57 protein-coding genes and 1 pseudogene (1 of these 58 only partly in view) are annotated in these 55026 nt (G+C 57.0%); 26 read left to right on the forward strand and 32 right to left on the reverse strand.

Annotated features, from left to right (window positions below; genetic code table 11):
- From IQ265_RS16750 to IQ265_RS16760, 3 genes are all read right to left on the reverse strand, one after another.
- Positions 1-535, reverse strand: a 535-nt coding sequence (locus IQ265_RS16750; RefSeq protein WP_194055669.1) for a J domain-containing protein, incomplete at its 3' end; no start/stop codon positions are given.
- Positions 536-679: 144 nt separating this feature from the next.
- Positions 680-1513 (reverse strand): inositol monophosphatase family protein, encoded by an 834-nt coding sequence (locus IQ265_RS16755; RefSeq protein WP_194052925.1) that lies wholly within the window; start codon positions 1511-1513, stop codon positions 680-682.
- Positions 1514-1566: 53 nt separating this feature from the next.
- A complete protein-coding gene (locus IQ265_RS16760) occupies positions 1567-1935 on the reverse strand; it encodes a 2Fe-2S iron-sulfur cluster-binding protein (protein WP_194052923.1) in 369 nt (122 codons plus the stop codon).
- A gap of 282 nt (positions 1936-2217) precedes the next feature.
- Here IQ265_RS16760 and IQ265_RS16765 point away from each other — a divergent pair, with 282 nt between their 5' ends.
- Positions 2218-2823, forward strand: coding sequence for a GNAT family N-acetyltransferase (locus tag IQ265_RS16765; RefSeq protein ID WP_194055671.1), 606 nt, complete (start codon positions 2218-2220; stop codon positions 2821-2823).
- A 337-nt stretch (positions 2824-3160) separates the two neighbouring features.
- Positions 3161-3628 (forward strand): hypothetical protein, encoded by a 468-nt coding sequence (locus IQ265_RS16770; RefSeq protein ID WP_347404979.1) that lies wholly within the window; start codon positions 3161-3163, stop codon positions 3626-3628.
- Positions 3629-3714: 86 nt separating this feature from the next.
- Here the strand turns inward: IQ265_RS16770 and IQ265_RS16775 are convergent, their stop codons facing one another.
- Positions 3715-4839, reverse strand: coding sequence for a histidinol-phosphate transaminase (locus IQ265_RS16775; protein ID WP_194055673.1), 1125 nt, complete (start codon positions 4837-4839; stop codon positions 3715-3717).
- A 202-nt stretch (positions 4840-5041) separates the two neighbouring features.
- On the opposite strand from IQ265_RS16775, the gene IQ265_RS16780 reads away from it, so the two are divergent.
- The 6 genes from IQ265_RS16780 to IQ265_RS16805 all read left to right on the forward strand — a co-directional run bounded on the left by IQ265_RS16780 (position 5042) and on the right by IQ265_RS16805 (position 9611).
- Positions 5042-6124, forward strand: a complete 1083-nt coding sequence (locus tag IQ265_RS16780; RefSeq protein ID WP_194055675.1) for a PIN/TRAM domain-containing protein — start codon at positions 5042-5044, stop codon at positions 6122-6124.
- A 79-nt stretch (positions 6125-6203) separates the two neighbouring features.
- On the forward strand, positions 6204-6461 hold the full coding sequence (locus IQ265_RS16785) for a hypothetical protein (protein WP_194055677.1): 258 nt from the start codon (positions 6204-6206) through the stop codon (positions 6459-6461).
- A 114-nt stretch (positions 6462-6575) separates the two neighbouring features.
- The gene (locus tag IQ265_RS16790; RefSeq protein ID WP_194055679.1) at positions 6576-6998 is read left to right on the forward strand and encodes a putative toxin-antitoxin system toxin component, PIN family; all 423 of its coding nucleotides are present in this window, start codon (positions 6576-6578) and stop codon (positions 6996-6998) included.
- 92 nt (positions 6999-7090) lie between these two features.
- Entirely contained in the window at positions 7091-8440 is a 1350-nt protein-coding gene (aroA, locus tag IQ265_RS16795) for a 3-phosphoshikimate 1-carboxyvinyltransferase (RefSeq protein WP_194055681.1), read from the forward strand.
- Between the two features lie 130 nt (positions 8441-8570).
- Positions 8571-9002, forward strand: a complete 432-nt coding sequence (locus IQ265_RS16800; RefSeq protein ID WP_228038022.1) for a hypothetical protein — start codon at positions 8571-8573, stop codon at positions 9000-9002.
- 150 nt (positions 9003-9152) lie between these two features.
- The gene (locus tag IQ265_RS16805; RefSeq protein ID WP_194055686.1) at positions 9153-9611 is read left to right on the forward strand and encodes a GatB/YqeY domain-containing protein; all 459 of its coding nucleotides are present in this window, start codon (positions 9153-9155) and stop codon (positions 9609-9611) included.
- Here IQ265_RS16805 and IQ265_RS16810 read toward each other — a convergent pair.
- The 5 genes from IQ265_RS16810 to IQ265_RS16830 form a co-directional block, all read right to left on the reverse strand.
- A complete protein-coding gene (locus tag IQ265_RS16810; protein ID WP_194055688.1) occupies positions 9608-10066 on the reverse strand; it encodes a transposase in 459 nt (152 codons plus the stop codon). The genes IQ265_RS16805 and IQ265_RS16810 overlap by 4 nt on opposite strands.
- A gap of 148 nt (positions 10067-10214) precedes the next feature.
- The gene (locus tag IQ265_RS16815; protein WP_194055690.1) at positions 10215-10679 is read right to left on the reverse strand and encodes a hypothetical protein; all 465 of its coding nucleotides are present in this window, start codon (positions 10677-10679) and stop codon (positions 10215-10217) included.
- Positions 10680-10792: 113 nt separating this feature from the next.
- A complete protein-coding gene (locus IQ265_RS16820; protein WP_194055692.1) occupies positions 10793-12808 on the reverse strand; it encodes a serine/threonine-protein kinase in 2016 nt (671 codons plus the stop codon).
- A gap of 384 nt (positions 12809-13192) precedes the next feature.
- A complete protein-coding gene (gene uvsE / locus IQ265_RS16825) occupies positions 13193-14122 on the reverse strand; it encodes a UV DNA damage repair endonuclease UvsE (protein WP_194055694.1) in 930 nt (309 codons plus the stop codon).
- Between the two features lie 179 nt (positions 14123-14301).
- Positions 14302-15324 (reverse strand): spore photoproduct lyase family protein, encoded by a 1023-nt coding sequence (locus IQ265_RS16830; protein WP_194055982.1) that lies wholly within the window; start codon positions 15322-15324, stop codon positions 14302-14304.
- A gap of 365 nt (positions 15325-15689) precedes the next feature.
- Between IQ265_RS16830 and IQ265_RS16835 the strand changes: the two genes are divergently transcribed.
- On the forward strand, positions 15690-16184 hold the full coding sequence (locus IQ265_RS16835) for a tellurite resistance TerB family protein (protein ID WP_194055696.1): 495 nt from the start codon (positions 15690-15692) through the stop codon (positions 16182-16184).
- A gap of 179 nt (positions 16185-16363) precedes the next feature.
- Here IQ265_RS16835 and IQ265_RS16840 read toward each other — a convergent pair whose 3' ends face one another.
- Entirely contained in the window at positions 16364-16567 is a 204-nt protein-coding gene (locus IQ265_RS16840) for a hypothetical protein (RefSeq protein WP_347404981.1), read from the reverse strand.
- A gap of 247 nt (positions 16568-16814) precedes the next feature.
- On the opposite strand from IQ265_RS16840, the gene IQ265_RS16845 reads away from it, so the two are divergent.
- Positions 16815-17318, forward strand: a complete 504-nt coding sequence (locus tag IQ265_RS16845) for a DUF29 domain-containing protein (protein ID WP_194055698.1) — start codon at positions 16815-16817, stop codon at positions 17316-17318.
- A 32-nt stretch (positions 17319-17350) separates the two neighbouring features.
- A complete protein-coding gene (gene mutS, locus IQ265_RS16850; RefSeq protein WP_194055700.1) occupies positions 17351-20032 on the forward strand; it encodes a DNA mismatch repair protein MutS in 2682 nt (893 codons plus the stop codon).
- Positions 20033-20163: 131 nt separating this feature from the next.
- Here mutS and hpxO read toward each other — a convergent pair whose 3' ends face one another.
- Complete coding sequence (gene hpxO, locus IQ265_RS16855; RefSeq protein ID WP_194055702.1) at positions 20164-21327, reverse strand: FAD-dependent urate hydroxylase HpxO; 1164 nt, start codon at positions 21325-21327, stop codon at positions 20164-20166.
- A 271-nt stretch (positions 21328-21598) separates the two neighbouring features.
- Here hpxO and IQ265_RS16860 point away from each other — a divergent pair, with 271 nt between their 5' ends.
- On the forward strand, positions 21599-21844 hold the full coding sequence (locus tag IQ265_RS16860) for a hypothetical protein (RefSeq protein ID WP_194055705.1): 246 nt from the start codon (positions 21599-21601) through the stop codon (positions 21842-21844).
- On the opposite strand, the gene IQ265_RS16865 is transcribed toward IQ265_RS16860, so the two are convergent.
- Positions 21841-23805 carry a tetratricopeptide repeat protein gene (locus IQ265_RS16865; RefSeq protein ID WP_194055707.1) on the reverse strand — a complete coding sequence of 655 codons (1965 nt, stop codon included), beginning with the start codon at positions 23803-23805 and terminating at the stop codon, positions 21841-21843. The genes IQ265_RS16860 and IQ265_RS16865 overlap by 4 nt on opposite strands.
- A gap of 269 nt (positions 23806-24074) precedes the next feature.
- Here IQ265_RS16865 and IQ265_RS16870 point away from each other — a divergent pair, with 269 nt between their 5' ends.
- Together IQ265_RS16870 and IQ265_RS16875 are read left to right on the forward strand one after the other, a co-directional pair.
- On the forward strand, positions 24075-24500 hold the full coding sequence (locus IQ265_RS16870; protein WP_194055709.1) for a DCC1-like thiol-disulfide oxidoreductase family protein: 426 nt from the start codon (positions 24075-24077) through the stop codon (positions 24498-24500).
- A gap of 429 nt (positions 24501-24929) precedes the next feature.
- Positions 24930-25310, forward strand: coding sequence for a hypothetical protein (locus tag IQ265_RS16875; protein ID WP_194055711.1), 381 nt, complete (start codon positions 24930-24932; stop codon positions 25308-25310).
- Positions 25311-25421: 111 nt separating this feature from the next.
- Here the strand turns inward: IQ265_RS16875 and IQ265_RS16880 are convergent, their stop codons facing one another.
- Positions 25422-27725: a GAF domain-containing protein gene (locus tag IQ265_RS16880; protein ID WP_228038026.1), complete on the reverse strand. Its 2304-nt coding sequence runs from the start codon at positions 27723-27725 to the stop codon at positions 25422-25424.
- A gap of 298 nt (positions 27726-28023) precedes the next feature.
- On the opposite strand from IQ265_RS16880, the gene ffh reads away from it, so the two are divergent.
- On the forward strand, positions 28024-29499 hold the full coding sequence (ffh, locus tag IQ265_RS16885) for a signal recognition particle protein (protein WP_194055713.1): 1476 nt from the start codon (positions 28024-28026) through the stop codon (positions 29497-29499).
- 212 nt (positions 29500-29711) lie between these two features.
- On the opposite strand, the gene IQ265_RS16890 is transcribed toward ffh, so the two are convergent.
- The 5 genes from IQ265_RS16890 to IQ265_RS16910 form a co-directional block, all read right to left on the reverse strand.
- Positions 29712-30410, reverse strand: a complete 699-nt coding sequence (locus tag IQ265_RS16890) for an SDR family oxidoreductase (protein WP_194055715.1) — start codon at positions 30408-30410, stop codon at positions 29712-29714.
- 7 nt (positions 30411-30417) lie between these two features.
- Positions 30418-31068, reverse strand: a complete 651-nt coding sequence (locus tag IQ265_RS16895; protein WP_194055717.1) for an SDR family NAD(P)-dependent oxidoreductase — start codon at positions 31066-31068, stop codon at positions 30418-30420.
- A gap of 27 nt (positions 31069-31095) precedes the next feature.
- A complete protein-coding gene (locus tag IQ265_RS16900) occupies positions 31096-31647 on the reverse strand; it encodes an antibiotic biosynthesis monooxygenase (RefSeq protein WP_194055719.1) in 552 nt (183 codons plus the stop codon).
- 4 nt (positions 31648-31651) lie between these two features.
- Positions 31652-32548 (reverse strand): gluconolactonase, encoded by an 897-nt coding sequence (locus IQ265_RS16905; protein WP_194055721.1) that lies wholly within the window; start codon positions 32546-32548, stop codon positions 31652-31654.
- A 175-nt stretch (positions 32549-32723) separates the two neighbouring features.
- On the reverse strand, positions 32724-33170 hold the full coding sequence (locus tag IQ265_RS16910) for an ester cyclase (protein WP_194055723.1): 447 nt from the start codon (positions 33168-33170) through the stop codon (positions 32724-32726).
- A gap of 90 nt (positions 33171-33260) precedes the next feature.
- On the opposite strand from IQ265_RS16910, the gene IQ265_RS16915 reads away from it, so the two are divergent.
- The 3 genes and pseudogenes from IQ265_RS16915 to IQ265_RS16920 all read left to right on the forward strand — a co-directional run bounded on the left by IQ265_RS16915 (position 33261) and on the right by IQ265_RS16920 (position 35946).
- Positions 33261-34178 (forward strand): LysR family transcriptional regulator, encoded by a 918-nt coding sequence (locus IQ265_RS16915; RefSeq protein ID WP_194055725.1) that lies wholly within the window; start codon positions 33261-33263, stop codon positions 34176-34178.
- A gap of 106 nt (positions 34179-34284) precedes the next feature.
- A pseudogene (locus IQ265_RS30125) lies at positions 34285-34490 on the forward strand (type II toxin-antitoxin system PemK/MazF family toxin); the annotation flags it as partial.
- Between the two features lie 223 nt (positions 34491-34713).
- Entirely contained in the window at positions 34714-35946 is a 1233-nt protein-coding gene (locus tag IQ265_RS16920) for a glycoside hydrolase family 10 protein (RefSeq protein ID WP_194055727.1), read from the forward strand.
- A 216-nt stretch (positions 35947-36162) separates the two neighbouring features.
- On the opposite strand, the gene IQ265_RS16925 is transcribed toward IQ265_RS16920, so the two are convergent.
- On the reverse strand, positions 36163-36393 hold the full coding sequence (locus IQ265_RS16925) for a hypothetical protein (protein ID WP_194055729.1): 231 nt from the start codon (positions 36391-36393) through the stop codon (positions 36163-36165).
- A 95-nt stretch (positions 36394-36488) separates the two neighbouring features.
- Complete coding sequence (locus tag IQ265_RS16930; protein WP_194055731.1) at positions 36489-36728, reverse strand: hypothetical protein; 240 nt, start codon at positions 36726-36728, stop codon at positions 36489-36491.
- Positions 36729-36845: 117 nt separating this feature from the next.
- On the opposite strand from IQ265_RS16930, the gene IQ265_RS16935 reads away from it, so the two are divergent.
- The 3 genes from IQ265_RS16935 to IQ265_RS16945 all read left to right on the forward strand — a co-directional run bounded on the left by IQ265_RS16935 (position 36846) and on the right by IQ265_RS16945 (position 38842).
- Positions 36846-37091 carry a helix-turn-helix transcriptional regulator gene (locus IQ265_RS16935; protein ID WP_194055733.1) on the forward strand — a complete coding sequence of 82 codons (246 nt, stop codon included), beginning with the start codon at positions 36846-36848 and terminating at the stop codon, positions 37089-37091.
- A gap of 402 nt (positions 37092-37493) precedes the next feature.
- Positions 37494-38102: a hypothetical protein gene (locus tag IQ265_RS16940; RefSeq protein ID WP_194055735.1), complete on the forward strand. Its 609-nt coding sequence runs from the start codon at positions 37494-37496 to the stop codon at positions 38100-38102.
- A 62-nt stretch (positions 38103-38164) separates the two neighbouring features.
- The gene (locus tag IQ265_RS16945; protein WP_194055737.1) at positions 38165-38842 is read left to right on the forward strand and encodes a hypothetical protein; all 678 of its coding nucleotides are present in this window, start codon (positions 38165-38167) and stop codon (positions 38840-38842) included.
- Positions 38843-39174: 332 nt separating this feature from the next.
- Here the strand turns inward: IQ265_RS16945 and IQ265_RS16950 are convergent, their stop codons facing one another.
- The 6 genes from IQ265_RS16950 to IQ265_RS16975 form a co-directional block, all read right to left on the reverse strand.
- Complete coding sequence (locus tag IQ265_RS16950) at positions 39175-39516, reverse strand: hypothetical protein (RefSeq protein ID WP_194055997.1); 342 nt, start codon at positions 39514-39516, stop codon at positions 39175-39177.
- 2 nt (positions 39517-39518) lie between these two features.
- Entirely contained in the window at positions 39519-40967 is a 1449-nt protein-coding gene (locus IQ265_RS16955; protein WP_194055739.1) for a ferredoxin:protochlorophyllide reductase (ATP-dependent) subunit N, read from the reverse strand.
- A 27-nt stretch (positions 40968-40994) separates the two neighbouring features.
- Positions 40995-41435 (reverse strand): DUF5331 domain-containing protein, encoded by a 441-nt coding sequence (locus IQ265_RS16960; RefSeq protein WP_194055741.1) that lies wholly within the window; start codon positions 41433-41435, stop codon positions 40995-40997.
- Positions 41436-41520: 85 nt separating this feature from the next.
- Positions 41521-41868, reverse strand: a complete 348-nt coding sequence (locus tag IQ265_RS16965) for a DUF5331 domain-containing protein (RefSeq protein ID WP_194055743.1) — start codon at positions 41866-41868, stop codon at positions 41521-41523.
- A gap of 151 nt (positions 41869-42019) precedes the next feature.
- A complete protein-coding gene (gene bchL, locus IQ265_RS16970; protein WP_194055745.1) occupies positions 42020-42901 on the reverse strand; it encodes a ferredoxin:protochlorophyllide reductase (ATP-dependent) iron-sulfur ATP-binding protein in 882 nt (293 codons plus the stop codon).
- Positions 42902-44156: 1255 nt separating this feature from the next.
- Positions 44157-44759 carry an alpha/beta hydrolase gene (locus IQ265_RS16975; protein WP_194055747.1) on the reverse strand — a complete coding sequence of 201 codons (603 nt, stop codon included), beginning with the start codon at positions 44757-44759 and terminating at the stop codon, positions 44157-44159.
- Between the two features lie 68 nt (positions 44760-44827).
- Between IQ265_RS16975 and IQ265_RS16980 the strand changes: the two genes are divergently transcribed.
- A complete protein-coding gene (locus IQ265_RS16980) occupies positions 44828-45652 on the forward strand; it encodes a sugar phosphate nucleotidyltransferase (RefSeq protein WP_194055748.1) in 825 nt (274 codons plus the stop codon).
- A gap of 46 nt (positions 45653-45698) precedes the next feature.
- On the opposite strand, the gene IQ265_RS16985 is transcribed toward IQ265_RS16980, so the two are convergent.
- The 3 genes from IQ265_RS16985 to IQ265_RS16995 all read right to left on the reverse strand — a co-directional run bounded on the left by IQ265_RS16985 (position 45699) and on the right by IQ265_RS16995 (position 48137).
- Complete coding sequence (locus IQ265_RS16985) at positions 45699-46067, reverse strand: DUF760 domain-containing protein (RefSeq protein ID WP_194055749.1); 369 nt, start codon at positions 46065-46067, stop codon at positions 45699-45701.
- A 288-nt stretch (positions 46068-46355) separates the two neighbouring features.
- On the reverse strand, positions 46356-46919 hold the full coding sequence (scpB, locus tag IQ265_RS16990; RefSeq protein ID WP_194055750.1) for an SMC-Scp complex subunit ScpB: 564 nt from the start codon (positions 46917-46919) through the stop codon (positions 46356-46358).
- A 366-nt stretch (positions 46920-47285) separates the two neighbouring features.
- On the reverse strand, positions 47286-48137 hold the full coding sequence (locus tag IQ265_RS16995) for an ABC transporter ATP-binding protein (RefSeq protein ID WP_194055751.1): 852 nt from the start codon (positions 48135-48137) through the stop codon (positions 47286-47288).
- A gap of 242 nt (positions 48138-48379) precedes the next feature.
- Between IQ265_RS16995 and IQ265_RS17000 the strand changes: the two genes are divergently transcribed.
- Positions 48380-48700: a hypothetical protein gene (locus IQ265_RS17000; protein ID WP_194055752.1), complete on the forward strand. Its 321-nt coding sequence runs from the start codon at positions 48380-48382 to the stop codon at positions 48698-48700.
- 506 nt (positions 48701-49206) lie between these two features.
- Here IQ265_RS17000 and IQ265_RS17005 read toward each other — a convergent pair.
- On the reverse strand, positions 49207-51060 hold the full coding sequence (locus IQ265_RS17005; protein ID WP_194055753.1) for a tetratricopeptide repeat protein: 1854 nt from the start codon (positions 51058-51060) through the stop codon (positions 49207-49209).
- Between the two features lie 197 nt (positions 51061-51257).
- Here IQ265_RS17005 and tilS point away from each other — a divergent pair, with 197 nt between their 5' ends.
- Both tilS and IQ265_RS17015 read left to right on the forward strand, forming a co-directional pair.
- A complete protein-coding gene (gene tilS / locus IQ265_RS17010; RefSeq protein ID WP_194055754.1) occupies positions 51258-52259 on the forward strand; it encodes a tRNA lysidine(34) synthetase TilS in 1002 nt (333 codons plus the stop codon).
- A gap of 60 nt (positions 52260-52319) precedes the next feature.
- A complete protein-coding gene (locus tag IQ265_RS17015) occupies positions 52320-53360 on the forward strand; it encodes a hypothetical protein (RefSeq protein ID WP_194055756.1) in 1041 nt (346 codons plus the stop codon).
- A gap of 9 nt (positions 53361-53369) precedes the next feature.
- On the opposite strand, the gene IQ265_RS17020 is transcribed toward IQ265_RS17015, so the two are convergent.
- Complete coding sequence (locus IQ265_RS17020) at positions 53370-53681, reverse strand: DUF6679 family protein (protein WP_194055988.1); 312 nt, start codon at positions 53679-53681, stop codon at positions 53370-53372.
- Positions 53682-54026: 345 nt separating this feature from the next.
- On the opposite strand from IQ265_RS17020, the gene IQ265_RS17025 reads away from it, so the two are divergent.
- On the forward strand, positions 54027-54776 hold the full coding sequence (locus IQ265_RS17025; RefSeq protein ID WP_194055758.1) for a creatininase family protein: 750 nt from the start codon (positions 54027-54029) through the stop codon (positions 54774-54776).
- A 95-nt stretch (positions 54777-54871) separates the two neighbouring features.
- Here IQ265_RS17025 and IQ265_RS17030 read toward each other — a convergent pair whose 3' ends face one another.
- On the reverse strand, positions 54872-55026 hold the end of the coding sequence (locus tag IQ265_RS17030) for a GNAT family N-acetyltransferase (RefSeq protein ID WP_194055760.1). 421 nt of this gene lie beyond the right edge of the window; 155 of the gene's 576 nt are visible here — the last part of the coding sequence; its start codon lies off the right edge, out of view — the gene reads right to left on this strand; it ends in the stop codon at positions 54872-54874.

The raw sequence follows: 55026 nt of genomic DNA on the forward strand, positions 1-55026 counted from the left end.
GGGTAGGCTGAGCCGAGGTCGGCTGACGGGGGGCGGTGCGGGCTGCGGCAGCGGTGCGATCGCTGCTGGTGCTGCGGTATAGATAAACCAGATTCAGCTCGCTGAGAGCACCAATCACCTCAGAGAGGGCATCTAGCTGGTCAAACTGCTCTGCGGCCAGCCCGTTGACCGCCTGGCGATAGGCCGCATCCAGGTGGGGCGCTTTCAGCAAATCTTGAGCGGCCGTTGAGGTCACGGCCGGGGCGGTTCCCGCGCGGCGCAGGGTCTGGCCTTTGAGCTTGAGAATCAACCCGTGCTCGGTGCTAGATTTTTCCTGGCTCAGCGTTTCGTAGGCGGGGTTGACCAGCTTGGAGAGAACCTCACTCGCCTGCTGAGCCTCGGCGGCAGAAGCTCCCGACAGGCTGTCGGGGTGTAGCTTGCGAGCAATGGCTAAGTAACGTTTGCGCACGGCTTTAGCATCGGCGCTAATGGGCACCCCCAGCACCGCGTGATGGTCGTCAAAGTCAGCTTGAAACAGCCCTTGATCTGGTTTCATGGTCACCTACCGGAGGGACGGCTTGGGAAATATACGCTTACGGGTGAAATACTTTTCACTCTACCCAGCCAACCTAAGTTTAACCAGCCCCGGCGGTTTTTATTGGCAGAGGTCTGGCTAAACTGCGGAGCGGGAGGACGCAGCCTAGGTCAGCGGCGGCAGCACCAGGGGTTTAATTTGCCCCAGGGTATGACTCATAGCCTGATGAAGGTGGCCGTTGGTGGCCAGCAGTCGCCCGGCCATAACATCCATCGGGCTACCGTCGTAGGCGGTCACTTTGCCGCCAGCTTCTCGAACCAGAACAATCCCTGCCGCAATATCCCACGGGGCCAGCCCCCGCTCCCAATAGCCATCGAGCCGCCCACAGGCCACATAGGCTAAGTCAATGGCTGCAGCCCCGCCACGGCGCACGCCCTGGCTCAGATGGGTGAAGTGGCAAAATTCGGCGTAGTTGTTGTCTGGGGTCTCGCGGCGATCGTAGGCAAACCCTGTGACCAGAAGGCTTTGGTCTAGGCGGTCAGTCGTTGAGACGTGAATGGGGCGGCGGTTAAGGGTAGCCCCCAGCCCCGTTGCCGCCCGAAACAAGTCGCGATGGACAGGGTCGTAGATCACGCCCAGCACTGGCTCTCCCTCGGCTAGCAGGCCGATGGAAACTGCGCAAAAAGGGTATTGGTGGGTGTAGTTGGTGGTGCCATCCAGGGGGTCGATCGCCCACAGCAGACTGGCCTCGCGGCCTCTGATTACCCCAGATTCTTCGGCTAAAATGCCGTGATCGGCAGGCAGGTGCCGCTCCAGTACCGCCATTACGGCCGCCTCGGCCCCTCGATCGGCCTCGGTAACCAGGTCGCCCGATCGCCCCTTCTCATCAATGCTGGTCAGGTTGCCCCAGTGGTGCTGGAGCACGGCTCCGGCGGCCAGGGCAGCTTCGGTGGCGCTGTCGAGCCAGCGCTGCAAGTCAGACTCAGAGGGCAGGGGCATGAGGAGATGAATGGAAAAGATTTAGCAAGCGTGAGGGGCGATCGCTCAGACGACTAATCGTCCTCAAGAGGCAAGCCCATGCGCACTTTGCCTTTGCCAAAATAGCGGCCAAACTGCAGTTCGTACACTTCGTCTTCGTCCTGGGTTTCGGCCTGAATGGCGCTGCGAGGATAGCTGACGCACAGTAGGGCATAGCCCTGGCGGCGCAGGTCGGGCGAAAGCCCCATGGCTTCGGGTTGGTCGACTTCGCCTTCGAGCAGTCGCACGGCGCAGGTGGTGCAGGCCCCGTTGCGGCAGGCAAAGGGCAGTTCTACTCCCTGACTTTCGGCCGACTGGAGAATGTAGCGGTCTTCGGGCACCTCTACGGTATAGATACGCCCGGTCTGGCGATGGTGAACGGTGACGGTGTGGGTGCGAACCATAACCAGTGCAACCCCGTGGGCCACAACCGAGGCTACCCCCGCAACCGGCCACAGTAGCCTGGGGTCGCGGTGGCGGACAAAGCTGGTCAAGAAGGGTGAGGTTGCCATGGATGGCGGTGAGTGGATGGCTGGGGGACGATTGGGCTGTGGAGGGGAAACTCGCCTTTTGATCCTACCCGTTGAGCGGGGGGAGAAGGGTATATTGACTGCAAGAGCGATTATCCTAACGCCTAGGCTTTGCCATTGCCGGGCATCTTTTTTGGGAGTCTGCCGCTGGGGTTTATGGTACAAATTGACTCAAATTCGCCGCCTCTACCAGCCACCGACACAGCCCAGCCGCTAATTCGCCCGGCCCGGCTGCAGGATGTGGAGCGGCTCACCGATGTGCTCACCACTAGCTTTTACGACTGCTCGGGCTGGCGGTACTGGGTGTACCCCTTCATTCGGCTTGGCATTCAAGAAGACCTGAAGCAGCGGCTCAAGGCTCAGTCTCCCCGGTATGCCTGTCTGATGGCGATGTCATCGGCTGGAGCTACCCCTGCAGACGGTCCAGCGATCGCAGGCACGGTAGAAGCGTCACTGCGCCAGCCCTGGCCCTGGCAGGGCGATCGCCACATCTATATTTCAAACCTGGCGGTGGGGCAGAGCTTTCGGCGTCAGGGCATAGCTAGCGCGCTGCTGCAATCGTGTGAACAACTGGCGCAGCAGTGGCGCATCTATGATCTGCGCCTCCACGTTATGGAAGACAACCTAGCGGCTCAGGCGCTCTACCGCAAAGCCGGATTCGGGGTGTTTCAAACTGAAGATACTCCGGCCTCCTGGATTGGGCTACAGGCCCGTCGGCTGCTGCTGCGCAAGACCATAACGCCTCCTGCCCCGTGGCCTTAAGTGGCCCAACCGGATCACTTCACACAAACCTTAAACTTTTGGGATAGAAATTTATCCCTCCTTCAGCGTAGCTAAATACTTCTACGGGGGCCAGCCAGCCGTTTACCCTAGAATAAATACCTGAGGCGCTATAGCTCTTGGGTAGCTCATAGGCCGAAGAAAGACCGAGGAAATGGGCACAGATCGTGGCTGGTCGAGCCGTTGTCGCTATGATGTGGCGGGGATGATCTCTAATTTTGAGCAGAATAGTTCAGGCCCAGGCCCCGGAAACTCCCTACGTTCTCCCGGCTTGTTTGCTGGCACACCTCAGCCCGCTCGCCCCCCAATCGTGAACCCAGTGAGCGGTCTTTCCAATCCATTTTTTGAATCTAATCTGCTGCTGTCAGAAGACGATGACATCTTGGCCAGAATTCGAGGTGGTGAACTGTGGGTTGTCAACAGCCGCCGCCGCAACGGGCTGATTATCCACAAGGAGTTTTACACCGAGTTTGCCGGCCCTGGTGCCGCCGTTGGTGGGGGGCTCGATGCTGACTGTCGAGCGGTGATACCCCTCGGTAGCCTGTCGCTGATTTCGCCTGAGTCAGCCGAAGCCCAGCAAAAAGCCCTCAAAATTCGCCTGCAGTGGGTGCGGCTCACCCAAAACTTCACCGATAAGCCTGTGCCCCTCGATCGCGCCCAGCTCATCCTAGAGCAGTTTAAGAGCTACTTTGACCAAAGCATTGTTGACAAAGTGCCTGACGAAGCCTTTGCTCTGCTGGTGGGGGTGCTGCCCTACACGGTGCGGCGAGCTAGGGCGCTGGTGTAGCTTCGACTACGCTCGGCTACCGGGGATCTCCTCTGGGCTCAGCTACCGGGCGGCTCCTCTGCGTTCAGCTACCGGGCGACTTCTGCCTAAACCTGCTGTAGGTGAGCCAGGGTGCGCTGATTTTCTTCTGGTGTGCCGATGGTGATCCTCAAGCCTCCGCCTGTGTGGCGTACCAGGGTTCCCTGCACCCGCAGGCGGTTGAACCAGCGTTCTAGTTCGGTCTTCAAGGGCTGCTCAGGCTGAGCTGGGGGTCGCCCGTAGAGAAAATTGGCGTCACTGGGCCACAGGCGCAAGGGGGTATTTTGGGCGATCGCGCTGGCTAGCTCTCGGCGCTGCTGCTGAATTTCAGTCACTACCGCCAGCAATTCCTGGCGGTGAGCCAGGGCGAGCTGGGCGGCCGCCTGGGTCAGGCTGGGTAGGTTGTAGGGCAGGCGCACTTTTTCGAGCGCCTGGGCGAGGGCTGGATTGGCCACGGCATACCCTACCCGATACGCGGCTAGGCGAAAGGCCTTTGAGAACGTTCGCATAACTACCCAGTTGGGGCGGGTCAGAACGTTGGCTACCGTGGTCTGCTGGCTAAACTCAAAGTAAGCTTCGTCCACTACCACTAAGATGTCTGACGGCAGAGCCTCTAGCCAGGCGACCTCGGCGGCTGTGAGGGCGTTGCCGGTAGGTGAGTTGGGGTGCACCATAAACACCACCCGCACAGGAGGGGTCTGGGGATGGCCAATCGCCTGCTGCGCTGCTGACAGATCGACCTCAAAGGTGTCTTCACTGCGGCCTACCGTGATCACCGGAATGCCCAGGGTGCGGGCCAGAATGCCATACATCGAAAAGGTGGGGTCGGCCACCAGCACCGAGCCTGCGCCGCCTAGGCAGGTAGCAATCAGCAGCGATCGAATTAGCTCATCGGAGCCGTTGCCAACGGAGATATGGTCGGCGCTGAAGCTTGCTCCGGCTGCGGTTTCGGTAACGTACTGGGCGATCGCCTCTTTCAGCGCCCCATGCCCACCATCGGGGTAGCGATTGGCGGCAATATCGTTGTGCAGCTGCCAGGCCAGCTTTTCCTTCAGCGCCTTGGGCAGGTCGTAGGGGCACTCGTTGGTATCGAGAATATCCAGAGCAGCAGGGGATGGATCGTCGGCTGACTCAACATGAGGGGTATAGGCCGCCAGTTGAACTACCGCCGATCGCAGAAAGGGCAAAGACATGGAGAATGCAAGTGCAGTAACCCCACCATTATTGCAGAGCCCGTAGGGCGGTCAGGGGGCTGGGCATTAGCGGTATACTTTTGCCAGCTTGACTTCCCCCAGTATTGTTTAATCTGGCGCTTTTGATCTGGGGGAGTACACTGAGAGGGTAAGTACTTAACCCCTAACCGCTGCAAAATCAAGGCCAGAACCGCGGACCACCATGCTAGACGCACTAATCGTATTCTCATTCATCCTGGCCGGGGCGGGCATTGGGTTCTACAGCATTGACCTGCTGCCCGAGCCCATTTTGCAGCAGGTAACAAATATTGAGGCCCTGGGCACAGTAACCGCTGTATTTGGCGGGCTAATTGGCACTGGGCTGGGTCTGGTTATGCAGACCAGCTACCGTCGTCTGGAGCGCCAGATCAAAGAGCTGCCGCCCGATCGCATTCTTACTCGCGCCGTGGGCCTGGTGCTGGGTCTGCTGATCGCCAACCTGATGCTGGCTCCGTTGTTTTTGCTGCCGATTCCGGCTGAGTTTGGCTTTATCAAACCAATGACGGCGGTGCTGGGCAGCGTGCTGTTTGCGGTGTCGGGCATGAATTTGGCCGATACCCACGGGCGATCGCTGCTGCGCCTGATCAGCCCCAGCACTTTAGAGTCTACGCTGGTGGCCGAGGGCACCCTCAAGCCCAGCAAAACCAAGGTGCTCGACACCAGCTGCATTATCGATGGCCGTATTGAAGGCCTGCTGGGCACGGGCTTTTTAGAAGGGCAGCTGCTGGTGCCGCAGTTTGTGCTGCAAGAGCTACAGCAGGTTGCCGACGCCAGCAACGACCAAAAGCGCGATCGCGGCCGCCGTGGCCTCGACGTGCTCAACCGCATTCGTGAAACCTACCCCAACCGACTGCTGATCAACTCCGTCGACTACGACGACATCCCCACCGTCGACGCCAAGCTGGTGAAGCTTGCCCAGGAGCTCAACGCCATGCTGCTCACCAACGACTACAACCTCAACAAAGTTGCCAGCTTTCAAGACGTTGAGGTGCTCAATATCAATGATCTGGCCCAGGCCATTCGCCCGGCCTACCTGCCCGGCGACGACATCGACCTGAAGATTCTCAAGGAGGGCAAAGAACCCTCCCAAGGCGTCGGCTACCTCAACGACGGCACCATGGTAGTGGTTGAAGAAGGCCGCGACTACATTGGCGAAGAACTAGAGGTCGTCGTCACCGGGTCGCTGCAAACCTCCGCCGGACGCATGATCTTTGCCCGCCCCAAAACATCTATGGTGGCTTCCTAAGGGGGCGTAAGTGGGATTGAGTCTGGCTAGCGGCTCTTTTCTGCGCAGGCAAATTTGATAGGTTAGGAGCATGCCCACTATGAATATAGAACAGGTCGTAGCTGAGAAATTCAAGGTTCTAGGGCCTAACCAGCAGCAGGATGTTTTAGCGTTTATTGAACTGCTGCAGAGTCAGGTTATTGCTCTACCAACCTCGGGCGAACTGCGACAAGCAGATGCCATTATTGCTCGTGGTATCGCTCGTGCTCAAGGTATTGTCCCCCAAACTCCAGAGTTGATTTGGCAACGTTTCGACGCTATTCGTCAGCGCCTTGCCAACCATAGTGCTTCTCAATAGGGAAGGAGAAGCGAGAGTGCTTCTCAATAGGGAAGGAGAAGCGAGAGTGCTTCTCAATAGGGAAGGAGAAGCGAGAGTGCTTCTCAATAGGGAAGGAGAAGCGAGGCGAGATCAGTGCTTAAAGTTATTATCGATACCTCGGTTTTTGTCGCAGGTATTCTCAGCCGCAGCTTTGAATCAAGCTCCTTTCAGCTTCTAGAAATTTGGAAAAAAGGAGGATTCACGCTTGTTATCTCCCCTCAGCTACTCAGAGAATTAGTCGTGGTACTGTTGCGTCGAGGTGTTTCGGAAACTGATCTAGAGGACTTTATTGAAATAATTAGTCTGGTTGCGCTTCACATTCCAGGCGCTTACGAAACAGCTATGCTTGACGATGTTGATCCAGACGATAATAAATTTCTTGCCGCTGCCTATGAGGCAAAAGCAGACTTTCTAATTTCTCTTGACCGTGATCTGCTCAACCTTAAGTTTTTCTACGGTACCCAAATTGTTACTCCAGCCGCTTTCCTAGACTTTCTGGCTAATGGACGGCCTTAGAGAGGCTCAATGTAGCTAGAAACCGACATTGTGCAAAAAAAACATAGCCCAACGATGGGGTACGATCAGCATCGGCTTTTACTAACGCTGCCATGACTGCCCGCATTGAGCTGACCGACGCTGCCCCACACCAAACCATGACTTTGGAGTTTCCGAGTGATGGGGTGGCGCTGACGGGCCGAGTGCGGGTGCCGGGGGATAAATCAATCTCGCACCGATCGCTGATGTTGGGCGCGATCGCCAGTGGCGAAACCCGAATTCAGGGCCTGCTGCTGGGTGAAGACCCGCGCAGTACCGCCGCCTGTTTTCAGGCTATGGGGGTCACCATGTCCTCCTTAGAAGACGAGTGGGTAACCGTGCAGGGGGTTGGCCTGGGCAACCTGCAAGAACCCGTAGACGTGCTCAACGCGGGCAATTCGGGCACCACCCTGCGGCTGATGCTGGGTCTGTTGGCATCGCACCCCGATCGCTACTTTGCGGTCACTGGCGACGGCTCGCTACGATCGCGCCCTATGGATCGCGTGATTAAGCCTCTGGCCCAAATGGGTGCCGAGATTTGGGGCAGGCAGAACAATCGTCTTGCCCCCCTAGCGGTGCGGGGACAGTCGCTCAAACCCATTCACTACCACTCTCCCGTCGCCTCCGCCCAGGTAAAATCCTGCATTCTCCTAGCGGGGCTGATGACCGAGGGCAGCACCACCGTCACCGAACCCAGTCTGTCGCGCGACCACAGCGAGCGCATGCTGCGGGCTTTCGGGGCCGATATTTCGGTAGACCCTGATACCTGCAGCGTCACGGTACATGGCCCCGCCACCCTCACCGGGCAGACCGTCGTAGTACCTGGCGACATCAGCTCGGCGGCCTTTTGGCTGGTAGCCGGGGCCATTACCCCCGGTGCTGACCTGGTAGTTGAGAACGTGGGCATCAACCCCACCCGCACCGGCATTCTCGATGCTTTACAGGCCATGGAGGCCGATATCACCCTTGAAAATCTGCGCGAGGTGACTGGGGAACCCGTGGCCGACCTGCGGGTGCGCCACAGCCGCCTCAAGGCTGCCAGCTTTAGCGGTGACCTGATTCCCCGCATGATTGATGAAATTCCGGTGTTGGCGGTGGCGGCCCTGTTTGCCGAGGGCACCACGACCATCGCCGATGCGGCAGAACTGCGGGTCAAGGAGTGCGATCGCATCGCGGTTATGGCCAGTCAGCTCACCCAAATGGGTGCCCGCATCGAAGAACACCCCGACGGGTTCACAATTCATGGCGGCACCCCCCTCACCGGAACCATCGTAGATAGCTACAATGATCATCGGGTTGCCATGAGCCTGGCGATCGCCGCCCTGCGCACCAAGGGCACCCTTCAGATTCAGCGGGCCGAAGCGGCAGCGGTTTCCTATCCTGGTTTTGGGGCTACCCTGGCGCAGCTCTGCGGTTTGGGCTAATTCATCCCCAAACCATGACTTAAGCCATGACCTTGGGCACACTCTAACCAAGCCTAGAGGCTCAGCCCCCGAGAACCAGCCCCGGCGGCTAGCTCAGAGGTTCGACGTTTAATAAGTTGTGTGGCAACCGTTGAAAAACTTTGTCAATAGCCTCACCACCTATATGGCTCTCAGCCCTGATATGGTGGCCCGCCAGCGGGTCAATCAGTGGTTGCGATCGCGCCCCTGCCTCACTTGTACCGAGTGGTACATATACCACTGGACGCCGCCAGCGGTGCCCCGCCCCTTGCCCGAGCCCTTAATCAACTTTGTCTATCAGCAGCTGCACGCTTACTCAGGCCTGGAAATTGGCTGCATTGCGCCCAGCGATCACCTGGTCGACGACCTGGCTTTTCCAGCCGTGTGCTGGTTTGACTGGAGCATCACCCTCTGCGAAGATTTTTACGACACCTTTGGCCTCGACATCAGTGAATACTTTGACGAAACCCAGTTTTTCACCTGCGCCGACTTGGTTAACTTTTTGAACCAGCAGCTAGAGCAGCGAGAGGCAGAGCCGGGGTGAGGGAATGAGGAAGTGCAAAATTCAAAATTGAGAGTTCAAAATTTCGAACTCCTTGCCTTGCCTACCCCCCTCCCTTCCTCACTTCATCCATCACCCGGTAAAGTGAGAAGGTAGCCATTGACGTGCCTCAGCGAGCGCAAGGAAGCCCCCATGAGCCTGAAAGATCGCATTAGCGATGACATCAAAACCGCGATGAAGGCCAAAGATAAAGTGCGCCTAGAGACGGTTCGCAGCATTAAAAAAGTTATTCTCGAAAAAGAATCTGCGGTGCGCCCCAGTGGGCAAGACGAACTCACCCCTGAGCAGGAGCTAGAGGTGCTAACCCAGCTGGCCAAGCAGCGCAAAGACTCTGTCGAGCAGTATCAGAAAGCGGGCCGCGACGATTTGGCCGCCCAAGAAGCTCAAGAGCTAGAAATTATTTCAGAATACCTGCCTCAGCAGCTCAGCGATGCCGAGGTGGAGGCCGTCATTGACGACCTGATCGCCAAGACCGGGGCCGCCTCTCCTAAAGATATGGGTAAGGTGATGGGGCCTGCCATGCAGCAGCTCAAGGGGCGCGCCGACGGCGGTAAGGTGCAGGCATTGGTCAAGGCCAAACTGGGCGGCTAGGGCTCTACCGCCTGAAGCTGGTGGCGCAGTTGGGATAGCCGGGCTGCGTCGGAGATCAGGTGTTCGCTGTAGCTGCGCTGCCACACCAGCTGGCCGACCTGGTTGAGCCGCAAATTAATGCGCTTAGCCGCCGCTGCTTTAAAGCTGGCAATAAACGACGACAGCAGCCAGGGTTTTTGGCTGCCCAGGCTTTCCGTTAAGCCTCCGGCTAGGCCGCTCGTTAAGGTGATAGGCATGTGCAAAAAAACAATGCTTTGTAGCTGGTTGGGGGTAATGCGCCAGGCGTCGATGGCAATGCCCTTGCGGTTGGCGGCAGAGCGTACCCATTCGTCGGCTACAATCAGGCCGCAGGCGTTTAGACACAGGCTGCCCTGCTCATACTCCCCCAGCAAAGGCTGCGCTTGAAACGTTGAGAGCCCAACTAAATAGGCTCTAGGGGCGGCGGAGTGGGTCAATGTGTCTGCCCTTGAAGCGACTAGGACATGGGCTGGACTGTGTAGGCTCATGAGCACTTAACCGTGAATGCACCAGTAACCTCTAGTTTGCCCAGCCGCTTCGGGCCAGCATCAGCCTCTGGAGGCGAATGTGGTTAAGGCCACTGTGCTACAGGCCCTGGGCCAGGGCCGTGATCAGCCGCTCTAGATAGCTGTTGACCAGCTGGGCGGCCTCGGTGGGCAGGGTGCTGGTAATCTCAGCTTGCAGAGCGCGGTAGGCTGCGATCGCAGAGTCTTGTTTATGCAGGGCGCGGGTAATATTCTGCATCCACAGCACGTACTCCTCTACGAAGCCGTCGGGGCTGTCGACCAATATGGCCTTGGCAACGCATTCTAGGGTGTAAAGCATGTCGCGCTGGCACTTCGCCCCATGCATTCGCACCGCCTCGGGGTGGGTGAGTACCAGTCGCCGCAGGGCATTGAGCACCAGGGTATTGCCCTCGGCGTTTAGCCGTAGGTAGGTCTGAGAGCGAGAGTCGAAGGAGGTGACGAACTGGGCTAGGGAACGCAGCTCTAAATCGTTCAGGTAGCGACCGTCAGATTGTTGGATGGCGTCTAGGAGGGGGTGTCTCATGGCGCTGGAGATGGTTTGGCATGGGGCAAATATTATCCCCTAAGGGGCTCAAGGTGCTGCAAGGGGCAACAGAACGTAAGAGCTGCCCCCTAGTCCTACTGCACCCTACTGCATTAGTTGTCTTTCTCCGGTGGAGCGGGGCGGTTGATGATGTCGTCAATAACGTTGTCAACCGCTGCTGTCAGGCTATAGGGAATTGGGTTGCTGGCCCTAGATACCACCACCACTTCGTAATAGCCCGACTGGGGCAGTTCGCCAGCCCAGGTGTTTTGCTCGGCATCGGCGAGAATGTGGGGCAGTGTTTCGGTAGGCACCGGTACGTAGACCGACAGGCGGGTGCTGTCGGGCGGAGCCTGAAGGTTGAGGCGCAGCAGTTGTTCGGCACTGAGGTTGAGAATGTAGACCTGGCCCTGCCCTGGGTTGAGGTTGCCCTGCTGTTGCTGGCTAAAGGCTCCCTGCTCGAAGGTGATTTCAGTCAGGTTTGTGCCGCTTTCTAGGGCGTTGACCTGGTCTTGGGCCAGCGCAAACCAAATTTGGTCGACGGGCGTTTCGACAAAGCCTTCGCTGACCCGGCCTGGAAACAGCTGGTTGAAGCGGGCATCGGCGAGGTCGTAGAGGGCTTTGCTGCTGACGAAGAGAGCGTTGACCTGGCTTTTCCAGCGATCGCTGTCGGTGGGGTTATAGCGGCCTAGCCTGTTGCGGGCATCGGTGCTGAGGTTGGCCTCTAGTAGGTCAAGATGCTGGGCGGCGATCGCATCCCACTCAGCCCGCAGCGGCTCATCGGCGGGTTGATCGGTGAGCTGGGTGCCCTGGCGGTTGGGGTTTTGCTCGAAGAAGAACTGGTCGGTGAGACTGGTGAGATAGCTCCAGTCGACGCTGAGGGCGGCGGCGCGATCGCGCAGGGCCTGCTTGCGATCGCGCTCGGCCTCGCTGAGGTTGGGGTTGCTGGCGTCGCTACCGTCGGGCGAAACCACCCCAGAGCTATCGCCAGCAAACTGACTCAGCGGGTCGAGCCACCACCACAGGCCCCCCGCAACACCGACCGTTAGCAGCAGCCCTGCCAGGGCAGGCCAGCACCCCGACGAAGTTTTTTGCACCGGCACCGCTCGCGGCGGTGGAGCTACCGTCGCCGTGGGGTCGTAGGCCATCGGCGGCAGGTAGAGGCGAGCGGGGGCTACCGCTACTGTGGGTTCTGGCGGTGGCGGTGGCACGGCGGGTTGCATTCGCACCGGCATGGGTTGCGCCCAGGCTGTTGAAAGCGGGTCGGGGTGGGCTAAATTGAGCGCCGCTAGGGCCTGACCCGCCGAGGGGTAGCGGTCTTCGGGATTGTGGGCTATCAGGCGGGTTATCACCTGGCGCAGGGTATCGGATAGCTCAATTTGCTCGGGCCAGCTCCAGCGATCGCGGCGATCGTCGTACAGCTCTTCGGGGTCTTTGCCGGTTAGCAGTACCAGAGCCGTTACCCCCAGCGCGTAGAGATCGGTGGCGGGGCTAACCTGACCCGACTGCAGCTGTTCTTCGGGGGCATAGCCTACCGTGCCCAACCGGGTCACGGTGCCATCGGCGGCCTGGTAGGGCTGGGCCACCCCCAGCTGGTGGCGCACGTTGACAACCAATTGCTTGACGCCGCCAAAGTCGATCAGCACCGGGCGACCATCGGCGTTGCGCTGAATTAAGTTGTCGGGCGAAATATCGCGGTGCACAATGCCGATGCTGTGCAGATATTGCAGCAGCGGCAGGGTTTGCATCAAAAACTGCACTACTTCGGCTTCGCTAAAGCGACCGTCGTAAGCTCGGCGGCGATCGAGCAGTTCTCGGTAGGTAGGGCCTTCGACGTAGTCTTGCACCAAAAACAGCCGCCCCTCATCCCGCAGCAGCTCACGAAACCGGGGCACCTGGGGGTGGTTGATTTGGTAGAGAATGTTGGCTTCACGCTCAAACAGGGTTTGGGCTTTGTCAAGCGCCAGTTTGCCGGGCACCTGGGGGTTAAACTCTTTCAGTATGCAGAGTTCTTGAAATCGATGGCTGTCTTCGGCTAAATAGGTATCGCCAAAACTGCCCCGGCTGAGCTGCCGCAGCACTCGGTAGCGCTTGCCCAGTAGCCGTTCTCCCTGTCCTGTTTCAGCCATAGCCGCGTACTGCCAAACTCTTTATGTAGTGTTGCGCACGATGCATCTGTCACAGATTACCGCAAACCTGCGCTATTTCTGTGGATGGCTGCTGAGGACGGCGGTGACTGATACTGATCGTCCATGCCGCTAGCGCGGCACCCCCAACGATCAATACAGTTGTAGCCGTTCCCTGGGTGAAGTTGATGGGACAGCTATTTTCAACAAGACCTTGGTTGCCCGCCATTAGCTAGGCAAACGACCGTTTGCCCCTACGAGACATGCGTTTTGATCTTGAGTTCTTGAACTCGGACCCGGTGTGAGTTAACTCAAGCTGCTGCCGAAATAGGCTGCGATGGCCCAAGGCCGGTCTTTGACCATCGCTCGCCCGCGGCAGCTATTTGACTAAGCTGCACCCTGGAGCCAGGTTTGACGCAGCTGGGCGATCGCCACTTCTTTGTGCTTGGCCTCCACCTCGATCCAGGGAGCCTGGCGGTAGCTGGCGGGCATGGTGGTAATCAGGTCGCTGTGGCGGGGGTCGTGCAGGGCCTCGCGCCCGTTAGAGATATGCACCAGCTGCCAGGTGGGCTCAGGCCAGGTGGTGCGGACCGCCGCCAGCATTTGCCCCACGTTGGGGTGGTCGTAGCTGTCGAGCCGTTCGTGAATTAGGTGGTGGTGGGCGTCAAACACCAGGGGCACGTGAGCGGCCTGGCAAATATCGAGCAGGCTGGCGGTGCTGTAGGTGTGCTCGTCGTTCTCTAGGGTGAGGCGCGATCGAATTGGGGTGGGCAGCTCGCCAATTACCTGGATCAGCCGCTCGGCGCGATCGCCCTTGCCGCCGTGAATATTCATCGCCGCCCAGGACGACTGGGGCAGGCCCATCAGGTCAAACCAGCGGGCCTGGGCGCTCAGAATAGTGATGCTATTTTCAATCACCGTTGGGTTATCAGAGTTGAGCACCACAAACTGATCGGGGTGCAGCACCAGCCGAAGGCCAGCGGCCTGAGCGCGATCGCCCACCTGCCTGAGCGCGTCGCTATGTTCTGTCAAAATGCGATCGCCCAAGGGCGTATCTGAAAACGGAAAAACGTTTGAGATTAGGCGATACAGCCGAATCTGATGCTCCTGGCAAAAGGTGATAGCCGAGTTGAGGCGCTTTAGGTTTTCGCCGTAGAGCGATTGCAGCGCCTCGGTCTGTGCCGCCTCATCCAGCTGCAGCAGCCGCTTGCGGGTCATGGTCTTGAAGCGCACTTCCGGTGAGGTGGTAATGCAGACCAGCCCCAGCTGGGGAGCATTGGTGGTCGATTGAGGTTTAGCGAGCGTTTGGGAAATCATGGGTAGGGGCGCAGGGCCTGCGCCCTTGGCAAATAGCTACATTTTTGGGAAATTACCAGGTCGAGAGTTTCTTTGAAATGGCGATGAACGAGGCTGGTGGGCGGTGTCCACCCTACACTGCTTAAGCTGCTGCACGGGGCGAACACCGTCTGCCTCTACAGAAGTCCGAAATGAGGGCATCAGGTCCAGTACAAAATTTCGGCCTGGGGAAAGCGCTGGGCGATCGCCGCCTCAAAGAAGCTCCGCAGCTCTTTCATCGTGTCTTTGTCGTAGACGTACTTGATGCCGCCAAACTTGTTGCGCTTGGTGATGCGGTTGGCCTCGTCCAAATCCAGCTTGCTGTTGGGGTACCACTCCTGCAGTACTTCCTTAGAGCCAGGGGTAAAGCGGTGCGAGATCAGCTCAAAGGTGAGGTCGCAGTCGAAGTCGAGGGCAGCGGCGGCATCGTCTAGGAGCTGGGTGTACTCTTCGCGCCAGTTCTCCAGCGGCATAATGGGCGCTACCACAAACCCCACCGGGTAGCCGCCACCGCCTCGCTCGACCGGCAGCGCCAGTTTGCGAATTGCCTGCAAGCGCTCGGCTACCGAGGCGGTGCCGCCTTCCAAAAAGCGCGAGACAGGCGCGGCGTTAATGCTAAAGCGGCAGCGGGTGTGGCCGTGGTGGGGCAGGTTCAGCAGGCCATCTACATTGTCAAACTTTGACACCCACCGCAGGTGACCGCGATCGCGGGTGCCAAAGTAGCGAATGCACTCGGCCAGGCTGCCAGTAAGGTGCTCAATGCCCAGGGGGTCGGTGTAGCAGCTCACTTCGTAGGTGGTGGGCTGGTCGGGCTTCTCGTACTGCGCCAGGTTGTCGAGAATCTGCGGCAGGTTGGCGTAGACGCGAATCACGGGCGGCCCCTGCAAACTGCCGGCCAGGTAGCAGTACTGGCAGTGGGCCGGGCACCCCTGGGCCAGGTGAAACTGCCAGTCGGCCGAGGGCGGAATGGGGGTGAGCTTGAACTGGCTGGCAGGGGCCGTGACCACCGCCAGGGTACGCTTTGAGATGGCGTAGGTTTCGCGCTCGGTTTCGCCGCGCAGGCCGGTAATGCGGTTTTGCTTCAGGTACTCAACGGGCAGATTCAGCGCCTGCACCCGCTGGAGAATCTGCTGGCCCCAGGGTTCTTCGAGAGCGGCGGGGGTAAACAACACCTGCTCTGGCATCCATCGCCGGGTGCGGTAGGCGGTGGCAACAGGGGCCGGTTGAGTTGTAGGAATAGTGGGGGCGTTTGCGATCGCAGGACTAGACAAAGTCAAAGAGTAGAATTCAGCAACTATGTCTACTATGACAAGTCAATTCAGCCGAGAAATCCTCTAGTAGGCGTGGATTGCCCCACTATTTAGGGCGTATCTCCGCTGATAAAACCGACCCTGAAGAAGCATTGCCCCCGTGAGCGCCAACGATGGGGGGCGCAGACCGGCAGGGTCTGTGCAACCAGCATCACCATCGGGAATGCTAAGGACGAACCTGATTGAACAACGAAACAACCAGGGGCAGCCATAAACTTTTTCTAACCACTGGAGAAACAATGCCTAAACGCAGATTGCCGCGTGGGGGTGGTACTCAAGTTGCCTTGAGTCCAGAGCTAGCCGTTGCTACGATTGCTCTATTTTCAGCGTTTGCCGATGGCGACGTGTCTAGCGATGCGGAGGCTTACGCCCTGGGCGAAATGGTCAGCTGCATTGATCTATATTCTGAATACACCGTCGAAGACTTTGCGGCCCTAGGAGCCGAAATCGGTGGTCTTATCAACGAAGCTGGGGTCGAGGCCGTCGTTGCTCAAGCTGTTGAAACCGTTCGAGATGAAGGCGTAGAAGAGGCCGCCTTTATTGTTGCCCTCGTCGTGCTGGTGGCAGACGGTGAAGTGCCCGAGGAAGAACAAGAGTTTGTCGACGATTTACGCCAAGCGCTCAGAATCTCCGTTGAGCGAGCCGACGAAATTGTGAGTGAACTCTTTTCTGAAGAAGAGTATGAGGAAGAGGAAGAAGCCGAGGAAGACGAGGACGAGAGCGAAGAAGAGTAAGCAATCTAGGCGTTAGGAGCATCAAACCTGGTGCCCCTAACGCCACTGAAAGAAGAGCTTTTTTGTAGCCCCAAAACAGGGCAGTAAAGCCTCTTTAAATGTAAAAACCAAAACCCTTGGCTAGCCAAAAAACAGGGCGGGCCAAGGGTTTTGGTTGTGTAATCAATTTAGACTAAACTCTAGAATCCCTGGCGGGAGACGAACTTTTCGATGTCGGCCTGGGTTTGGTGCAGCAGGTTATTGCGGCTGTCTCCAGTATTGCTGAGGGAGGGCACCAGGTTACGGGCCTGGAGCGCCATGTGCAGTTGCAAATGGGCGACATACTCGGAGAAGTCTTCGCGGGTTTCGGTCAGGGCTGGAGCAATCTTTTCTGACAGGGCCACGGGTCAAACCTCGTTAGTATTAAACACTACGCAACGATATTGAAGTTAACACAGGCCCTGTACTCCTTTCGGACTATGCAAAGAAGCTTAACGGTGCGTAACATCTGACACAAAACCAGGCAGGGTGCGGGGGGTGCTCAGGTGCTCTGGCCAGTTCGCCGCCGCCCAATTCTGTCTGCTACGATCGCCTCCAACGGCCTTTCTCCCTGCAAGGTTTAGTCTCTACAGTCTTGAACCGGCCCCTGCCATGACTGCACTGCAGCCCATTCACTCTCCGCCAGAGTCAGCGACTCTCTACGACAGCGACTATTTCCGTTGGCTAGCCGAAACCGCTGAGCGCTTCCGCTGTGGGCAGTTCGACCAAATCGATGTACTCAACCTAGCCGAAGAACTAGACGACATGGGGCGCAGTGAAAAGCGGGCCGTAGAGAGCAGCCTGGAGGTGCTGCTGCGCCATTTGCTGAAGTATCAGTACCAGGGCGTTGGTTTAACCGACCCGGAGGGTCATCGCCGCTCCAACAGCTGGCGGCTTGCGATTTTGGAACATAGAGATTTCATCGCCAAAGCCTTTCGCGACAGCCCCAGCCTGCGCCCCTACTTCATCAGCATCTACGCCGACTGCTACGCCACAGCTCGTAAAAAGGCGGCGGTGGAAACAGGGTTGCCCCTAGAGACCTTTCCAAAGCAGGTGCCATTTACTTCAGAATTGGTGCTTGACCCCGACTTTTTGCCCGACGATAGTGATGGGTGATCGTTGCCCAGTCATTTCTTCTGAAACCTTCAATGTCTGGTTCTGCCCCCTCTGCTGACAGTCAGCCCCCCATCCCCGAGCGGTTGGCCAAGCACACCGTGCGCTACGCCGACCACCACTCGGTCAACTGGAACGATCTGACGCCGATGATGCGCCACTACGTGGAGATGAAGGAGCAGTACCCCCACGCCCTGGTGCTGTACCGGGTGGGCGACTTTTTTGAGACCTTTTTTCAGGATGCGATCGCGATTGCTCGTGAGCTAGAAATCGTGCTGACCAGCAAAGACGCGGGCAAGAGCATTGGCCGGGTGCCCCTGGCGGGCATACCCCACCACGCCCTCGATCGCTACTGCACCCTGCTGGTGGAACGGGGCTATGCGATCGCCATCTGTGACCAGGTCGAAGACCCCGCCGTGGCTCAGGGGCTGGTCAAGCGCGAAGTCACCCGCGTCATTACCCCCGGTACTGTGATCGAGGAGGGCATGCTGAGCGCCAGCCAGAACAACTTTTTGGCCTCGGTAGTGATCGCTGGGCACCACTGGGGGCTGGCCCACGCCGATGTTTCCACCGGAGAATTTCTCACCACCCAGGGCGAAGACCTCGACCAGCTTTGCCAAGAACTGCTGCGGCTTCAGCCCGCCGAGGTGCTGTTCCCGGTGGATGCGCCAAATTTGGGGGCAATGCTGCGTCCAGGGGAGCAGTCCGACCAGCTGCCCGACTGCCTGCCGCGCCAGTTTTGCTACACCCTCAGGCCTCAAGGCCCCTATAGCCAGAGCGAGGCGCGACAGCGATTGCTGCAGCGGTTTCGGCTCAGGTCGCTAGAAGGGCTGGGCTGCGACCATTTGCCCCTGGCGGTGCGGGCGGCGGGCGGCCTGCTGCACTACGTCGAAGAGACTCAGAAAACCGTGCAGGCCCCGCTCCAACCCCTCTGCACCTACACCCTGGCCGCCTACCTAGTCATCGACCACCAGACACGCCGCAATCTAGAAATCACCCAGACGGCGCGCGACGGCACCTACAGCGGTTCGCTGCTGTGGGCACTCGATCGCACGGTCACGGCCATGGGCGGGCGCACTCTGCGCCGCTGGCTGCTGCAGCCGCTGCTGGATGTCAAAGGCATCCAGTCGCGCCAGGCCACCATTACCGAGCTGTTGCAGGACGGCAACCTGCGCCAGATGCTGCAACATAAGCTCAAGCAGATCTACGACCTGGAGCGGCTGGCGGGTCGGGCGGGTTCCGGCACGGCTAATGCTAGAGATCTTGTCGCCCTGGCCGATTCTTTTCTGCGTCTGCCCGATTTGGCGGCGCTGACGGAAAAAGCCGAATCGCCCTATTTGCAAGCGTTACAGTACGTGCCGCCGGAGCTGGAGCAATTGGGGCAAACGCTGCGATCGCACTTAGTTGAAACTCCGCCCCTCTACCTCACTGAGGGGCACCTGATCCGCGACGGCGTGAACGCCCAGCTCGATGACCTGCGCCAGCAGGCGGTGGATGACCAAAGGTGGATCGCCGAATTGGAACCCGCCGAGCGCCAGCGCACCGGCATTTCCACCCTCAAAGTGGGCTTTAACAAGGCCTTTGGCTACTACATCAGCATCTCCCGCGCTCGGGCCGACCAGGCCCCCGACGACTACATTCGCAAGCAAACCCTGACCAACGAGGAGCGCTACATCACCCCCGAACTCAAGGAGCGCGAGGCGCGGGTCTTCAATATCGAGTCAGAAATTAACGCCCTGGAGTACGAGATCTTTAACCAGTTGCGTGAACAGGTGGGCGAACAGGTGGAACTGATCCGCAAAGTCGCTGCTGCCGTTGCCGCCGCCGATGTGCTCAGCGGTCTAGCGGAGGTAGCGATCTTTCAGGGCTACTGCTGCCCCGAGATAGAGGAGTCAAGGGCGATCGCCGTCACCGAGGGCCGCCACCCGGTGGTCGAGCAGCTGCTTCCGGCTGGGTTCTTTGTGCCCAACTCCAACTACATGGGCACGATTCCCCAGGACAGAAACGCCCTCACGGCTCAAGACCTGATTATTCTCACCGGCCCCAACGCCAGCGGCAAGAGCTGCTACCTGCGCCAGGTGGGGCTGATTCAGCTGATGGCGCAGATGGGGAGTTTCGTTCCGGCGAAGGCGGCAAGGCTGGGGGTGTGCGATCGCATCTTTACCCGTGTTGGGGCGGTGGATGATCTGGCCAGCGGCCAATCGACCTTTATGGTGGAGATGAACGAGACGGCAAATATTTTGAACCACGCCACGCCCAGGTCGCTCGTCCTGCTCGACGAAATTGGCCGGGGCACTGCCACCTTCGACGGTCTCTCCATTGCCTGGGCCGTGGCCGAGCACCTGGCCGTAGAGCTTCAGGCCCGCACCATTTTCGCCACCCACTACCACGAGTTAAACGAGCTAGCGGCGCTGGTGCCTAATGTGGCTAACTACCAGGTGACGGTCAAAGAAATGCCCGACCAGATTATCTTTCTCCACCAGGTGCAGCCCGGCGGGGCCGACAAATCCTACGGCATCGAAGCGGGGCGGCTGGCGGGGCTGCCCCCCTCAGTAATTCAGCGCGCCCGCGACGTGATGCGCGAAATCGAGCGCAACAGCACGATCGCCGTGGGATTGCGGGGAGAGGTGCCGCAATCCTCCAGACCCCGCCGCCGGGTAAAGGATGGAGTAGGTACCTACGATCCGTCCGAACAGCTTGACTTGTTTGGTGAATAGCCTCGGTTCGTCGTCTGGGCTTCCTGATTGATGACAAGCTCTAAAGCTCAAGCGCGTTTGCTGGCTGCCGCAACTGCCACAGTGGCCTGCCGCCCTCAGCAGGTTCAGCGATTGCGGCAAGAGCTGGTGGCCTACCCCATCGGCCCGGCTAAGATTACCTTGGCTAAGGCGTTGATGACGGCCTCGGGTGGCTCCTGCTTGAGGTCGCTGTACCACTGCTCGGTGGCCTCGGGCACGTAGCCGTAGATGGTGCTAGTGCGCTTGCGGGCTTTCAGTATGAGGTCGGCCGTGCGCTCTTTGCGAGCGTCTTCGTAGCGTTTGAGGGCATCGGCCACGCCAATGGTGGTGGTGGTCAGATAGCGGGTCAGCACTTCAGCGTCTTCGATCGCCTGGCAGCCTCCCTGGCCTAGTGTAGGGGTGGTGGCGTGGCCCGAGTCGCCCAGCAGCGCAACCCGCCCCTTCACCAGCCGTTCGAGGGGGTCAATGTCGCCAATTTCCAGACGGTTAGTTTGCTCGGGGTCAATGGCCTGAATCAGCTTTTGCACTTTATCGGGCCAGCCCTGAAAGATTTTGGCTAGCTCATCCTGGCGGTCAGGGGGGGCAACCTGGGTGCCTTCTGCCATTGGCGCACCAAAGAAAAAGTAAAAGCGATCGCCCCCCACGGGCATCATGGAAGCGCGCTTGCTGTCGCCCACGTAGAGCACCCACAGGTCTTTTTCACACAGCTCGGGGTCGGCTTTGACCAGGCCATTCCAGTTGACGTAGCGGGCATAGCGACGCTCAACGCCGTGCCCCACCACATCGGCCCGCACGGCGGAGTGAATGCCGTCGGCCCCAATCACCAGGTCGCCGCTGATGCGATCGCCATTTTCAAAGATGGCAGTGGCGCTGTGCTCGTCCTGCTCCACGCCAACGCAGTTCATGCCCAGGTGGACGCACTCAGAACCACAGGCGTCGAACAGCATGGACTGTAAATCAGTGCGTGACACCGGGTAAGGACGCTGGCCCACCCGCTCAAACAGGGGCCGCAGGTCGACGTAGCTCAGCGACTCGTCGGTGTGGCTGCGGTACTCCATAGCGTTCATTTCGCCGCCAATGGCTGCCAGCTTTTCGCCCAGCCCCAGGTGGTTGAGCACCTTAACCCCGTTTGACCACAGCGAAATACCTGCCCCAGCCGGGCGCAACTCCTGGGCGCGATCGTAGATGTCGACCTGGTAACCCGCTCGCTGCATGGCGATGCCTGTGGTCAAGCCGCCAATTCCGGCTCCGATAATCACCACCTTCAGGTTGTACATGGGTCGCTCCTAACTGCTGTGATGGCTGGGGCACGTCCCCGAGGGCTGTTCCAATAGAGTCGGGCTAGCTCAGGGACTGGTCGCTAATACTTTTACTATAAAGAAGAAACTGTATACAGTGCACAGCTAAGCTATCCGGGTTTAGCCGCTTTGGCTAAAGACGTCAACGTTTAAAGTCAGCTGAGGAGTATTTCTACTCAATCTTCAAAAGTCTGTTCAATCGTTTACCAAGTCATTACTTCTAAAGCCTAGAAATGGCTGGATTTTTGGGGTGGTCAAAGAAGAGGTAACTGTCCAGATTTGGAAGACCATCATGTGGCATCGTTTCTCTGTAGTGCTTGCTGTTGTTACTGTCGGTGGTATAAGCGGCGTCGGCGGGTTTAACCCACTTAGTCAGCCTATTTCTACCCTTTTTACCCCAGCTGTTGAGGCCTCTGAAATGAGCGAAGATACCGTTGCTAAAACCTACGTGCAACGCAACCGCCGAGGTACGGGCCGCCGGGGCAGGCTCGGTTAAGGTTCACTGCTTTGGGCAGCCCGGAGCTTTTCGAGCTGGTACTGAGCGTCGTCAAAGCAGCCCAAGCGGCTGACATCGATGCAGGCAGTGGCGACGGTTTCTAAATCAGCGATCGCGCTTTCAATATCCCCCAGCTCCGCATGGAGCAAACCCCGGTCGTAGTAGGCAAAGGGATGGTTGGGATTGAGCTCAATTGTTTGGTTGAAGTCGCCCATTGCTCCGGCAAAATCGCCTAGGTCTTGCCGCGTTAGCCCGCGATTGTAGTAAGGCTCTGGGTTGCTCGAATTGATTTGAATTGCAATCGTAAAATCTTGAATTGCCCCCTGAAAATCGTTTAAACGTCGCCTGACTAACCCTCTATTTTCGTAGGCCAGGCTGTTGTTGGGGCGCAGATTGACGGCTTCGGTGCAGTCTTTGAGGGCCGCGGCATTGTCGTCTAAATTAGAGAGCGACAGGCAGCGGTTGAGGTAGGCAACGGCCTTACTCTCGGCGTCACTGGCTAGGTTGATGGCAGACGTGTAGTCTTGCACAGCCCCGGCCTCGTCGCCCAGTTCGGCCCGAGCGGTGCCCCGGTTGACATAGGCATCGGTGTAGGCCTCCTGGCGCTGTAAAGCTTCGCCGTAGTCGGCGATCGCCCCCTGCAAATCGCCCAGCTGAAAGCGCAGGTTGCCCCGCTGGTAGTAGGCCAAAGCCCGATCGGGGTTGGCCTCAATGGCGTCCGTCAAATCTTGTAGAGCCTGCTCTGCCTGGCCATTTTCCCACAGCAGGGTAGAGCGCTGGGCTAGGGCATCGCTGTTGTTGGGCCTCAGCTCTAGCACCTGATTGAGGTAGTTGAGTGAGTCGTTGCTTTGGCCCATTTGTTTGGCGGTTTTGGCCTGCTGCAACAGGGTGTTTACGGTCATGGTTTGAGGAATACGCAGCCACACCACGCCCCCCACGACCAGCAGCGCTAGGGCGGCACCGGCCCCCAGCCAGAGCGTTGGTTTATGGGCAGGGGTGGGCAGCCATCGCCGCCGGCCGTTGGTCGGGGGGGAAACGGGCGACCGCGGCTGCTCAGGTTCCATGGCACCGTTCTCCTGGGGTAGAGGGCGGGCGGCTGGGGCCGCCGCTGGGTTCACAACAGTCTCTGCAGCTGGCAGAGCGACCAAAATATCCTTAGCCTGATGAAACTGTGCCTCAGGCTGGGGCGAAACCATGCGCAGCAAAATCTCTTTGAGCTCGTTGCTCAACAGCGAGCACTCGTCGAGCTGGAGTTTGACCTGGGCTAAAAAATCGTCCTGGCTCAGGCGCGGAATAGCCTCGTTGGAGAGCCCGGTGGCCATTTGTACAGCAATCATCCCGAGGGCAAAGTGGTCGGCGGCAAAGCGCGTGTACTGCCGGTGCTTAGCCTGGGGCACATAGGCTGACTCGGCGCTAGGAACACCGGAGGTGCTGTTGGTAGGTGGGGCAGGCTCGGGGGTGCCTGTATCCTGAATCAGGCCAAAATCGACCAGAATCAAGTGGCCGCGATCGCGGTGGCGAATCAGGTTGTTGGGGTGCAGGTTTTGGTGAGCAATGCCGTGGCGCTGAATAATGTCTAAAATGCTCAGGCTTTCCTTCAAAAAGCTCTGTACCTCGGCCTCGGTCCTGGGTTTTTGCTCGGCTAGTTCTGTCAGTAAAGAATGGCCAGGAACATAGTCGCGCACCCAGTAAAAATCTTGCCCTTCCTGAACGGTGGAGAGGTTTTTAGCGATCGCATCGTGTTCGCCCATGCGCTTGAGCAAACTGACTCGCTTAGCCAGCAAATCGTTCAAAAACTTGAGGGTAATAGTGTTGTGAGCGGGCAGCTGCAAATGCTTGACAATGCATTTGTTCTTAGCCGAGCTACCATGATCGGTCATCAGGTAGGTCTTGGTGTAAGCCTTAGTACTGACAACTCGAATGAACTGAAATCGTCCATCGATCAGTCGTTTCACAACCATTAGATTTGCCGAGGTAAATGCACCGGGTGGGGTAATGAAAACAACCCTCAACCCAAGGTAAACGTTAAACTGCTGCGGTTAACTTGTTTACTCAGGGCGTTGGACACAGCGGCCACGAGCCCCGTAGGGCCGCAAAATCCGCCGTGGCTCCCTGCAGTTGTAGCGTCGATATCAGGAACTCAGGAGCAGTGAACCCTGGACCATTTGGATGAAACCCAAAGACCAGACCGTTAAGATAAGGATGACGACCCATCAGCAGCAATACTACTATGTACTGTGTAATTTATGACGGTAACTGTAACCTTTGCGTCAGTCTCGTGCGGTTGTTAGAATCGCTCGACCGGGGCGTACAGTTTCAGTACGTGCCCATGCAAGATGAGCCCACCTTGGCCCGCTACAATATCACCGCCGCCGACTGCGAGGCCGGCATGATTTTGCTCGACCTGCAGGCTCCCGATTGCCGCTGGCAGGGTAGTGCTGCCGCCGAAGAAATTGGCCGTCTGCTGCCCCTAGGAGATGTTTTTGTGCAGGCCTACCGTGCTCTGCCGGGGGCCAAGCAGGCGGGGGATCAGGTCTATGCCTTTGTGCGCGACAACCGCTACGAGCTGTTTGGCAAGCGCCCCCACCGCTACGACTCAGGCTACCCCCTCTGCAGCGATCAGCGCTGTGAGCCAGCGGCCGAAAGCCCTCTGTAAGCGCCGTTGATTCCCCCATTCTCAGCTCGTTGACGAGGCGCGGCCTAGACCAAAGGGCTGCTGCTGAGAAGGAAGGTCTGATACTAAATCCGAGTCACATAACCCCGATTTAAAACCGATACCTTGTAGGGAGCATTGCACTGCAATGCCCCTACAAACCGGGGGTATACAGATAGGATTTGCTCTATAAATAGCCGTCCCTTCGACTTCGCTCAGGGACCGGCTATGGCTATTTTTATCGTTGGGGGTGCCGCGCTAGCGGCATGGACGATTGGTATAAGTCAATCCGCAGGCGGCTACTGTGGCGCAATAGCGTGTATCTACAGATGCAGGAGCGACCCGCCCCTAAGTACTTTAGGGAAATAGGCAGCATTCCCCCCTCACCTTGGCCTGCTGCCGACTCTTTCGCTCACTGAGAGGATTCCTGCTATGTCACTGCGATCGCAACTTGCCTTGGCTACCCTGAGCGTTCTTGCCACTGCCGCCCTCGCCGCCACCGCCGCAGACGCGCGTCCTGGTCAGGGGCGAGGGCAGCGTCCTCAGCCCAGTCAACCCGTGGTGCAGGAAGTAATGCCCCAGGCTGAGTCTTCCATGACCGTAGAAGCAACCGAGGTCACTGTAGAAACCGCTGAAACCGTCTATCAAGGCAGTCTTCCTCTGCCCAGTACTGTGGCCCAAGACCCTACAGAAAACCCTCAAAACCTGCCTCCCGGCCTTCAGCGCCGGGTCGACGATGGGCGGGGCCTGCCCCCCGGTCTACAGCGCCAGGTTGACAGTGGCCGGGGCCTCCCCGCCGGGCTAAATCGGTAGCTACTCGGTAATTACCAAAGCTTCAACTCCAGGGACCGGGTTTTCTGTAAAGTGCCACCGCGCTGGTGGACTAGTCCAGAAACCCGGTCTCTTTTGCATGAACCCTCTCCTCTACTCAGGATTCACGCGCACGCGGGCAAATTTGAGACCGCTAACCCCCTGCAGAGGTTCTACGGTTCCCTGTTCTACGTGACCATCGACAATGCCTTCGCGGTGCAGGTAGCGCAGGTAGCGCTCGTACTCATGCCACTCTTCGCTGGTGGAGTAGACCACGGTTAGCATGCCGGGCTGGGTAATGCGATCGCCCATTTCGGCATCGCAGGCTTTATCGATGCGCTTTTTGACAATTTCGTAGCGGGTGTCGCGGGTGCCCCGCACGTCAAACAGGCGCTCGGTTGTTTCGTCGTGAACGATATCCACTGTGTAGCCCTGCACCAGCACCAGGTGGGTGATCGTCATGTCGGTGTCGTAGGCGGCTTTGAGGGCAAACCCCTTGCGGGCGCAGTCGCACACGGCCCGCAACTGCTCGTAGCGCAGCGACTTGAGCTGAAACTCGGTGAAGGTCGGATCAATGGCCTGACCCGCGTAAATCATGTGGTCAATGCCGTCGGTGGCCTCCAGGTCGCAGTAGTGAGCGGTAATGGCCTGCATCGACTGCTGCCACTGGTTCCAGGTCTCGCGCAGCAGCCCGTTGATGTGGCCAATGGTTTCGTCGTACACGGCGCGGGCGGTATATACGCAGCCGTGGTTGGCATCAATGGCGGCCTTGTACTGAGCGATCGCGGCTTCGGCCTCAGCGCTGTGCTGGGCAAAGTAGGTAAAATGCACCTCCACTTCCGCCTGCAGGTAGCGCAGCAGCGTTACCTCCGAGTCAACCGTGACTCCTACTTCCAGGGTGGCAATGTGGTCGGCCAGATCCAGCGCCAGCTGCCCTACCAGGGCGTTGTTGACCGAGCGGCCAGCGGCTTCGACCACCGCCAGGGCCAGTTGAAACTGGGCTACCAAGTCTTTTTGAATGGCCCGATTGCGTTCGTCCGACGAACCGCGAATATCAGAGATGCCATACAGCGGATAGACGCCCTCAAATACGATCGGGGCCGGGGGCAGACCCAGGCTAAGGCGCTCGGCCTCCTGTTCAAACCGCCAGCGCACCGAGGGGTGAATGTTGGTAAATCGGTCTTGCACGCTGTGGCGCATGGCTGCCGTCAACGCCGGAATTAGCGTCATGGCGCGGCTGCAATCGGCTTGGTCAAAGGCGTAGGGCTTGGGGCTGGTAATGCCTACCAGGCCCACCATCTGAGCGGTGCTGTCACCCAGTTGGGCCGTGCGCATGACCAAGGGAATAAGCAGAAGCGACCTGGCCCCCTGCTTGAGCATATCCACCTCGCAGGGAGTGGTGCAGTCGAGGCTGAGGTCGGGCACGTTGACTACCTCCCGGCGCTCGGTGGCACGCAAAAATGCTGAGCCCTGCAGGTCTTCTATGGGGTAGGTAGCGATCTGCCACTCGGGTTGGTCAAGCCGAGTGAACAACTGCGCCTGACTGTTTTCGGCGCTGAGCAAAAAGCTATCGGTGGCGCTAAACAGCTGCTTCATCAGCGCGTTGGCCTGCTCAAAACGGCGTGTGCCCAACACTGACTCGTGGCCCACTAGCAGCTGAATCAGGGCTTTCGATGTCTCACGCTCGGTGACATCGACGCCCTCAATCAAAATTTGCCCGCTGACGGTGTAGTTTTCTGGTTTGAGGGCCGCCAGTAGCTGCTTAAAGGCGGGCTCCTTGCTCAGCAGTTGGGTGGCAATTTGCTCATGGCTGGGAGGCTCAGCCCAGCAGGCGGCCAGACTGGCTTCTAGCTCAGGGCTGATGGCTGTAATAGACAGACCTTGCTCAGCGGTGCGCAGGCGCAGCTCAACCTGCCGCATCTGGCCCGTTTCGGAGTCGGGCAGGGCCACGACCAGAGGCTCGTGGAGCAGCCGCTGGGAGACTAAACCACGCTGTCCATAGGCATGCTGCAGCAGGGCGCTCAAAAAGTGCCGCCGAAACCGCTCCCGCAGCGCCTTTTGATGGCTCAGCGCCAGACGGTCAAAAAAGCTGAGGTCGAGGTGGCCTCCCTCGGTACGAATGCCCGTCAGACGGCAAAAGTAGCGGTTGGCGAACAACACCGGGTGGGGCTGGGGTGGGGTGCCTACTTTGGTGGCTACATCGACGACCGCCATGACTAGATGACTGTAGTGCTGAATCAGCTCTAGCCAGGGCAAGATTGGCGGAGCAACGGGTTGAGCAATGTCTAGATCAGGGGTCTCACCCTCCTGGCAGCATTCACTGCGATCGTCCAAAGTATAGGATAGATCGAGCAAGAGGCCTTCCTTAGGGTCAGCTACCCGGTTGGTGTCGATGCAGCGAGACAGTTCGTTAGCCATAGTTGCTCTTGGTGTGCCCTTCACTAAAGTCTTACAAAGCAACCTAGTCGAATTCCGCAGCAGCCCTACCATCTTTGCGAAACCCCAGGGATTTGCAGAGATCCGGTAAAAGATATCTCTACAGCGAAACTTCAATCTACTACCCGCACAGCCTAACCTACGGCGGATGTTGATTTTTTAATACCTATGGTACCCAACTGCAGTGGGTTATACCTGACAGTGCTGGTTGCGCTCCTGGTTAGGGCCTTCACCCCTTAGAATGGAACTTGCGCCCCAGGATTATTCTCCCCGTTAAACCATGTTTGAAGCCCTGTCCGACCGTCTTGAATCTGCCTGGAAAAGCCTGCGTGGCCAGGACAAAATCAGCGAGTCTAACATCGATAGTGCCCTGCGCGAGGTGCGCCGCGCCCTGCTAGAGGCCGATGTCAACCTCCAGGTGATCAAAGACTTTATCGCCCAGGTCAAAGAAAACGCCCTGGGCATTGAGGTGGTTAAGGGCGTCAGCCCCGACCAGCAGTTCATTAAAGTGGTAAACGACGAGCTGGTGCGCCTGATGGGCGACACCAACGCTCCCCTAGCCAACTCGCCCACCAAGCCCACCGTGGTGCTGATGGCGGGCCTGCAGGGTACGGGTAAAACCACCGCCACCGCTAAGCTGGCCCTGCACCTGCGCAAAGAAAATCGCAGCACCCTGCTGGTGGCTACCGACGTTTACCGCCCCGCCGCGATCGATCAGCTAGTCACCCTCGGCAAGCAGATCGACGTGCCCGTATTTGAGCTGGGCACCGATGCCAACCCCGTTGACATCGCCCGTCAGGGGGTCGAAAGAGCCAAAGCCGACGGGGTCGATACCGTAATTGTGGACACGGCGGGTCGTCTGCAGATCGACCCCAAGATGATGGCTGAACTGGCTGACATCAAGACCGCCATCGACCCCGACGAGGTGCTGCTGGTAGTCGATGCCATGACCGGCCAGGAAGCGGCGAACCTGACCCGCACCTTCCACGACGAGATTGGCATCACCGGGGCCATTCTCACCAAAATGGATGGCGATGCGCGGGGCGGGGCAGCCCTCTCAGTGCGGCAGATTTCGGGCCAGCCGATCAAGTTTATTGGCGTGGGTGAAAAGGTAGAGGCCCTGCAGCCCTTCTACCCCGATCGCATGGCCTCCCGCATCCTCGGCATGGGCGACGTGCTTACCCTGGTCGAAAAAGCCCAGGAAGCGGTTGACATTGCTGATGCCGAAAAGCTGACGCAGAAAATTCTGGAAGCCGAGTTTGACTTCGACGATTTTCTCAAGCAAATGCGCTTTATGAAGAGCATGGGCTCGCTGGGCGGCATCATGAAGCTGATCCCAGGTATGGGCAAGCAGATTACGGGCGACATGCTGGAGCAGGGCGAGGCCCAGCTCAAACGCTGCGAAGCCATGATCAACTCCATGACCACCCAGGAGCGCAAGCAGCCCAACCTGCTCTCCAGTTCCCCCAGCCGCCGCCGCCGCATCGCCGCTGGCTCGGGCCATCAAGAAAAGGACGTGGGCAAGCTAGTTAGCGACTTCACCAAGATGCGCACGATGATGCAGCAGATGGGGCGCGGCGGTGGCCTGCCGGGGATGGGTGGCGGTATGCCAGGCATGGGCGGCGGCTTTCCGGGCATGGGTGGCGGTATGCCGGGGTTACCGGGCATGGGCGGCGGGGCTCAGCCCGGCTTTCGTGCCCCCAGCAACAAAAAGCAGAAAAGCCAGAAGAAAAAGAAGGGCTTTGGCCAGCTTTAACTCTGTCAGGCTTTGGTGATTGGGAAGTGGCTAGCTGGGATGGCTAGCCCACAGGACTTTTTCTAGGGGCTTCCAAGACTCGAATGACTACCCATTTTGGGGATGGGCCTCTGCCTGTCTGCCAGTGTTGCGGTCATCGGTGCGTTGTAGCTCAAAGGCCTAGGCCTACGGCTGTTGGGTTTTGCTAACGCGCCACTCAACTTGCAAGACCCCTAGCGATCGCCGGACCGCTGCCACAGATTCAGCTCCGGCACATCTACGCTGGGTGGCAGGCTCAGCAGCCAGTCGATGGCGGAGTTGATGACCGTGATCGGAATGGGCGTCTGCGGGCCGAACCGACCTTCCTCAATGTCGAGCAAGACTTCCTCGGTGGCTATGTTGCCGGGGTTGATGACGGTGAAGCCAATGTTTTGGCGACCCAGTGCCAGCCGCAGGGCCTGCACCGCGCCCCGCAGGCCAAACTTAGCGGCGGTGTTGGCCACCTCCGTAGAGGCACAGTTGTCTAGCCCAGAGAGGGCACCGATGTAGATTGCCTTGGGGTTGGCGGCCTGGGAGAGGTTAGCGGCAAGCGATCGCGTAATCTCGATCGGGGCGATGGTGTTGATGCTGATCACCCAGCGGGTCTCGGCATCGGAGCTGGCCAAAAAGTCGTAGGCGTTAGTGAATGCCCCTGCTTCCCATACGCCGCCCATGAATAGCAGGGCATCGATAGGGGTGTCGCCGAGGGCAGCGGCGATCGCCCCTATACCCTCGGGTTTAGAAACATCGGCCTGTACCCAGTGACCGGCGACGGCGGGGCTTCTAGAGACTGACCACACCCGATGACCCTGGTGGTCAAAATGCTGGGCAACTGCCGCACCAATGCCTCGGCTAGCGCCGACAACGACAACCGTTTTTGGTTCGTGGCTCATGGTTCCCCTAGTAAATAGTTTCGTACTCACTATTGTCGGCGGTGTGGAGATGCCAGTACTGCTCGGCGATCGCATCGCTGCTGTACTTGGGGTCGTCGCCATTCACCGTGCCGCAGATGGTGACGGTACCCACCTTAATGGGCGAATCTTTTAGTGCTGCATGGAGGGTATTGGCCAGTACGCGAATGCCGGCTTTACCCAAAGAAAGGGAGACAAAGTTGGGGTCGGGGTAGAGGGCGAACCCGCCGCCTGTGAACAGCAGCGTCCCCTTTTGCTCGGTCTGCATAGCGGGAAGGACGGCCTGAACGCAGGCGATCGCCCCGGCGACATTGGCGCGAAAGTCACTCACCAGGGTTTCTGCCTCGGTTTGCAGCACGCTTTCCATACGAGGCACGGCGGCATTGTAGACCAGTACCGCTGGCGTACCCAGCTGGGTTTGAATGGCCTCAAGTGCTGTTTTTAGGGCTGCCCCGTCGCCAGCATCTGCTAGAAAATAGTGGGAGGTGATGTTTTCTGATTGCAGGGTTGATTGATAGCTTTTGAGCTTTTCTGCGTTACGGGCGACCATCGCGATCGCAAATCCTGCGCTGGCAAATTTGCGGGCGATCGCCATGCCATTTCCTTCTCCCATGCCCACGATTACACACAGTTCTGCCATGGTTATTCCTTCTTTTTGAGCTAAAGACTACTGATTGGGATAGAGCCACCAGGCCAACAGCTTAGTTAGCCTGGGCATAACGACGTAGGTCATTAAAGCGGTGGTAACAAACACTAAAATAAGCAGTTGTACCAGGGGTGGAAACATGCCTAACCAAGTCGTTGGCAGCAAGGCCAAGACTCGATTGATAGCAAAAATGGCGATTCCCGTAACTGCCACCATTTTGTAGCGAACCGGAGGCTTGAGACCCGGTTTTCCGGGAAGCGTAAACCAGGTTTCTAATCCGGTGATAATCAAAAACGTGCCTTCATCTACGGTGAGATCTTTGGCTTGGTTTAGATAGTTTTGCCGAGCGGTAGAATTTTCCCAGCGCTTTAAATGCTCCAGGCGATCGAACTTAAAGATAACGCGGTATTCTGACGGATTTTGATCACTAGGGCGAAAGACAGAGGAGCCCAGATAGCCTTCAAAAGTGCTGGCGGTGCCGATAATTTGCTCTAGTAGCGCTTCAAACTGCCGCTCTTTTCCTGACCTAATGCTCTGCAATACATCCACTGTTACGGGAGGGTCGTGTTGCATTGCCCTAGCCTGCACTGAGCAGCGGTGCGCCTTCAACCCCAACCTCTAGCCGCACAATTTGAGCCGGTTCAACCCCTTCCGGCGGCGGATAGGACATGCCGCCGTTGTTGACCACATAGAGCCCTGTGCCGTAAAACGCTACGGCGGTGCAGCCAGTGACGCCCTGGTCGGCTTGAGCAATGATGGTGGTATTGCGATCGCGATCGATGCGCACCACGCTGTTGTAGACATGGGTAGTGCCGTAGAGGTTGCCGTGGATATCGAAGGCGAAATCATCGAGGTTGGTGTTTTTCACAAATACCTCCGGGGTCTGCGGCATCTGATCGACATCGAGTAAAATACGCACTAGCAGCTTTTGCTGAGTGTTAGAAACGTAGAGATAGTCGCCAAGTCGCTTTAAGCCGTTAGCGCCTGGGAACGGATTGGTGTTGTCATCGCGGGCCAGCAGCGGATGCTCTAGCCAAACATTGGAGGTTTGAGTTTTGAGATCAAAGGACCAAATTGCGCCTCGATAGGAGTCGGCTATTAGGTACTGATCGGCTGTAAGCGGCGTAATACCATTGAGAAACATGGCCTCCGGTAGCGTATGCAGAAACTGCACCTCGCCACTCGCTAAAATCGCCACAAAGGGAACGTTTTCTGCATTCCAGCCGTTGACTAGGAAGCTGTCGTCTCCAACCATAGCAATGCCGGTGACTTTGCCATCGAGCTTGGTATATAGCCCCACTTTTTGCTCGCGATCGAGCGTGATAATTTCTCCAGCTTCATGGCTGGTGACAAAGATTTCGCCCGTGGGCGCGATCGCCAGGTTTTCTAGAAACGTATGGACCGGAAAAGTGGCGATAGTTTGAGCTTGAGCTAGCTGAACTGTCGCATCAGTATAGAGGTCTGGCAAGGTCATAGGAATATTGCATAGGGAGAAAAAAGAATGAAGCCTGGCATCTCAAACGCCATGGGTGATTTTGAGCCAAACTCAGAAAATAAGCATGTATCCTGGCCAACAAAATTGAGGCATTCTTGATGTAGACAGTCTTGTTTGCAAGCGCAGCGGGATAGAACCCCAAATGAACGGCTGCCTAGGTGAGAATTAGGGGTGTCAACACTGGAGCCATCAGCATTTCGAACTCCAGGTTTGTAGCGCTGACAACATTTTCAATGATTTTGCCGTTGGCAAGCCGCATAACGTGGGATTCATGAAAAGTAATCACGCGATCGCTCTTTGGAATACCGAAATAGTCTTTAATGTGTTTTTGAAATGACTTAAAGCGCACAACAACGCGATCGCCTGCGGCAAAACTATCTTGAATCTCTAGAGGTTTGACATCAGGAAAGGCGTCATAGAAGCTAGAAAAAACTTGTTTGTATTCCTCAATACCTTCGATGGGGCCAGTGGGTTTGAGACCAGTGATAATCTGGACATTTTCGGCTAGCAGTTCTGCGGCTAAGCTCATGTCGCCTTTGCCTAAAAACTGCTCAACGTATCGACGGGCGATCGCTAAATTTTGGCTTTCCAAGTCAGTCATGATTTACTTCTCTAACTTGCTTAAGCCTTACCATAACGGCAGCGCTAAGATAAATCAAATTGATAGTAAACATACAAGCTATTACTGTGAATGATAGATCTGAGCGCTATTGACCTCAACCTGCTCGTTGCCTTTGAAGCACTGTATGCCGAGCAGAGCGTAACGGCGGCGGCCCAACGCATTCACGTGGGGCAGCCTGCTATGAGTGCAGCCCTGGGCCGACTGCGATCGCTCTTTGCCGACGATCTGTTTGTGCGAGTGGGTCGAGAAATGAAGCCTACCGCTAAAGCCGAGGCGATCGCCCCTCAGGTGACTGCTGCACTAAATGCCATTCGTGCTGCCCTGGCTAAGCCGCGATCGTTCGATCCGGCCGCTTCACAAACGGTGTTTACCCTGGCCACATCCGACTATTTCGCCAGCCTAATTTTGCCGAAGCTGCTGGTACTTCTGAAAGAGCAGGCTCCGTCCGTTGATCTGCGTTTAATTACTGTAGAAAAAGAGTCGTTCGTAGAACTGTTAGAGCAAGATGTGATTGACTTAGCCCTGGGCACGTTTGCTAACTTACCCTCCCACATTTTGGTAGAAAATCTGCTGTTTGAGCGGTTCCTTGGCGTCTGTCAATTGGGCCATCCTGCGCTTAAACTCAACCAGCTGAGTCTGCAAGACTTTGTGAGCTTTCCCCACGCCCTATTTACGCTGCGGCGAGATGACGTGGGTATTGTTGATCAAAAATTAGCTGAGCAAGGGCTGCAGCGGCGCATTGCGCTGACGGTGCCCTACTGGTTTGCACTACCGACGGCGATCGCAGCCTCTGACCTGCTAGCGGCTATTCCCTCATGTTTAGAGCAGCACTTTGTTAAGTACTACCCTGTGCAGTGTTTTGAGCTGCCCCTGGCGCTGCCCTCCTGGAGCATTGCCATGGCCTGGAGCAAGCTCAAAGACCGTGACCCAGCCAACGTTTGGCTACGAAAAATCATCCAGACCATTAGTCAAGATCTGGAGATGTAGGGGCCCGTGAACTGACAAATCTGAACAAGTGAGAGTTCTATGAATTGCTGAGTTAGGAAGGACTGGGGCGCAGCTATAGCCATAATCAGAATAGTACGAACCACCAGCCACGGTCATCGTTGTCCCTATCACCACCACAGGCAGACGCTACTCAGCCCGCGTGGCCTGTCAGTTTCAAGGCAACGCTGGGCAGAACGTGCTCGACCGGATTCGCCCTGTGGACAAAGCTGCCTAGTCAAGCGCCTGGGGCAAATCAGCCCCGACGAGCAAAGCCGGGTACTAGAAACCCTGGCTGAACGGTTTGCCGAGTAATTTTGCCCGTGCCAGCAGACCTAGAGACTCAAGGCGCACAACGAAAACGCACTTAACCTTGCGACCACGCCCTCTGTTATTGTCGATGGTGCAACGTTTGAAGCTGATCAATTGTCCGGATTTTGGGCATAGGGATATGTCTTGAGTAACAGCACGGGCCCAAAGCATCACGCCCACAAGCCAAAGCCAGTAGAATAGCCGACAGCCAATAGCCCTTCCCCCTATGACTTCTCCGCTCAAACACAAACTAAAACACCGGATTCTGCTGTTTTGGGCCGCGCTGCTAGCGGTGGTGATGCTAGGTGGACCTGCAATCGCATTTCCGCCTTCGGTGGTGCCCTGGGAGGCAGAGCCGGGGCAGCTTGCGCCAATTCCCCAGAGCTTCCAGAAAATCCGGGGGGTGTGGCTGACTACCAACGACATGAATATGCTGCGGGACTCCTCTCAGGTGCAGAGCGCTATGGCCGAGTTGTCCCAGCTCAACTTCAATACGGTCTACCCAGTAGTTTGGAATTCGGGCTATGCCCTCTACCCCAGCGTGATTGCCCAGCGAGCCGGGATACCCTACATTCACCGAGGCGCTGCGGGGCAGGACATTCTGGCGGACGTGATTAACCAGGCTCACCGCCAGGGATTGTTGGCCATCCCGTGGTTTGAGTTTGGCTTTATGACCCCGCCGTCATCCGAGTTGGCTACGGCTCACCCAGACTGGCTGACCCAGCGCCAGGACGGCAGCCAGACCTCGGGCAGTGCGGCGGGGGAAGTGGTGTGGCTCAACCCGTTTAAGCCAGAGGTGCAGCAGTTCATCAACAGTCTGGTGGCCGAAATTGCTACCCGCTACGACATCGACGGCATTCAGTTCGATGACCACACGGCCCTGCCCAGCGACTTTGGCTATGACCCCTACACCGTGGCGCTATACCAGCAAGAAACCAAACAGCCGGTGCCGAGTAACCCTCGCGATCCGGCCTGGATGCGCTGGCGGGCAGACAAGATCACAGACTTTGTGGCCCAGCTCAACCAGACGGTGAAACAGCATCGTCCCCAGGCCATCTTTTCTGTATCGCCTAATCCCTATGACACGGCCTACAACTCGTTTTTGCAGGATTGGGTAGGCTGGATCAACCGTGGCCTGGTGGACGAGCTGCTGGTACAGGTCTACCGCTGGGACATAAACAGCTTTACGGATCAAATTTTGCGGCCCGAAATTCAAACGGCCCAAACTCAAATCCCGGTGGGCATTGGCATCATGACTGGGTTACGCCATCGCCCCATGCCGATGTCGATGATTCAATCCCAGGTGATGCGATCGACGGCTCAGGGGTTAGGGGTGGCCTTTTTCTATTACGAAAGCCTCTGGTACGATGCGCCGGAGCCTGTGGCAGAGCGCCAGGCTCGCTTCCGGGATTTGTTTAGCGTTCCAGCGTCCCGGTTTAGCCTACGTCGCCAAGCTTAAGTGCGCTACCCTGCCACGCTTAGGCTGGCAGTGAGTTAAGCAAAGATTCTGCAAGATATTCATCAGGCTCGATGAACGCCGCCTGCGATCGCTCCCGACAGTGTCACCTTCTTACGAAAAATTTGGGGATACGATGAGTGACCCAATGTTTTATGGATGCGATCGGCTACCTTTTAACGGTCAAACCTGACCGCTGACCAAAGGTTCGCGATCGCCTCATCGACCTAGCACCGTTAAAACGATAACGGTCACGGTAGCAGCAGCAATCAGGCTAAAGGCCAGTTGCACAACCCACTGGGTTGTCTTCTGGTGGTTGTCGAACTTCTGGTTAAATTCGTTATTTTTTTGGTTGGCCTGCTCAACCTTCTGGCGCAGCTCCCGCACTTCTTCGAGAATCTGCTGCGCCTGGGTGGGGTTAGCGTTGAGGTCGTCGGTGGCTTGGGCCATAGCTGCAAGGTGTTTTCTACTATGTTACTCAACCTCATAGCCAGAGCATTGCGGCTTGAACTATCGCTTGCTGTGGCATGTGGGCGAATAGTCGCCTAGTACCGCAGCCATTTAGTGAGCACGCGCATGGGTCTGCCGGTATTGGGGTCAATTTGGGGTTTGCTCCAGGCACGGGCTTCGGCAAAGCCGAGGCGATGGAGGATTTTGATCACTAGGTCGATGCCTGTGGCGGAGCCGATGACGGTGATGTGGATGGGTTCGCGGCTGGGCTGGGGGGCAGGGCTGCCAGGAGGGGCGCTGTAGATTTCGCTGTTGGGGATGAATTCTTCTGACATAGGTGCAGGGTGATGAGTACGACGATGTGAACAAGTTTGCTCACATCTGAAACTATACACGATGTAGACAAGTGTGTTCACATTTACGCTCTCATCGTCCCCTGACATGATTGGGGCATGGGAAAGGCAGGGCGAGTGTTAAAACAGGTCTTGGAGACCTACGGCATCAGTCAGAACAAGCTGGCGGTCACAATGGGGATTGAGCGCACGGTGGTTTACCGCTGGACCCATGAGCGTACTGACCCTGGTGGCGACACAATTACGTTGATTACCGTAGCGTTGAACCAGCTAAACTCTAAAGCAGCCCAGACGTTTGTGGATTTATATTTGGGTGAAATTATTCAAGGCGATGAAAATGCTTGATGAATAGGAAGGTCTAGGGAGCATTATTGAGAGTACCAAGATAAGGATTAATTTCAGTATGTATCCCTATGTATCTCATTGTTAACAAGATCCAAAATTTACCTCGCCAGGCCAAGGAGGAAGTTATAGACCTGGTTTCGGCCCCGGCTAAAAACTAACAGTACGACTCAGCCTATCAACTAAGGTATTCTTGAGCTAACTTACTACGTGAGTATCATGGCACTTATATAAGCCTCAACCTGCAGAAAGAAACCGTAAATAGCTGAGCAAGTGATGTAGCTAATTAATGTCAATAAGTGGTTAAAGCGACTGTTAGATTGGTATGAAGCTGATATTACAAGCATGTACAGTTCAGTTCATTGGTAGCATTATTCAACTTGCCCACTTCTAGCTCAGTCAATTATGGATAAGCTAAAGTACACAGTAGTCTTCATTTTGAGTCTTGCGTTACTTATCATGGGAGGACTTAGGGGTGTTGCCCAACCTGTGATGCCTGAGACAATCAAACTTGGAATGCGAACTACAGTCCCTCCTATCGCTGCAAAAAGGAGTGAAGGCGGCTCCTGGGTTTGGAGTGGGTTTTGCTACGCGTTTGGGCAGCAGTTGGAGAGAGAGTTACAGCAAGGTAATCCTAATATTAGAGTTGAGTATCGTGAAATTGTTAATGACTACAAAGGAACTAAGTATCCTAGATGGGGCTCGTTGCTAACGGACGAACCTTCGGACAGGCTTGATATGCAGTGTGGACCCAATTCAAGGCAGAACATAGATGGGAACTTGGTTATCTTTTCTGACAATAGTTTTTATGAAACGGGTATTAAACTATTGATGAAAAGGGAAATAGCTGATCAATATTTGCCTGATCGTAATAGAACCACTCTTTTAGAAGCTATAAAGCAAGAGATAAAGCAGAGGATCGATATAGGTGCTATTGTTGAAACAACCACATTGGATAGGCTCCAGTCCCAGGCTTCAGAACCTACAGATATAACACCAGAGAGGCTGTTTTAGAAGCTCTCGAAAACGAAGAAATACAAGCATTTGCTAGTGACGCTATAATTCTTAAAGTTCTTTTGGAAGATGGCGTTGAAGGTGGAAGACCCTTTAAAGATAGAGACTATATTCTATACCCAGAAGGTGAAGGATATATCTTGGCAGATAGTGAGAGATATGCAATCGCAATTTCTAACGCAGGAGAAAATACTCAGTATGCAGCACAGTTGTTGAGCATTACTAATCAAGTCTTAGACCAGCCTAAGTTTCAAGAAGAGGAAAGAAATAAGCTGCGGACTTACGAACTGACGAATTCTGGCGTTATTTCGCCATCTCCACCAAGAGAATGGTTGAAATATTTGCTCTCAGTCATTCCAATGTTGGTTGGAATAGGTGTAGTCTTTTTGCGTAGGAATATGAAGCCTAAGGCTCATGTTAAGACTTCTACTGATTCTAAAGCTAGGCAGATTGTCAATATCACGAATCTAACAATCAATAACATCGGTTTGAGTCAGGACTTAGATGAGGCTGCACCACAAATCCTTAAGCTAATTGATCAGCTCAAGGTTAATGGTGTGGATGAAAGGCAAGCCCAGTTAGAAGTGGCAGAGAAATTGGCCGAATCAGCGCAAGAGAGCAGCAATATGCGCGACAAATTATTGAAGTGGGGACGATCCTTAGCTGACGCTACTATAAGCGATGTCGCTAAAGAAGTTATTAGGCTTGCGATTCGATCCGCTGGTATCCCCTTACCCTGATTGTATTATCTATATTGAGACTGAAGGCCATTCCAATTGCCTGACTGTGAATGGAGCTAATGAGAGCTAAAGTTTTTGCAGGATGAGGGGACTAGCTCTGTCAGAGCGCGTAAACAATCGACTCCCCCAAGCTATCCATTAGTGACGCTAAAAGTGGCTGATAGCGCTCGCTATCAAAAGTAAGTACTTTAGGAAGGGCGATCATCTGTCATCCTGCACCTTCCACGGACTAAAATCCCTAGAAGTTTGTTCCTTTGCTGTGGATCTAATAATTGAGAAATTTAAGCGAGACAAGCTTTAGAACGCATGCGCGGACGTCGCTTTTTATTGCTTTAAAGATCTAAATACGTATTCTCAATCATTTCCTTAAGTTGCTTTGCTGCCTTCTTTGAAAACTGAATTGTTTGGCTTATCCTCCCAGCTTGTTGTCGTTCTTCTGAGCCGTATGTATCGATTTGAATGTATTTTTCACCAGATTCACTAATCACAAATGCACAGCATTCAACTGGTTTATGAATACTTTGACGATCTTTCCTAAGTAACTCAATGTTTTCAACAAGAGCCATTGCTATTAACTGTTTCTCTAAAACATTGCCTTTGTGTTCATTAGGGCCTCTAACAATCAGGCTAAGTTTCCTTAAATAAGTGGGAAACTCAGCCTGATTTAGAGGCAACCTTACACTTTCGCTTCTTCCTTGACCAGCTTCTCCCAGCCGAGGTCTTTGAGGTTGTTGTTGCGGCGGAGGGGGCGCGTCACCAACTCCAGAATGTCGCGGGTGTTGCTGAAGCCGTGGATTTGGGCGAAGGTAAACTCCACCGACCACTTGGTGCTAATGCCGCGCGCTTCTAGCGGGTTGGCGTGGGCCATGCCCGTAATCACCAGGTCGGGGTGCAGCTCTTGAATGCGCTGAATCTGGTTGTAGTTGTCGGGCTTTTCGGTAATTTTGGGCAGCGGTTGGCCCATTTCGTTGCAGGTTTTCTCTAGCAGGGCTAGCTCGGCGGCCTGGTAGCGCTTATCCATGTAAGGAATGCCAATTTCTTGCACCGTCATGCCGCAGCGGGTGAGGAAGCGGGCTAGGGAGATCTCCAACAGGTTGTCGCCCATGAAGTAGACCGACTTACCGCGAATGATTTCCAGGTAGTCTTCTACCGATTCCCAGATTTTGGCTTCGCGCTCATCCATGCCCTGGGGCTCAATGTTGAACACCGAGCAGATTTTCTCAATCCAGGCGCGGGTGCCGTCGGGGCCAATGGGGAAGGGTGCGCCGATGAGTTTGCACTTGCGGCGGCGCATCAGCGTGGTGGCCGTGCGCGAGAGAAAGGGGTTAATGCCCGCGACGTAGTAGCCTTCGTCGACGGTGGGCAGGTCGGTGTAGAGCTTGGTGGGCAGCCAGCCATCGACTTTAATGCCCTGCTTCTTTAGCTCTAGGGTCATTTGGGTGACGATGGGGTCAGGCACCGAGCCAAACAGCACCAGGGGCGGGTGGTCGTGGTAGGGGGTGTCTTCTGCAACGGGATCTGTAACTTCTTCTGCTTTTTTGCGTCCCAGGCCCAGCAGCTTTTGAATGCCGCCCTGGCCTTCTTTGGGTTCGGCTTTAGGCGCGGCGGGCTGCTTGGCAGCGGCCTCTGCTTCGGTGGGGCAGCGCTGGGCCATAGCGGCTAGTACGGTGTCTTCGCCCTGGGTAAAGGCGTAGTCGAGGCCGTTGGCGCGGGCCACCACGATAGGAATACCGATTTCGGCTTCGAGGCGGGGAGCTAGCCCTTCGAGATCCATTTTGATGATCTCGGTGGTGCAGGTACCAATCCAGACGATCACCGAGGGGTTGCGATCGCGCTTAATGCCCTCACACAGCCGCTTTAGCTCCTCGTAATCGTTGAGCTGAGCCGAGATATCGCCTTCTTCTAGCTCGGCCATAGCGTAGCGGGGTTCAGCAAAAATCATCACCCCCATGGCGTTTTGCAAAAAGTAGCCGCAGGTCTTGGTACCAATCACCAAGAAAAAGCTGTCTTCAATTTTTTGGTATAGCCACGCTACACAGCTGATGGGGCAAAAGGTGTGGTAGTTGCCGGTGTCGCAGTCAAATTCAAGGGCGGAAGCGTTGGGTTGAGCTTGGGCCAGGGTCATCGTCGGGGTATCTCCCTAGTGAAGGACTTATGGCCTGGGTCTATCATCCTCCCTGCCGCCTGAGCCTGAGCAGGCTTCGTCGTCGTAGGCGGGGGAGAGCGGTGGCGGGGCATCAATTGTGACGGAGGTAACTGTCTCAGAGGGCGAGAGAGAAACTTCGGCTTGAGCGCTACCGGGCAACATCTTGTGGGCCTGCTCTAGCGCCTCTAGCTCCTTCACCGGGCTGATATCCAAACCCAGGGCAGAAATAATGCGATCGGGGTTGCTGCTTAAATCCACCACCAGGGGGAGCAGGTTGGTCAGGTCGGGTTCTAGGGTGGCTAGTGCCCCCAAAATAAAGCCCGACGAGGGCCGCCTGTGCCCGTTACTGGTTACCCATATGCCCAATTTGTCGATCCACTCGCGGTTGTCGCGGTAGTAGGTCAACCACTTGATTTTGAGCGATCGCCGCAGTTGTTTGCTGTTCACAGATGCCTCGGGCGGAGTTCGCCAACCTCATGTTCAGAGATTGATTAAATCAGAAAACCGCAATCGTACGGGTCTGTTAACAGGTCTACATATCTGGGGAATCAGGCAAAAGCGGTTGATCGTCCTGGGCCTCAATGGTCTGAGTGTGGTCGGGGTTATCCAATACCATCTCAGGGTCAAAGTTGAGCCCCAGTACTTCTACTAATGCATCCTCGTCAGGGTTGAGCTTGTAGAAAGGCACCATCAGGTTCGACAGTTTGGGTTCCAGGGCATTCACCACCCCCAACACTAAAAAGGAGGAAGGACGACGACCGCCATCGGGGGTTCGCACCGAGGTCTGCTGCATCTGCAGCGTCAACCAAGCTCGGTTAGATTGCACGTAGTCTAACCACTTTTGGCGAATGACCTGGGTAAAGTTCTCAAAAAAGGCCATAATCCTGACTCTTTGCTAAATCGCCTATAGGTAGCGGCTGGGTTTGCACCGCCGCGTACCGATGATAATGCAGTGCTTCAGGATTAGAACTCAATCGAGGGGGATTTTTGCAGCATGGGGTTAAGTCGGGTGGGCGATGCCCACCATTCGCCTAAACCATCATCAGATCTAGCTCCTCCTTCTCTTGTTTGGGTGCGCCCTCAGGCGGGTTGAGGTAGAAGTCTGACAGCAGGCTAAACAGCTCGCGATCGGCGGCATCTTCGGGCACGACACCCTCGGGGCGGGCCAAAATCTGGTCGGCAATGTTGAGGTAGTACTGGCACACCGGCTCTAGCGCGGGGTCGGTTTCAGCCATTTCAAACACCGTCTTGCCCTTCACCCGCGAGATGCGAATGTCTTCGATTAGGGGCAAAATTTCCAGCACGGGCATGGGCACATGCTCAATGTACTTGTCGATCAGGTCGCGCTTCGAGGTGCGGTTGCCGATCAGCCCCGCCAGGCGCAGGGGGTGGGTACGGGCCTTCTCGCGCACCGAGGCAGCGATGCGGTTGGCGGCAAACAGGGCGTCAAAACCGTTGTCGGTGACAATCAGGCAGTAGTCAGAGTAGTTCAGCGGGGCCGCAAAACCGCCGCAGACCACGTCTCCCAGCACATCGAAGAGAATCACGTCGTACTCGTCGAAGGCGTTGAGTTCTTTGAGCAGCTTGACGGTTTCACCCACCACATAGCCACCGCAGCCCGCGCCCGCAGGAGGGCCACCCGCCTCTACGCAGCTAACGCCACCGTAGCCCTTGTAGATCACATCTTCAGCCCATACGTCTTCGTAGTGGAAGTTCTTTTCTTGCAGGGTGTCGATGATGGTGGGAATGAGAAACCCGGTCAGGGTAAAGGTGCTGTCGTGCTTGGGGTCGCAGCCAATCTGCAATACTTTGCGGCCCCGCTTGGCTAGGGCCACCGAAATATTACAGCTGGTGGTGGACTTACCAATGCCCCCTTTCCCATACACAGAAAGCTTGAGAGTCTGGTGAACCATAGGGGAGAATACTCATCTAGGGCGAATAAAGCCAAACCCAGTCCAGGGGAAGTCTTTTGGATAGAAACGCTACCTGCCGGACTTGGCCGCTGGACCTGGATTGACTGTTAAACAAACAGGGTCTACGCAGTTACCTACGCGCCCAAGGTGTTTCGGCTGTTTGGATTATGGCGATATCGCCCAGGCCTTGTGAAGGGGAGCCGAGAATGAGTACCCTCGCAAACCTTGCTAGAAAGGAATTGGGTAGAGCTTTTGCTTACGGAATCGCTAAAATCAGCTACCAGTTTTAATTGGGCTAGTTTTGAAGATTTTAGGATTCTGATTTCCTTAATTGAGAACAATAGCAAATAAAAGAATCTTAAATCTTGTAGGGGAGTGTGCCTTCCGAAGCGCAGGTCTGCAGGTAGCTTCGATCGCTAGGAGGGCGCTAAGCGGTGGCTAAAGCAAAGGGATTACCCTCTAAAACTCGCGTTGGGGTCCAAGAGAATCGCGCAGGAGGGAAGACAGGCTGCCCAATTTGCGGCTGCCGCAAAACCCCAGAGGAGTTTTCTATACATTCGTAAACTTTCTCTCGATGCAACGCAATGTAACGAGTCGGGCATGGAGAGAACAAAAACTTCGGTGGGCGTTGTCCGGTCTGCGGGGGAGAGCGCCGTCTTTTGCTAAAGCCGATCTGGTCTGGTTGGCTAAGCCTCTGACCTAATTCCAAATCCGATTTGGTAAGCCCTTATTTATAATCAGGCCCGTAGGGGCATAGCATGCTACGCCACTACAAGCTGGGGGTATTCATTCGAGATTTGGTAGAACTCACCAGGTCGCTGGGTTTGCCTGAAAAGAACCAGGCACCGAGGGCTTTTACCTGGCTATAGGGGCACTGAACTGGAGACGTACTGTGCTGAACTCACCCGCGACCCAGCTGCGGCTACGGTGTTCAGGTTAATAGTGTTATCTCAGTCAATGCTCTCGCAGCAGACTGAGTCGATCGCGGAATTCTGGGCGCTGCTTGCCCAAAGCTGCGTTTTCCTCGGTTAGGTTGGGCAAGTCAAGCTGGCTTCAAACGTGCGATCGCAGCAGCTGAGCTTGAGACTAAGTTCAGGCGTAGACGTCGTTAGCGCAGGGATTGCTGCTAGATTTGGCCCCGTTAGCGGCTGAGTTGGCGTGAGGCAGAGACATGGGCTGAGGATAGCCGAGTTTCTGCTCTTCTAAGTTGTCTTCAGGGACTCAACGCTTGAGCGTTTTGGCCGCTCAACTCCCGCTACTTACCCAGGAGGATGGCGGCTAGGTCGCCAAAGCGCTCGAAGTCGATTTGCGATGCGATCGCCATAACCCGCCGACCATCGACCTGCAGGGTGGTAGCTTCGATAGTGCGCAGTACGTCTAAGATAGTCAGCTCGCCGCTGGCGGCGGTGTCTAAGACGGCGTTGCGCAGGAGTTCCCAGCCGGGGCTATCGTTGTCTGAGAAGGTCAAGGTGGTAGCCAGCAGCCGCCAGATAAACTGCCCAGCGAAGGTGTTTGAACCGTCTCGCAGGCTATCAGCATCGACTAGAACATTTTGGGTGAGCACCTGACGCGCCTGGTCCTCCTCAATGCGGAGAATATTGAGCAGCAGTTGCAAATCGCGGCTGGGGATGCCGGTGCGAGCAAAAGACTCCAGATCGCTGACGGCGATCGGGGGGGCTTCTAGCGCCCCGTAGGTGATCTGAATATTGTCGGCGGCGGTAGCCTGAGGCGCTGCTACGGCCAACCCGGCGAGAGATGCACCGACGAGGGCCAGTGTAGCTGTACCTTGCCCTAGGCGGTGCAGCAGCGCTGACGACGATGAAAATAGCTGATCTGCAACCTGTAAGAATTGGTGCATAGTGCTCTGCTCACTCCTACTCCAAGATAATTAGAGACGACTCTCTCACCCCAAAAGTTTCTATCGCGATGACCTCCTTCCCACCCACCATTGGTCTCATTCCTGCTGCCGGGCAGGGTACGCGCATTTCGCCACTGCCGATGAGCAAAGAATTGTTTCCGGTTGGTTTTCGTATGGTAGCGGGCAAGGTGGGGCCGCGACCGAAGGTAGTGTGCCACTATTTGCTCGAAAAGATGCAGCGGGCAGGGGCAACGCAGGCGTTTTTTATTCTGCGGTCTGGTAAGTGGGATATTCCTAACTTTTTGGGGGACGGGGCCGATGTGGGAATGCACCTGAGTTATTTAACGGTGCACGTGCCCTTTGGGGTGCCCTTTAGCCTCAACCAGGCTTACCCGTTTTTGCGAGGAGCGACGGTAGTGCTGGGGTTCCCAGACATTTTGTTTGAGCCAGACCATGCCTACCAGGTGCTGCTAGAGCGGTTGCACGGGGGTAATGCCGATGTCGTGCTGGGCCTGTTTCCTACCCAGCAGCCTGAAAAGGCTGGAGTGGTTGATTTTGATGGGGCTGGGGTAGTGCGGGGCATCTACGAAAAATCGAGCTTTACCCACCTGCCCTATATGTGGGCGATCGCTGCTTGGCGGCCCACATTTTCAGACTTTTTGCATGGGTTTGTGCGCGATCGCACCCAAGCCCTGATCGGTAACCAAATTCCTCAGCACCTCACGACCCTGCCGCCCTACGTTGAAACGCCCATTGGCGATGTTATGCAGGCGGCAATAGAGGTTGGTCTGCGGGTCGAGGCCGAGCCTTTTGCCCAGGGCAGCTATCTTGACATTGGCACGCCAGAAAACTTGGCTAGTGCCATTCAGCAGTATCCATTCTCAGACGTTTGAACCTACATGGCTGAATGATCCAGCAGCCTAATTCACCCTGAAAGGGCTAATCGTCGAGATGGATGTCGTCAGCGCCAAAGTCGGTGCCAAAAACAGAGCCAGACACCGTGTGCTCTAGCTCCATGCGCTGCTCCATCTGGCGCAGAAAGTAGCCCGTCATCATGGCGGAGGCCAGCAGCCCGGCCAGATTTTCGCGATCGGTGGTGACCTGAACGTTGAAGCCTTCGCTAGGCAGCACGCCCACTAGACCTTGTACATTGTGAGCAATGATTTGCTTGATTTCGCCGCTTACTGACTGAGCCACCCGAGACAACACCTCCGGTGACTGGTGCTGGAGATATTTGAGCAACTCATTGACTTGGTCGCTATTGGTGGACATGCCAATGAATTCAGCGTCTTCAGGGTTAAATACCATGGAATCTCAGAGACCTCTGGTCACAACGTAGGCGACGGCGGGTACCAAATGCGGGGCGATTGGATTCGATGAATCCGCTGTGATCAAGGCAACCCCAGTCCTGCCTTTACCTACTTACTCTTCCCGATAATAGCGTAACGAATCATGAAATATTACGTCGACTAGATGGCTTGGGCTGGCTCTGCTGGGCCAAAAGCCAGGCCTAGAGGCTATCAGAGGCACAATTATGCCTAAATATTCTCTTTACAATATCTTGACAGAATAGGTCATTGCCCTAGGCTAAGCAACTTAGTCGACCTCTGGTACTTCGGGTTGCTCAGGCTCCCCTTCGTCATCATCTTCAGCGGCATCGGCGACCTGGGGAGGGGTTGCCCCCTTAACCCGCAGCTCGGGCAGCTGATCGATCTCAAAATGCTGATAAAACTTGTCGGTGACCTGCACCAACGACGATCGCCCCTCGGCCTGGCGTCGCTTGCGCACAAAACCCTGGGCCACCAGCTCTGGCACGTGCTGATAAACGCCGGAGCCGCGTAGCTCGACCAGGTCGGTCTGACTGATGGGGCCTTTGAGGGCGATCGCCGCCAGGGTGCGCAGTGCGCCGACCCCTAGATCAATGGGAATTAATAGATCCACTAAGAACCGGTAGCGTTCTTTGAGCTGAAGGCAGTAGCCGTCAACGGTTTCGACAATTTCGAGGGCACCGTCGCGGTGGGCGTATTCGTCCATCAGCTCGATCAGCCCCTCCTCAATGTCTTCGCGATCGCAGCGGGCTAGTTCGGCCAGTTTGCCAATGTCGAGGGGCTGCCCTTTGAGGTACAGAATGGCTTCGATGGTGGTGGCGAGACCAGGCATAGATCGTCAGTACCGGGAGACCATTCTCAAGCCTAGCGTTGATTGCTGTAAACGGTTGATTTTGGCTAAGGAAGAGAGTTTTGTGTAGGGGCAAACGGCGTTTGCTCGGCAAGATGGGGCTAATCGTGCCAGGGTTGGGGCAGCGCACAATTTGGGGCAAGAGCCAGATCGGCTGCTGGGACCAATTCGCTGGCCCCAGACCCCCGTCGAGAAGGACGTTCCGTCGTCCTTCACCTCACGGAAAGGATTGGCTGATCATCGGTTTAAACCTATGTTTTGCAAATAGGCTAGTGGGCAGCTGAGAATTCTTGAGTGGACAGGCTGCGTAGCTGCGTAGGGTGCATTCGCGCAGCAATGCACCGCAGATCAATCCAAATTATGTCCGGTTAGCTCTACAAAGATGTCTTCGAGGTTGGAGGGGCGGGTCATCATGCCGGTTTTGTCGGGCTGCTGGTCGAGGTGGGCGTTGGCAGCTTCCAGGGTGGGGAAGAACCGATAATCCCAGCGATCGCCGCGCTGAGTCATCAAAATGCCTTCGCCGTGGCGCTGGCGAAATTGCGCCAGGGTACCCAGCTCAATCAGCTTGCCCTGGTCGAGAATGCCGATGCGATCGCACAGGTACTCCACTTCTTCCATGTAGTGAGTGGTGAGCAGCATGGTCATGCCCTGCCGATTGAGATCGCGGATGATTTCCCACAGTCGGCGGCGGGTTTGGGGGTCGAGGCCCACGGTGGGCTCATCGAGAAAAAGGATTTTGGGGTTGTGCAGCAGGGCGCGGGCAATTTGCAGCCGCCGCTTCATGCCGCCAGAAAGGGTTTTGACCTTGTCGTCGCGGCGATCGGCCAGCTCGACGTACCCCAGCCAGTTGACGATGGCTTGGCGGCGCTGAGCAGCAGGGATATGGTGCATACGTCCGTGTAGCTCCATATTTTCCCACACGGTGAGGTCGCCATCGACGCTGGTCTGCTGAAGCACTACGCCAATCTGACGGCGAACGTCAAGTTGCTGACGGACGACATCGTAGCCGGATACAACTACATGACCATCACTGGGTCGGGTGAGGGTAGTTGCCATCCGAATAGTCGTCGATTTGCCCGCTCCATTGGGGCCAAGGAGACCAAACACTTCCCCGTTACCAATCGTGAGTGAGAGGTCGTTGACAACATCGACCCCGTTATAAACTTTGTGGACATTTCGCAGGCAAACCGCAGCAGGCATAGCGACTGGTCAGGCTCCAACCGTAGGCGTTACAGCGATCGAGGTGAGGCGAACCGCCTTTGCCCTAAACCATCTGTAACATAATGTGAATAGTCTTACCCTAGCACTCAACTACCCCGGTCATGCAGTTGCTTAGGCGGTGGGTTGTCGAAGGTGCAGCTACGGGGGGTTAGCCTAATCCAAAATCGCCAATAATTCGGCAAGCTCACTACAAATCCAAAATCTAAAATCCCAAGTTGCCCATGCGCGCCCACATTGACCACGACATTCTCTACCTGCACCAGGAGGATGTGCCCGCCTACAAAAAGTCGGGATCAATGGTGCGCAACAGCTATTTTTGGGCGCTTAGGTCGATCGCCGACCGGGCGGGGTTTAACCACGACTGGGAGTTTGCCGATGTGGTGTGGCCAGCGGTGGGGCGCATGCTGGTGTCGTTTATGGAATCGGGGTATTTGGGTTACCGGGAGACGGTGCTGGAGTTTACCGACGATGTGGCGATTCCGGATGCGCTGCGCCCTGCCAGCACTTGGATTGCTGCCGATGAATACGATGAGGAGGCGTAGGGGCGCGGGGCTTGCGCCCGATGCAAATTACACCGTAGTGCAAGTTCAACCGTAGGGTGGGCACTGCCCACCAGTTCAACCGTAGGATGGGCACTGCTCACCAGCCTCGATTGGGGTAAATGGCGCAGCATAGCCACTGCACTTTGATTTCAGCTCATATCAACTGCTGCAGACGACGATTACGGGACTAAAGCCAAACCTACCGCTGGGGGCGTTTCGATTGCCCCCAGACCCCGTCGACCAGGGCCGTGCCGCCGCCCTGGACCCAACGGAAAGGACTGATCTCTCGTCGGTTTAAACCTCTATTCTGCCAATCAGCCTGTAGGCAACACTCAACCCTGCGGTTCTCAACCCCCAGCTTTTTCCCGGCCTCCTATCCCCCCACTCCCTCACCTTCCTCATCCACCCATCCACACCCTTTCTCCCTACGGGAGACGCTAATGCGAATAACTCCACTCAGGGACCATCATCCATCTACCCATCCACCCGCCYACCCATCYACCCGCCTACTCCAACGACTCCCGATACCGGGCCAAAAGCGGCTGCAAAAAGTCGTAGCCATCGACGCCGATGACGGCGAGGAACTGGCGGCGGTGGTCGGCGAGAATGCTTTCGAAAGTTTCGGGGCCAAGCTGGCCGTAGAGAATGCTGAGCAGAGCGGCGGGCTGTCGCCATTCGGGGGAGTCGATCTGGTGTAGTAGGTACATGCCCAGGCAGCCAGTGAGCACGGCCTGTTCGAGGTTGCCGTCGCCCTGGTGAGCGGCGGCCATATTGGCGAAGTTAGAGGCCATCAGGAAGCGATCGCCGATCGCCTGGGCCACCTGAAGCCCCTGCTGAAGGGAGGCGATCGCATCGCGGTACTGGCCAAGCTTGAGCTGGGCAATGCCGAGGCTGTTAGCGCAGAGAGCCTGGCTGGGGCGATCGCCCACCTGCTCTGAGAGGGCCAGCCCCTGTTCGAGGTAGCTGAGGACAGTCTCGTACTGTTCGGCTTCGAGCAGCTGTGACTGGCCCTGGGCGACCTGGCTGTAACCGAGGTTAGCCAGGGCGTTGGCCTGGCCAATGCGATCGCCGCTTTGGCGAGCCAAAATCAGCGCCCGCTGGCTGTGGCCCTGGGCGGTTTCAAAGTCTTGCTGGGCGACGCAGGTGCGGCTGAGGTGGTTGAGGCTGGCAATCTCGCAGGGCACATCTTTGGCTTCGCGGGCCACCTCTAGGGCCTGCTGGTGAAAGCGCTGGGCCTGGCTGTAGTTGCCCAGCGCCCGCTGCGAGTAGCCTAGCAGCGTGAGAATGCGGGCTTTGACGGCGGTATTGGCGACTTCTTGGAGGGGCTGGTCGAGGTAGTCGAGCAGGGCGCGCAGGGGTTCCCCGGAGAGGGCGGTGAACAGGCCACCGTAGAGGGGAAAGTAGCTCTGGTTGGCAAACTGGCGCAGCCCCTGCAGGGCCAGCTGAAACGATCCCCTGGCTAACGGGCGCTGGCCCTGTTCGCCCAGGCGGCTAGAAATTTGGCCCCAGACCACGGCGAAGGTGAGAAAGGTGGCGATGGAGAGGCGCTTGCCCGCTTGGGGGTCGTAGGGCTGGCGATCAAACCAGTTCACCAGGGCCAGCTGTAACCGCTGCAAGACTACGCCCCAAGCTACCCAGTCGGCCACTCTTAGGGGCACTGTGACACCAGCAGTGGTCACGGTTTGGTGCAGGGCCAGGTCTTCAAACAAGCGCTTGAGGGCGGGCTGACTAACGATGCGGCCCCAGTGCTGCCAGGGGCTGGGGCGATCGCCCGGCTGACTAAAGCCAATCTGCTGTCCCTGGGCGTAAATCCAGCCGACCACATCGCCTTCGAGCTGCTGCCAGGCGGTAATGCCCTGCTCTAGGCCCTCGGCCAGGGTGGATAGGGCCGGTGCGGCCTCGGTGGCTGGGGTCGCCTCCGAAGGGGCCGGAGCCTGCTTCAGCGCCCGCGCCAGCTGCACCAGTTGTTCTCGCGATAGGGGGTGGTCGCGGTTGGGGTCGAGGGCCGCCACCAGCTGAGAGAGGCGTTCTGCCGGGGGGGCATTCAAAATTTCTGTCTCTACTCCGGTAATGACCGCTGTAGCCTGGTTGTCGGCCTGCCAGCGTTGCCATTCGCCCTGGATTGTGCGCAGGGCACGGTGCTTACGCACGGCTTTAGCGTGCTTAAATTCATCGTCACTGGGGGCTAGGTCCGGCTCCAGGGCAGCCAGAGTAGCTTCTAAAGCCCGCTCAAACAACTCACCACTGCCGGGCTCTACCCCGGCCTGCAGCATACGGTAGACCTGCTGCTTCGACTGAATTTTGCCCTTGAGGGTAGCGGCAACAATGTCATCAATGAGCGTTTGGTATGGTTGAGCCATAGGTCGCCATGCCGTTCAGAGGGTGCAAGGAAAGCAGAGAAAAGGTGCCGTTGCCCAAGTGTGCCATAGATTTTTCAGAGATTCAGCTCCAATTGGGCTGGGCTGAGGGCGCTAAACCTCGGCCAAACCGCTGGGGTGAGGTAGTCTGAGAGGCAGGCGGCAATCCCTAGATTTGTCCTGAGATTTACAGGTGGAGTATGGGCGAGGTTGCCTGGAGTACCATCCACGCCGGGGTGCATCGACGGCTGAAAGTGCGCCCGCTGCTGCCTCAGGAAACAGCGGTTTTGGTGGCGGTCTCGGGGGGGCAAGATTCGATCTGTCTGCTCAAGCTGCTGGTCGATTTGCAGCCCAAGTGGGGCTGGTCGCTGCGGGTGGTGCACTGCGATCACCAGTGGCGGGCCGATTCTGCCGCCAACGCTGAGTTTGTGCAGCAGCTGTGTCAAGACTGGGGTATTCCCTGCCGTGTCGTAACGGCTGAGATCCAGACTTCTAGCGAAGCCGCCGCTCGCCAGTGGCGCTACCAGGTCTTTGAGGAGATAGCGATTCAAGAGCATTGCCGCCAGGTCGTGACGGGCCACACGGCCAGCGATCGCGCCGAAACCCTGCTCTACAACCTGCTGAGGGGCAGCGGCACCGATGGTCTGCAGGCCCTGGCCTGGCATCGCCCCCTAACGCCCAATAGCCCTGTATCTGTAGTGCGCCCCCTGCTGGAGCTAACCCGCCAGCAAACCGGGGAATTTTGCCGCCAGTTTGATCTCCCCGTTTGGCAAGATTCCACCAACCAGGACACCCGCTACGCCCGCAACCGCATTCGCCTAGAGCTGCTGCCCTACCTGCGATCGCACTTTAACCCAGGGGCAGAAACGACCCTAGCCCACACCGCTGAGATTCTCGCCGCTGAGGTCGATTTGCTCGAAACGATGGCGGCAGAGCTATACAACGTGGCGGTTTTGCCACCCACAGAAGCCGAAGTCTGGAAAATTCAGCGATCGCCCCTCAGAGCCGCCCCGCTAGCGCTCCAGCGGCGCGTGCTGCGGCGCGTGCTGCAGCAGGTCACGGTAGCTCAGGTGAGCTTCGAGCATGTTGAAAACCTGGTGCCCCTGCTGAGTGCCCCCAACGGCAGCCAGAGTGCTCCGTTCCCTGGTGGGGCGATCGCGGTGGTTGAAGGCGATTGGGTGGTCGTGAGAGGGTACCAATAGGTGGATGGCGAATGGCACGGGGTTTTAGAATAACGACATTGCACTGAATTTCATCTGGCTATGCCTCTTCCCCCCGCTGTGCGCTACCGTCTGGTACGCCTTAAGGCTATCAGTCGCCCCCTCCGTCGTCCTGTGGTGTGGGGCACTTTGGCAGCGCTGGGGTTGGGGGCGGTGGTAGTGCCCCAGTACCTCGGCCATCCCGAGTGGCGCAGCCGATACGATGCTGGGGTTGACAGTCCGGCGGTCAACTCTGGCACCGACCTCAGCGCTCTAACCAATGAAGACCTGGCCGATCTGGCCGAAATTGACAACCTGGCCCTGCTGCTTAACGACCTGCAGCCAACCACGTCTACGGCATTGTTAGAAGCGCCCGCTGCTGACGCAGACCGTTTGGCCCTTCCCCAGGCCGCACCAGCCGAAGGCACCGCCAGCCCCTTCACTCAATACCTGGAGCGCAGCCGCTTTCGCTTTAGCCCTGCTCCCAGCGGTGCGACAGGTGAAGGGGAATCTGACATTGCCATTGAAAACCGTCCGTCAACCCTTGCCCCCGGCCAACGCCAGCCCTCTAGAGCCGCGTCCACCGAGGCGCTGCCCCCTAGCCCGCTACAGCAGGCGCTTAGCGAAAGGCGATCGCAATCGGCACAATCTACCCGTGCGGAACCCGCCGCAGAAACCGGAGCAGCAGCGGCCAGTTCTACCGAAGCACTCACCAGCGGCTTGACACCACCACCCTGGATGGTAGAAGGCAGTCTGCCTGGGGTCGACCAGCGCTTTATTCGCACCACGCCACAGATGTCGCCGCCGCCCGGTACTACCGGCTACACACAACCGCCGGGGTTGTCGCCCAGCCCAGCGGTACCGGCACCCGAGCCAGGGGCGATCGCGCCAGCTCGGCTAAATTTAGATTTTGGCTCTCCGGCGATGGCACCAGCGGGAAATGGGCCGGGGCGATCGCAGCCCGGCCCGCTCAACAATAGCGTCAGCACACCGCTGCCCCAACCCACCCCGCCGCCCTTCTCCGCTCCCAGACCGCCCGGCGTTTATAGCGGCAACGGCTACATCAACACCTTCTCCGACCCCACTGGGCCGCCCGCCAACTAGGGGCTGTCATCAATGGTCATTTGACTCGGGGTAGGGGTCGCTCAGCTGCTCGGTCTCTGGGCAATCCTCTGAAACATTGATCTCGACATCGCCACGGGGTACAGCCGCCAGGCGCTTGGTGACAGCGCCAATGCTCTCGATGCGCACCATCTCTTCCCACGAGCAAATTTCGTCGTCTTCTTCAGTTTCGTAGCGAAAGGTGACCAGATCGCCCTCGATATCTAAAATTTTCGCCCGCTCAATCCAACGCTGTTGATCCCGTAGAAAAATCCACACATCTTGACCATCACAACAGAGTTGATAGATCTTGCGGTGTAGCATAATCGCGGCTCCTTCACAGGTAACATCAACGCTCATGTCGCTTCACTAGCGGAGGGGAGCGCTCACCCAGCTGAAACGGGGGTGTCTTGTATCACAGGCTTTGCCTAGCCCTGTGGTTGTGCCCTCGCTCTGGCTAAACTACGCGTCAGCAGTTTGGGTAGATGGCCAGCAGCTACCGATCGCAGCTAACCCTGGTTCTGTACCTTAACATTCCCCGAGGCATTCATTCTTCTCATATCAGTGAAGCGGAAATTGTAGTGTAACAAGCCTTACGTTCGCTTGCCCACAGGGGGCTGAGGGCGAGCGCTATAGTGAGAAATTAGCCCTGTTCTCGGTCTTGTCCCTATGCTGCTGCACCTTTGCACCTGGCCCGAAGTTGAGGCCTACCTGACTCAGTCGTCGGGCATTATTTTGCCGATTGGCTCTACAGAACAGCACGGCCCCACCGGCCTGATTGGCACTGACGCCATCTGCGCCGAGGTGGTGGCTAAGGGTGTAGGCGAGGCCGCCAACGCCCTGGTTGGCCCCACCATCAACGTTGGTATGGCGCTGCACCACACCGCCTTTCCCGGCTCCATGACCCTGCGCCCCAGCACCCTCATCGCCGTCATTTTTGACTACCTCACGCCCCTGGTGCGCCACGGCTTTACTCGGTTCTTTTTCGTCAATGGCCACGGCGGCAATATCGCCACCCTGAAGGCCGCCTTTGCCGAAGCCTACACTTCCCTCGCCCACGACCAAATTCCCAATGCCGAGCGGGTGCGCTGCACGACGGCCAACTGGTTTATGGCTAGGTCGGTGTATACCCTGGCGAAGGAACTCTACGGCGATCAGGAGGGCTCCCACGCCACCCCCAGCGAAGTAGCGCTGACGCAGTACGCCTACCCCGATTTCATCAAGCACGCACCGCTAGAGCCGCAGGTTGCCCCCCGAGGGCACGCCATCTATAGCCCCACCGACTTTCGCCAGCATTACCCCGACGGCCGGATGGGGTCGAACCCGGCGCTGGCTACCCCGGAGCACGGCCAGCAGCTCTATGAGGCGGCGGTGAAAGACCTGACTAGCGACTATCTAGCCTTCTTGGCGGCGGAGTAAACGTCTATATACGTTCTCAACGTCGGCCAGCGTCAGTGGTAATCAGGCATACGGCAGAGACCGATCGCTGCTGCTCTAGCACTGGCCGTTGAAACTTATAGATCTGGTAGCTGCCAGTGGGGGTTAACCAAGCTGGTCATCACGTGGTCTTGCCACTGGCCGTTGATGAATAGGTAGTCGCGAGCAATGCCCTCGATTTGAAAGCCCAAGCGTTTGAGCACGTTGGCGCTGCGGTGGTTGTGGGGCAGAT

The sequence above is a fragment of the Nodosilinea sp. LEGE 06152 genome, assembly GCF_015207525.1.
Taxonomy (GTDB): Bacteria; Cyanobacteriota; Cyanobacteriia; order Phormidesmidales; family Phormidesmidaceae; genus Nodosilinea.

What these genes read in the sequence shown, in the direction of transcription:
- IQ265_RS16755 (WP_194052925.1), bottom strand. Translation starts at nt 1,513, where the DNA reads ATGCCCCTGCCCTCTGAGTCTGACTTGCAGCGCTGGCTCGACAGCGCC.
- IQ265_RS16760 (WP_194052923.1), bottom strand. Translation starts at nt 1,935, where the DNA reads ATGGTTCGCACCCACACCGTCACCGTTCACCATCGCCAGACCGGGCGT.
- IQ265_RS16765 (WP_194055671.1), top strand. Translation starts at nt 2,218, where the DNA reads ATGGTACAAATTGACTCAAATTCGCCGCCTCTACCAGCCACCGACACA.
- IQ265_RS16775 (WP_194055673.1), bottom strand. Translation starts at nt 4,839, where the DNA reads ATGTCTTTGCCCTTTCTGCGATCGGCGGTAGTTCAACTGGCGGCCTAT.
- IQ265_RS16780 (WP_194055675.1), top strand. Translation starts at nt 5,042, where the DNA reads ATGCTAGACGCACTAATCGTATTCTCATTCATCCTGGCCGGGGCGGGC.
- IQ265_RS16785 (WP_194055677.1), top strand. Translation starts at nt 6,204, where the DNA reads ATGAATATAGAACAGGTCGTAGCTGAGAAATTCAAGGTTCTAGGGCCT.
- aroA (WP_194055681.1), top strand. Translation starts at nt 7,091, where the DNA reads ATGACTGCCCGCATTGAGCTGACCGACGCTGCCCCACACCAAACCATG.
- IQ265_RS16805 (WP_194055686.1), top strand. Translation starts at nt 9,153, where the DNA reads ATGAGCCTGAAAGATCGCATTAGCGATGACATCAAAACCGCGATGAAG.
- IQ265_RS16815 (WP_194055690.1), bottom strand. Translation starts at nt 10,679, where the DNA reads ATGAGACACCCCCTCCTAGACGCCATCCAACAATCTGACGGTCGCTAC.
- IQ265_RS16820 (WP_194055692.1), bottom strand. Translation starts at nt 12,808, where the DNA reads ATGGCTGAAACAGGACAGGGAGAACGGCTACTGGGCAAGCGCTACCGA.
- uvsE (WP_194055694.1), bottom strand. Translation starts at nt 14,122, where the DNA reads ATGATTTCCCAAACGCTCGCTAAACCTCAATCGACCACCAATGCTCCC.
- IQ265_RS16830 (WP_194055982.1), bottom strand. Translation starts at nt 15,324, where the DNA reads ATGCCAGAGCAGGTGTTGTTTACCCCCGCCGCTCTCGAAGAACCCTGG.
- IQ265_RS16835 (WP_194055696.1), top strand. Translation starts at nt 15,690, where the DNA reads ATGCCTAAACGCAGATTGCCGCGTGGGGGTGGTACTCAAGTTGCCTTG.
- IQ265_RS16845 (WP_194055698.1), top strand. Translation starts at nt 16,815, where the DNA reads ATGACTGCACTGCAGCCCATTCACTCTCCGCCAGAGTCAGCGACTCTC.
- mutS (WP_194055700.1), top strand. Translation starts at nt 17,351, where the DNA reads ATGTCTGGTTCTGCCCCCTCTGCTGACAGTCAGCCCCCCATCCCCGAG.
- hpxO (WP_194055702.1), bottom strand. Translation starts at nt 21,327, where the DNA reads ATGTACAACCTGAAGGTGGTGATTATCGGAGCCGGAATTGGCGGCTTG.
- IQ265_RS16865 (WP_194055707.1), bottom strand. Translation starts at nt 23,805, where the DNA reads ATGGTTGTGAAACGACTGATCGATGGACGATTTCAGTTCATTCGAGTT.
- IQ265_RS16870 (WP_194055709.1), top strand. Translation starts at nt 24,075, where the DNA reads ATGTACTGTGTAATTTATGACGGTAACTGTAACCTTTGCGTCAGTCTC.
- IQ265_RS16875 (WP_194055711.1), top strand. Translation starts at nt 24,930, where the DNA reads ATGTCACTGCGATCGCAACTTGCCTTGGCTACCCTGAGCGTTCTTGCC.
- IQ265_RS16880 (WP_228038026.1), bottom strand. Translation starts at nt 27,725, where the DNA reads ATGGCTAACGAACTGTCTCGCTGCATCGACACCAACCGGGTAGCTGAC.
- ffh (WP_194055713.1), top strand. Translation starts at nt 28,024, where the DNA reads ATGTTTGAAGCCCTGTCCGACCGTCTTGAATCTGCCTGGAAAAGCCTG.
- IQ265_RS16890 (WP_194055715.1), bottom strand. Translation starts at nt 30,410, where the DNA reads ATGAGCCACGAACCAAAAACGGTTGTCGTTGTCGGCGCTAGCCGAGGC.
- IQ265_RS16895 (WP_194055717.1), bottom strand. Translation starts at nt 31,068, where the DNA reads ATGGCAGAACTGTGTGTAATCGTGGGCATGGGAGAAGGAAATGGCATG.
- IQ265_RS16900 (WP_194055719.1), bottom strand. Translation starts at nt 31,647, where the DNA reads ATGCAACACGACCCTCCCGTAACAGTGGATGTATTGCAGAGCATTAGG.
- IQ265_RS16905 (WP_194055721.1), bottom strand. Translation starts at nt 32,548, where the DNA reads ATGACCTTGCCAGACCTCTATACTGATGCGACAGTTCAGCTAGCTCAA.
- IQ265_RS16910 (WP_194055723.1), bottom strand. Translation starts at nt 33,170, where the DNA reads ATGACTGACTTGGAAAGCCAAAATTTAGCGATCGCCCGTCGATACGTT.
- IQ265_RS16915 (WP_194055725.1), top strand. Translation starts at nt 33,261, where the DNA reads ATGATAGATCTGAGCGCTATTGACCTCAACCTGCTCGTTGCCTTTGAA.
- IQ265_RS16920 (WP_194055727.1), top strand. Translation starts at nt 34,714, where the DNA reads ATGACTTCTCCGCTCAAACACAAACTAAAACACCGGATTCTGCTGTTT.
- IQ265_RS16925 (WP_194055729.1), bottom strand. Translation starts at nt 36,393, where the DNA reads ATGGCCCAAGCCACCGACGACCTCAACGCTAACCCCACCCAGGCGCAG.
- IQ265_RS16930 (WP_194055731.1), bottom strand. Translation starts at nt 36,728, where the DNA reads ATGTCAGAAGAATTCATCCCCAACAGCGAAATCTACAGCGCCCCTCCT.
- IQ265_RS16935 (WP_194055733.1), top strand. Translation starts at nt 36,846, where the DNA reads ATGGGAAAGGCAGGGCGAGTGTTAAAACAGGTCTTGGAGACCTACGGC.
- IQ265_RS16940 (WP_194055735.1), top strand. Translation starts at nt 37,494, where the DNA reads ATGGATAAGCTAAAGTACACAGTAGTCTTCATTTTGAGTCTTGCGTTA.
- IQ265_RS16955 (WP_194055739.1), bottom strand. Translation starts at nt 40,967, where the DNA reads ATGACCCTGGCCCAAGCTCAACCCAACGCTTCCGCCCTTGAATTTGAC.
- IQ265_RS16965 (WP_194055743.1), bottom strand. Translation starts at nt 41,868, where the DNA reads ATGGCCTTTTTTGAGAACTTTACCCAGGTCATTCGCCAAAAGTGGTTA.
- bchL (WP_194055745.1), bottom strand. Translation starts at nt 42,901, where the DNA reads ATGGTTCACCAGACTCTCAAGCTTTCTGTGTATGGGAAAGGGGGCATT.
- IQ265_RS16975 (WP_194055747.1), bottom strand. Translation starts at nt 44,759, where the DNA reads ATGCACCAATTCTTACAGGTTGCAGATCAGCTATTTTCATCGTCGTCA.
- IQ265_RS16980 (WP_194055748.1), top strand. Translation starts at nt 44,828, where the DNA reads ATGACCTCCTTCCCACCCACCATTGGTCTCATTCCTGCTGCCGGGCAG.
- IQ265_RS16985 (WP_194055749.1), bottom strand. Translation starts at nt 46,067, where the DNA reads ATGGTATTTAACCCTGAAGACGCTGAATTCATTGGCATGTCCACCAAT.
- scpB (WP_194055750.1), bottom strand. Translation starts at nt 46,919, where the DNA reads ATGCCTGGTCTCGCCACCACCATCGAAGCCATTCTGTACCTCAAAGGG.
- IQ265_RS16995 (WP_194055751.1), bottom strand. Translation starts at nt 48,137, where the DNA reads ATGCCTGCTGCGGTTTGCCTGCGAAATGTCCACAAAGTTTATAACGGG.
- IQ265_RS17000 (WP_194055752.1), top strand. Translation starts at nt 48,380, where the DNA reads ATGCGCGCCCACATTGACCACGACATTCTCTACCTGCACCAGGAGGAT.
- IQ265_RS17005 (WP_194055753.1), bottom strand. Translation starts at nt 51,060, where the DNA reads ATGGCTCAACCATACCAAACGCTCATTGATGACATTGTTGCCGCTACC.
- tilS (WP_194055754.1), top strand. Translation starts at nt 51,258, where the DNA reads ATGGGCGAGGTTGCCTGGAGTACCATCCACGCCGGGGTGCATCGACGG.
- IQ265_RS17015 (WP_194055756.1), top strand. Translation starts at nt 52,320, where the DNA reads ATGCCTCTTCCCCCCGCTGTGCGCTACCGTCTGGTACGCCTTAAGGCT.
- IQ265_RS17020 (WP_194055988.1), bottom strand. Translation starts at nt 53,681, where the DNA reads ATGCTACACCGCAAGATCTATCAACTCTGTTGTGATGGTCAAGATGTG.
- IQ265_RS17025 (WP_194055758.1), top strand. Translation starts at nt 54,027, where the DNA reads ATGCTGCTGCACCTTTGCACCTGGCCCGAAGTTGAGGCCTACCTGACT.